56 protein-coding genes, 1 pseudogene and 1 riboswitch (1 of these 58 running past the window's edge) are annotated in these 54,401 nt (G+C 70.8%); of the genes and pseudogenes, 28 read left to right on the plus strand and 29 right to left on the minus strand.

What is annotated here, in order from left to right; all coding sequences use genetic code 11:
- Positions 1–222: 222 nt before the first annotated feature.
- Positions 223–1,458, minus strand: coding sequence for an NAD(P)-dependent malic enzyme (locus ACZ6SQ_RS31360; RefSeq protein WP_469568096.1), 1,236 nt, complete (start codon positions 1,456–1,458; stop codon positions 223–225).
- A 551-nt stretch (positions 1,459–2,009) separates the two neighbouring features.
- Here ACZ6SQ_RS31360 and ACZ6SQ_RS31365 point away from each other — a divergent pair.
- From ACZ6SQ_RS31365 to ACZ6SQ_RS31375, 3 genes are read left to right on the plus strand one after another with little or no spacing between them, the layout of a single operon-like run.
- The gene (locus ACZ6SQ_RS31365) at positions 2,010–2,978 is read left to right on the plus strand and encodes an ABC transporter substrate-binding protein (RefSeq protein ID WP_469568097.1); all 969 of its coding nucleotides are present in this window, start codon (positions 2,010–2,012) and stop codon (positions 2,976–2,978) included.
- Between the two features lie 38 nt (positions 2,979–3,016).
- Entirely contained in the window at positions 3,017–3,955 is a 939-nt protein-coding gene (locus tag ACZ6SQ_RS31370; RefSeq protein ID WP_389338698.1) for an amino acid ABC transporter permease, read from the plus strand.
- Complete coding sequence (locus ACZ6SQ_RS31375; protein WP_469568101.1) at positions 3,952–4,758, plus strand: amino acid ABC transporter ATP-binding protein; 807 nt, start codon at positions 3,952–3,954, stop codon at positions 4,756–4,758. Before ACZ6SQ_RS31370 ends, ACZ6SQ_RS31375 begins: the two co-directional genes overlap by 4 nt.
- 90 nt (positions 4,759–4,848) lie before the next feature.
- Here ACZ6SQ_RS31375 and ACZ6SQ_RS31380 read toward each other — a convergent pair whose 3' ends face one another.
- Positions 4,849–5,619, minus strand: coding sequence for a class I SAM-dependent methyltransferase (locus ACZ6SQ_RS31380; protein ID WP_469568103.1), 771 nt, complete (start codon positions 5,617–5,619; stop codon positions 4,849–4,851).
- Positions 5,620–5,720: 101 nt separating this feature from the next.
- On the opposite strand from ACZ6SQ_RS31380, the gene ACZ6SQ_RS31385 reads away from it, so the two are divergent.
- The gene (locus ACZ6SQ_RS31385; RefSeq protein WP_386378806.1) at positions 5,721–6,350 is read left to right on the plus strand and encodes a CGNR zinc finger domain-containing protein; all 630 of its coding nucleotides are present in this window, start codon (positions 5,721–5,723) and stop codon (positions 6,348–6,350) included.
- On the opposite strand, the gene sodX is transcribed toward ACZ6SQ_RS31385, so the two are convergent.
- Positions 6,254–6,685, minus strand: a complete 432-nt coding sequence (gene sodX, locus ACZ6SQ_RS31390; protein ID WP_469568107.1) for a nickel-type superoxide dismutase maturation protease — start codon at positions 6,683–6,685, stop codon at positions 6,254–6,256. The genes ACZ6SQ_RS31385 and sodX overlap by 97 nt on opposite strands.
- A 146-nt stretch (positions 6,686–6,831) precedes the next feature.
- Between sodX and sodN the strand changes: the two genes are divergently transcribed.
- From sodN to ACZ6SQ_RS31410, 4 genes are all read left to right on the plus strand, one after another.
- Positions 6,832–7,227, plus strand: coding sequence for a superoxide dismutase, Ni (gene sodN / locus ACZ6SQ_RS31395; protein WP_386378809.1), 396 nt, complete (start codon positions 6,832–6,834; stop codon positions 7,225–7,227).
- A gap of 141 nt (positions 7,228–7,368) precedes the next feature.
- Positions 7,369–7,761 (plus strand): helix-turn-helix transcriptional regulator, encoded by a 393-nt coding sequence (locus tag ACZ6SQ_RS31400; protein ID WP_469568109.1) that lies wholly within the window; start codon positions 7,369–7,371, stop codon positions 7,759–7,761.
- 27 nt (positions 7,762–7,788) lie between these two features.
- Complete coding sequence (locus ACZ6SQ_RS31405; RefSeq protein ID WP_469568111.1) at positions 7,789–8,205, plus strand: VOC family protein; 417 nt, start codon at positions 7,789–7,791, stop codon at positions 8,203–8,205.
- A gap of 43 nt (positions 8,206–8,248) precedes the next feature.
- Positions 8,249–8,986: a VOC family protein gene (locus ACZ6SQ_RS31410; RefSeq protein WP_469568113.1), complete on the plus strand. Its 738-nt coding sequence runs from the start codon at positions 8,249–8,251 to the stop codon at positions 8,984–8,986.
- Here ACZ6SQ_RS31410 and ACZ6SQ_RS31415 read toward each other — a convergent pair.
- The 9 genes from ACZ6SQ_RS31415 to ACZ6SQ_RS31455 form a co-directional block, all read right to left on the minus strand.
- Complete coding sequence (locus ACZ6SQ_RS31415) at positions 8,983–9,198, minus strand: hypothetical protein (protein ID WP_469568115.1); 216 nt, start codon at positions 9,196–9,198, stop codon at positions 8,983–8,985. The genes ACZ6SQ_RS31410 and ACZ6SQ_RS31415 overlap by 4 nt on opposite strands.
- Positions 9,195–9,527 carry a DUF952 domain-containing protein gene (locus tag ACZ6SQ_RS31420; RefSeq protein WP_469568117.1) on the minus strand — a complete coding sequence of 111 codons (333 nt, stop codon included), beginning with the start codon at positions 9,525–9,527 and terminating at the stop codon, positions 9,195–9,197. The genes ACZ6SQ_RS31415 and ACZ6SQ_RS31420 overlap by 4 nt, the downstream gene beginning before the upstream one ends.
- A gap of 9 nt (positions 9,528–9,536) precedes the next feature.
- Positions 9,537–10,763 carry an RNA polymerase sigma factor gene (locus ACZ6SQ_RS31425; RefSeq protein WP_469568119.1) on the minus strand — a complete coding sequence of 409 codons (1,227 nt, stop codon included), beginning with the start codon at positions 10,761–10,763 and terminating at the stop codon, positions 9,537–9,539.
- Positions 10,764–10,770: 7 nt separating this feature from the next.
- The gene (locus tag ACZ6SQ_RS31430) at positions 10,771–11,187 is read right to left on the minus strand and encodes a YciI family protein (protein WP_469568121.1); all 417 of its coding nucleotides are present in this window, start codon (positions 11,185–11,187) and stop codon (positions 10,771–10,773) included.
- 102 nt (positions 11,188–11,289) lie between these two features.
- Positions 11,290–11,508, minus strand: coding sequence for a hypothetical protein (locus tag ACZ6SQ_RS31435; protein WP_469568123.1), 219 nt, complete (start codon positions 11,506–11,508; stop codon positions 11,290–11,292).
- 26 nt (positions 11,509–11,534) lie between these two features.
- A complete protein-coding gene (locus ACZ6SQ_RS31440; RefSeq protein WP_469568125.1) occupies positions 11,535–12,119 on the minus strand; it encodes a dihydrofolate reductase family protein in 585 nt (194 codons plus the stop codon).
- Between the two features lie 170 nt (positions 12,120–12,289).
- Entirely contained in the window at positions 12,290–12,892 is a 603-nt protein-coding gene (locus tag ACZ6SQ_RS31445) for a GNAT family N-acetyltransferase (RefSeq protein WP_469568126.1), read from the minus strand.
- Between the two features lie 351 nt (positions 12,893–13,243).
- Positions 13,244–14,407, minus strand: a complete 1,164-nt coding sequence (locus ACZ6SQ_RS31450; RefSeq protein ID WP_469568129.1) for a family 2 encapsulin nanocompartment cargo protein polyprenyl transferase — start codon at positions 14,405–14,407, stop codon at positions 13,244–13,246.
- A 64-nt stretch (positions 14,408–14,471) separates the two neighbouring features.
- Positions 14,472–15,878 (minus strand): family 2B encapsulin nanocompartment shell protein, encoded by a 1,407-nt coding sequence (locus tag ACZ6SQ_RS31455; protein ID WP_469568131.1) that lies wholly within the window; start codon positions 15,876–15,878, stop codon positions 14,472–14,474.
- A 317-nt stretch (positions 15,879–16,195) separates the two neighbouring features.
- Between ACZ6SQ_RS31455 and ACZ6SQ_RS31460 the strand changes: the two genes are divergently transcribed.
- Together ACZ6SQ_RS31460 and ACZ6SQ_RS31465 are read left to right on the plus strand one after the other, a co-directional pair.
- Positions 16,196–16,786, plus strand: coding sequence for an N-acetylmuramoyl-L-alanine amidase (locus ACZ6SQ_RS31460; protein ID WP_386378824.1), 591 nt, complete (start codon positions 16,196–16,198; stop codon positions 16,784–16,786).
- Positions 16,787–16,873: 87 nt separating this feature from the next.
- Complete coding sequence (locus ACZ6SQ_RS31465) at positions 16,874–17,800, plus strand: 1-aminocyclopropane-1-carboxylate deaminase/D-cysteine desulfhydrase (RefSeq protein WP_469568133.1); 927 nt, start codon at positions 16,874–16,876, stop codon at positions 17,798–17,800.
- 46 nt (positions 17,801–17,846) lie between these two features.
- On the opposite strand, the gene ACZ6SQ_RS31470 is transcribed toward ACZ6SQ_RS31465, so the two are convergent.
- Positions 17,847–19,445: a Na+/H+ antiporter gene (locus tag ACZ6SQ_RS31470; RefSeq protein ID WP_469568135.1), complete on the minus strand. Its 1,599-nt coding sequence runs from the start codon at positions 19,443–19,445 to the stop codon at positions 17,847–17,849.
- Between the two features lie 58 nt (positions 19,446–19,503).
- On the opposite strand from ACZ6SQ_RS31470, the gene ACZ6SQ_RS31475 reads away from it, so the two are divergent.
- From ACZ6SQ_RS31475 to ACZ6SQ_RS31485, 3 genes are all read left to right on the plus strand, one after another.
- On the plus strand, positions 19,504–19,764 hold the full coding sequence (locus tag ACZ6SQ_RS31475) for a UBP-type zinc finger domain-containing protein (protein ID WP_386378828.1): 261 nt from the start codon (positions 19,504–19,506) through the stop codon (positions 19,762–19,764).
- Between the two features lie 271 nt (positions 19,765–20,035).
- Positions 20,036–20,449: an ATP-binding protein gene (locus ACZ6SQ_RS31480; protein ID WP_006136266.1), complete on the plus strand. Its 414-nt coding sequence runs from the start codon at positions 20,036–20,038 to the stop codon at positions 20,447–20,449.
- 17 nt (positions 20,450–20,466) lie between these two features.
- The gene (locus tag ACZ6SQ_RS31485) at positions 20,467–21,603 is read left to right on the plus strand and encodes an RNA polymerase sigma factor SigF (RefSeq protein WP_469568137.1); all 1,137 of its coding nucleotides are present in this window, start codon (positions 20,467–20,469) and stop codon (positions 21,601–21,603) included.
- Positions 21,604–21,628: 25 nt separating this feature from the next.
- Here ACZ6SQ_RS31485 and ACZ6SQ_RS31490 read toward each other — a convergent pair whose 3' ends face one another.
- A complete protein-coding gene (locus ACZ6SQ_RS31490) occupies positions 21,629–22,072 on the minus strand; it encodes a hypothetical protein (RefSeq protein WP_469568139.1) in 444 nt (147 codons plus the stop codon).
- Between the two features lie 116 nt (positions 22,073–22,188).
- Here ACZ6SQ_RS31490 and ACZ6SQ_RS31495 point away from each other — a divergent pair, with 116 nt between their 5' ends.
- Complete coding sequence (locus ACZ6SQ_RS31495; protein WP_469568142.1) at positions 22,189–23,157, plus strand: diacylglycerol/lipid kinase family protein; 969 nt, start codon at positions 22,189–22,191, stop codon at positions 23,155–23,157.
- Positions 23,158–23,475: 318 nt separating this feature from the next.
- Entirely contained in the window at positions 23,476–23,733 is a 258-nt protein-coding gene (locus tag ACZ6SQ_RS31500; RefSeq protein ID WP_006142322.1) for a WhiB family transcriptional regulator, read from the plus strand.
- 345 nt (positions 23,734–24,078) lie between these two features.
- Here the strand turns inward: ACZ6SQ_RS31500 and ACZ6SQ_RS31505 are convergent, their stop codons facing one another.
- Positions 24,079–25,554, minus strand: a complete 1,476-nt coding sequence (locus ACZ6SQ_RS31505) for a histidine kinase N-terminal domain-containing protein (RefSeq protein WP_469568144.1) — start codon at positions 25,552–25,554, stop codon at positions 24,079–24,081.
- 657 nt (positions 25,555–26,211) lie between these two features.
- Between ACZ6SQ_RS31505 and nagB the strand changes: the two genes are divergently transcribed.
- Positions 26,212–26,997 carry a glucosamine-6-phosphate deaminase gene (gene nagB / locus ACZ6SQ_RS31510; RefSeq protein WP_469568146.1) on the plus strand — a complete coding sequence of 262 codons (786 nt, stop codon included), beginning with the start codon at positions 26,212–26,214 and terminating at the stop codon, positions 26,995–26,997.
- A gap of 396 nt (positions 26,998–27,393) precedes the next feature.
- Here nagB and ACZ6SQ_RS31515 read toward each other — a convergent pair whose 3' ends face one another.
- The 4 genes from ACZ6SQ_RS31515 to ACZ6SQ_RS31530 all read right to left on the minus strand — a co-directional run bounded on the left by ACZ6SQ_RS31515 (position 27,394) and on the right by ACZ6SQ_RS31530 (position 32,101).
- Entirely contained in the window at positions 27,394–28,878 is a 1,485-nt protein-coding gene (locus ACZ6SQ_RS31515) for a glycoside hydrolase family 3 protein (protein WP_469568148.1), read from the minus strand.
- Between the two features lie 8 nt (positions 28,879–28,886).
- Positions 28,887–29,756: a carbohydrate ABC transporter permease gene (locus ACZ6SQ_RS31520; RefSeq protein ID WP_469568150.1), complete on the minus strand. Its 870-nt coding sequence runs from the start codon at positions 29,754–29,756 to the stop codon at positions 28,887–28,889.
- Positions 29,753–30,736, minus strand: a complete 984-nt coding sequence (locus ACZ6SQ_RS31525; protein WP_469568152.1) for a carbohydrate ABC transporter permease — start codon at positions 30,734–30,736, stop codon at positions 29,753–29,755. The genes ACZ6SQ_RS31520 and ACZ6SQ_RS31525 overlap by 4 nt, the downstream gene beginning before the upstream one ends.
- 78 nt (positions 30,737–30,814) lie before the next feature.
- Complete coding sequence (locus tag ACZ6SQ_RS31530) at positions 30,815–32,101, minus strand: extracellular solute-binding protein (protein WP_469568154.1); 1,287 nt, start codon at positions 32,099–32,101, stop codon at positions 30,815–30,817.
- Positions 32,102–32,524: 423 nt separating this feature from the next.
- Here ACZ6SQ_RS31530 and ACZ6SQ_RS31535 point away from each other — a divergent pair, with 423 nt between their 5' ends.
- The 7 genes from ACZ6SQ_RS31535 to ACZ6SQ_RS31565 all read left to right on the plus strand — a co-directional run bounded on the left by ACZ6SQ_RS31535 (position 32,525) and on the right by ACZ6SQ_RS31565 (position 40,859).
- Positions 32,525–33,289, plus strand: coding sequence for a GntR family transcriptional regulator (locus ACZ6SQ_RS31535; RefSeq protein WP_386378838.1), 765 nt, complete (start codon positions 32,525–32,527; stop codon positions 33,287–33,289).
- A gap of 180 nt (positions 33,290–33,469) precedes the next feature.
- Complete coding sequence (locus ACZ6SQ_RS31540; protein WP_469568157.1) at positions 33,470–33,733, plus strand: DUF3311 domain-containing protein; 264 nt, start codon at positions 33,470–33,472, stop codon at positions 33,731–33,733.
- The gene (gene mctP, locus ACZ6SQ_RS31545) at positions 33,733–35,346 is read left to right on the plus strand and encodes a monocarboxylate uptake permease MctP (protein WP_469568159.1); all 1,614 of its coding nucleotides are present in this window, start codon (positions 33,733–33,735) and stop codon (positions 35,344–35,346) included. Before ACZ6SQ_RS31540 ends, mctP begins: the two co-directional genes overlap by 1 nt.
- A gap of 114 nt (positions 35,347–35,460) precedes the next feature.
- Positions 35,461–35,964 (plus strand): GNAT family N-acetyltransferase, encoded by a 504-nt coding sequence (locus ACZ6SQ_RS31550; RefSeq protein ID WP_469568163.1) that lies wholly within the window; start codon positions 35,461–35,463, stop codon positions 35,962–35,964.
- Positions 35,965–36,018: 54 nt separating this feature from the next.
- A riboswitch (cobalamin riboswitch) is annotated at positions 36,019–36,143 on the plus strand.
- 124 nt (positions 36,144–36,267) lie between these two features.
- Entirely contained in the window at positions 36,268–38,622 is a 2,355-nt protein-coding gene (locus ACZ6SQ_RS31555) for a ribonucleoside-diphosphate reductase subunit alpha (protein ID WP_469568165.1), read from the plus strand.
- A gap of 56 nt (positions 38,623–38,678) precedes the next feature.
- Complete coding sequence (locus ACZ6SQ_RS31560) at positions 38,679–39,635, plus strand: ribonucleotide-diphosphate reductase subunit beta (protein ID WP_469568245.1); 957 nt, start codon at positions 38,679–38,681, stop codon at positions 39,633–39,635.
- Between the two features lie 255 nt (positions 39,636–39,890).
- Positions 39,891–40,859: a GlxA family transcriptional regulator gene (locus ACZ6SQ_RS31565; protein WP_469568167.1), complete on the plus strand. Its 969-nt coding sequence runs from the start codon at positions 39,891–39,893 to the stop codon at positions 40,857–40,859.
- A 9-nt stretch (positions 40,860–40,868) separates the two neighbouring features.
- On the opposite strand, the gene ACZ6SQ_RS31570 is transcribed toward ACZ6SQ_RS31565, so the two are convergent.
- The 9 genes and pseudogenes from ACZ6SQ_RS31570 to ACZ6SQ_RS31610 all read right to left on the minus strand — a co-directional run bounded on the left by ACZ6SQ_RS31570 (position 40,869) and on the right by ACZ6SQ_RS31610 (position 48,805).
- Complete coding sequence (locus tag ACZ6SQ_RS31570; RefSeq protein WP_469568169.1) at positions 40,869–42,242, minus strand: bifunctional albaflavenone monooxygenase/terpene synthase; 1,374 nt, start codon at positions 42,240–42,242, stop codon at positions 40,869–40,871.
- Positions 42,239–43,321: an epi-isozizaene synthase gene (cyc1, locus tag ACZ6SQ_RS31575; RefSeq protein WP_469568171.1), complete on the minus strand. Its 1,083-nt coding sequence runs from the start codon at positions 43,319–43,321 to the stop codon at positions 42,239–42,241. The genes ACZ6SQ_RS31570 and cyc1 overlap by 4 nt, the downstream gene beginning before the upstream one ends.
- Positions 43,322–43,616: 295 nt before the next feature.
- A complete protein-coding gene (gene def / locus ACZ6SQ_RS31580; RefSeq protein WP_469568174.1) occupies positions 43,617–44,267 on the minus strand; it encodes a peptide deformylase in 651 nt (216 codons plus the stop codon).
- A 150-nt stretch (positions 44,268–44,417) separates the two neighbouring features.
- Positions 44,418–45,398 carry a tetratricopeptide repeat protein gene (locus ACZ6SQ_RS31585; RefSeq protein ID WP_386378991.1) on the minus strand — a complete coding sequence of 327 codons (981 nt, stop codon included), beginning with the start codon at positions 45,396–45,398 and terminating at the stop codon, positions 44,418–44,420.
- Positions 45,399–45,505: 107 nt separating this feature from the next.
- Positions 45,506–45,950 (minus strand): annotated as a pseudogene (locus ACZ6SQ_RS31590) (hypothetical protein); the annotation flags it as partial.
- 133 nt (positions 45,951–46,083) lie between these two features.
- A complete protein-coding gene (rsrA, locus tag ACZ6SQ_RS31595) occupies positions 46,084–46,386 on the minus strand; it encodes a mycothiol system anti-sigma-R factor (RefSeq protein WP_469568176.1) in 303 nt (100 codons plus the stop codon).
- A complete protein-coding gene (locus ACZ6SQ_RS31600) occupies positions 46,383–47,078 on the minus strand; it encodes a sigma-70 family RNA polymerase sigma factor (protein WP_386378851.1) in 696 nt (231 codons plus the stop codon). The genes rsrA and ACZ6SQ_RS31600 overlap by 4 nt, the downstream gene beginning before the upstream one ends.
- A gap of 262 nt (positions 47,079–47,340) precedes the next feature.
- A complete protein-coding gene (locus tag ACZ6SQ_RS31605; protein WP_469568247.1) occupies positions 47,341–47,970 on the minus strand; it encodes an alpha/beta hydrolase family protein in 630 nt (209 codons plus the stop codon).
- 19 nt (positions 47,971–47,989) lie between these two features.
- The gene (locus ACZ6SQ_RS31610) at positions 47,990–48,805 is read right to left on the minus strand and encodes an SOS response-associated peptidase (protein ID WP_386378852.1); all 816 of its coding nucleotides are present in this window, start codon (positions 48,803–48,805) and stop codon (positions 47,990–47,992) included.
- A gap of 50 nt (positions 48,806–48,855) precedes the next feature.
- On the opposite strand from ACZ6SQ_RS31610, the gene ACZ6SQ_RS31615 reads away from it, so the two are divergent.
- The 4 genes from ACZ6SQ_RS31615 to ACZ6SQ_RS31630 all read left to right on the plus strand — a co-directional run bounded on the left by ACZ6SQ_RS31615 (position 48,856) and on the right by ACZ6SQ_RS31630 (position 52,572).
- Complete coding sequence (locus ACZ6SQ_RS31615) at positions 48,856–49,569, plus strand: M50 family metallopeptidase (RefSeq protein WP_469568179.1); 714 nt, start codon at positions 48,856–48,858, stop codon at positions 49,567–49,569.
- Positions 49,570–49,773: 204 nt separating this feature from the next.
- Entirely contained in the window at positions 49,774–51,090 is a 1,317-nt protein-coding gene (gene aroA / locus ACZ6SQ_RS31620) for a 3-phosphoshikimate 1-carboxyvinyltransferase (RefSeq protein ID WP_469568180.1), read from the plus strand.
- A gap of 17 nt (positions 51,091–51,107) precedes the next feature.
- Positions 51,108–52,118 (plus strand): ribosome small subunit-dependent GTPase A, encoded by a 1,011-nt coding sequence (gene rsgA, locus ACZ6SQ_RS31625; RefSeq protein ID WP_469568182.1) that lies wholly within the window; start codon positions 51,108–51,110, stop codon positions 52,116–52,118.
- 130 nt (positions 52,119–52,248) lie between these two features.
- Complete coding sequence (locus ACZ6SQ_RS31630; RefSeq protein ID WP_469568184.1) at positions 52,249–52,572, plus strand: DMT family transporter; 324 nt, start codon at positions 52,249–52,251, stop codon at positions 52,570–52,572.
- Here the strand turns inward: ACZ6SQ_RS31630 and ACZ6SQ_RS31635 are convergent.
- Positions 52,538–53,182 (minus strand): TetR/AcrR family transcriptional regulator, encoded by a 645-nt coding sequence (locus ACZ6SQ_RS31635; protein WP_469568251.1) that lies wholly within the window; start codon positions 53,180–53,182, stop codon positions 52,538–52,540. The genes ACZ6SQ_RS31630 and ACZ6SQ_RS31635 overlap by 35 nt on opposite strands.
- A gap of 475 nt (positions 53,183–53,657) precedes the next feature.
- Between ACZ6SQ_RS31635 and hisN the strand changes: the two genes are divergently transcribed.
- Positions 53,658–54,401: the 5' portion of a histidinol-phosphatase gene (hisN, locus tag ACZ6SQ_RS31640; protein WP_469568186.1), read on the plus strand. It continues 57 nt past the right edge of the window; 744 of the gene's 801 nt are visible here — the first part of the coding sequence; its start codon is at positions 53,658–53,660; its stop codon lies beyond the right edge, outside the window.

Raw genomic sequence — 54,401 nt, forward strand, 5'->3', positions numbered from 1 at the left:
CCCCCCCCCCCCCCCCCCCCCCCCCCCCCCCCCCCCCCCCCCCCCCCCCCCCCCCCCCCCCCCCCCCGCACCACAACCCCACCGCAGGCGTCACCCCCGGCAGACAGCCGAAGACACGGCGCAACCACCCGCCCAGCCGAACCCGAAGGCAAAAAATGGCCCCGTCCACAAGACGGGGCCATTCGGCTGAACAACGTGTCAGCGCAACGTCAGTGACGTCAGTCAGCGACGCGCCACACCCTCCGCCCGAGCCGCAGCCGCAACCGCGGCCGTGACCGCCGGAGCAACCCGCTCGTCGAAGGGCGACGGGATCACATAGTCCGCGGACAGATCGTCCCCGACCACCGACGCCAACGCCTCGGCCGCCGCCAGCTTCATGCCCTCGGTGATCCGGGTCGCCCGCACCTGAAGCGCACCCGCGAAGATCCCCGGGAAGGCCAGCACGTTGTTGATCTGGTTCGGGAAGTCCGACCGCCCCGTGGCGACGACCGCCGCGTACTTGTGGGCGACATCGGGATGCACCTCGGGGTTCGGGTTCGCCATGGCGAAGACGAAGGCCCCGGGCGCCATGGAGGCCACGGCCTCCTCCGGCACCGTACCGCCGGAGACACCGATGAACACGTCCGCGCCCGCGAGCGCGACTTCCAGCGACCCCGACAGCCCGGCCTTGTTCGTGAACCCGGCCAGCTCCTTCTTGACGTCCGTGAGGTCCGCCCGGTCCGCCGACACGACACCCTTGCGGTCGGCGACCGCAACGTCCCCGATGCCCGCTTCGATGAGCATCTTGGCGATGGCGACACCGGCTGCACCGGCCCCGGAGATGACGGCGCGCAGCTCACCCAGCGCCCGCCCGCTCAGCCGCGCGGCGTTCCGCAGCGCGGCCAGCGTGACGACGGCCGTGCCGTGCTGGTCGTCGTGGAAGATCGGGATGTCCAGCGCCTCCTGGAGCCGCCGCTCGATCTCGAAGCACCGCGGCGCCGAGATGTCCTCGAGGTTGACACCGCCGAACGAGGGAGCCAGCCGCACCACGGTCTCGACGATCTCGTCGACGTCGGTGCAGGCCAGGGCGATGGGAACCGCGTCCACACCACCGAACTGCTTGAAGAGGATGGCCTTGCCCTCCATGACCGGGAGGGAGGCCTCGGGCCCGATGTCACCGAGTCCGAGGACGGCCGTGCCGTCGGTCACGACGGCGACGACGGACGACTTCCACGTGTAGTCGTTGACGAGTTCCGGCTGCTCGGCGATCGCGGTGCACACCTTCGCGACGCCGGGCGTGTAAGCCAGGGACAGGTCGTCCTTGTTACGGACCGGCACGGTGGCTTGCACTGCCATCTTGCCGCCGCGGTGCAGCGCGAACGCCGGATCGAGATCGAAGGCTTCGAGGGACTCGCCCTCGCCCTCCAGACCCGTTGTGGCGTCACTGTCGCTGCGAGGATTGACGATCTCCGCTGCCACTTCTCTTTACCCCTTAAGTATTCAAGGTTGAGGGTTTAACCACTCCCGGTGAGGGGTGGGCGGGCACCGCGTACGCCGCTTGCTTGAGTGATGCATCGGGCATGTACGCGACGGGCGCGCCGCACACGCGCCCTGGGCCCCGGATGAGGGGTGTAAAGAACCTTCTTACCGGACGGACGGCATCGAGGACGAGTCCATAACGCGAAGGTCACATGCCGGTGCCGTGACTCATGCGCGAATATCGGTACAAGCCCTGGACAAACCCTGGACAACCGCTCAACCCGCACAGGCCCGGGATCCACACATCCGGGCCCGGGGACGAACCGAAGATCTTCCGGCCGGAACGGAGCATTCCCGTAGAAGATCCGGCCGTGATGTACCGGACTGGGCCGGTTCGAGGTTCCCCCGTTATCCGATTTTGACATTGCCGTCCCCCTGAATGGCTCAGTCCGAATGGCAAGATGCGGTAATCACACGAGGTCGCGACACCCGAAGGTGTGTGTTCTCGTCGACCCATCGGCAACTCCACCCATCCGCCGGAGGAACCCACCATGACCGCAAGCACCACCCGTCGTACGACCGCCACGCGCTCCCGGCTGGCAGCGGTCGGCTCGATCGCGGTCGCAGGCGCTCTGCTTCTCACCGGCTGCGGTGACCAGACCAAGAACAACGACTCCGACTCCACCGACAACGGCACCGCCAGCGCGGCCCCGCTGGCGGACAAGCTGCCCCAGGCGATCCGCGACAAGGGCGTCGTCAAGGTCGGCTCGGACATCGCCTACGCCCCCGTCGAGTTCAAGGACGACTCCGGCAAGGTCGTCGGCATCGACCCGGACATCGCCGCCGCCATGGGCAAGCAGCTCGGCGTGGACTTCCAGTTCGAGAACGCCACGTTCGACACGCTCATCGGTGGTCTGGCGTCCAAGCGCTACGACATCGCGATGTCGGCCATGACCGACACCAAGGACCGCCAGGAAGGCATCGACGGCGACACCGGCAAGAAGGTCGGCGCCGGTGTCGACTTCGTCGACTACTTCACGGCGGGCGTCTCCCTGTACACCAACAAGGGCGCCACCCAGGGCATCAAGACCTGGGACGACCTGTGCGGCAAGACCATGGCCGTGCAGCGCAACACCTTCTCGCACGACCTCGCCAAGGAGCAGGCGGAGAAGTGCAAGAAGGACGGCAAGGCCGCCCTCAAGATCGAGGACTTCGCCACCAACCCCGAGGCGGAGACCCGTATGCGCTCCAAGGGTGCGGACGTCGTCTCGGCCGACTTCCCGATCGCCGCGTACTCCGTGAAGAACGCCGGCGGCGGCAAGTACTTCGAGATCGTCGGCGACCAGGTCGAGGCCGGCCCGTACGGCATCGCCGTCGCCAAGGACAACACCGAGCTGCGTGACGCGCTGCAGGCCGCGGTCCAGGCGATCATCGACAACGGCGAGTACAAGGCGATCGTCGAGAAGTGGGGCGTCGCCGACGGCGCCGTCACCGAGTCCAAGATCAACGGCGGTTCGTGAGCCGGTACCGTTCGACTCGGCTCTGAAAGGCACCACCCGTGACTGTTGACGTCAACAAGACGGACGGTCCCGACGCGACGCCCCCCGCCGGGCCGGAGGCCATCAAGGCCATCCCGGTCCGGCACCCGGGGCGGTACGTCTCGGCGATCGTCGCGCTGGCACTGCTCGGCTCCGTCATCTACGCCTTCGCGCAAGGCAACATCAACTGGGGCGCGATCCCCGAGTACTTCTTCGACGACCGCATCATGCACGGCGTCTGGAACACCCTGCTGCTCACCGTGCTCTCCATGGTGATCGGTATCGCAGGCGGCATCCTGCTCGCGGTGATGCGCCTGTCGAAGAACCCCGTGACCTCGTCGATCGCGTGGTTCTACATCTGGTTCTTCCGCGGCACCCCGGTCCTGGTCCAGCTCTTCGTCTGGTTCAACCTGGGCCTGGTCTTCGAGTACATCAACCTGGGCCCGATCTACAAGGACTACTGGTCCTCCTTCATGACGCCGCTGCTGACGGCGTTGCTGGGCCTGGGCCTGAACGAGGCCGCGTACATGGCGGAGATCTGCCGTGCCGGTCTGCTCTCGGTCGACGAGGGGCAGACCGAGGCCTCGCACGCCCTCGGCATGAGCCACACCAAGACGCTCCGCAGGATCGTCATCCCGCAGGCGATGCGTGTGATCGTGCCGCCGACGGGCAACGAGGTCATCAACATGCTGAAGACGACCTCGCTCGTCTCGGCGGTGCAGTTCGCCGACCTCTTCAAGGAGGCGCAGGACATCGGTCAGAACGCGGGCTCCACGGTGGAGATGTACTTCCTCGCCGCGGCCTGGTACCTGATCATGACCTCGATCCTGAGCGTCGGCCAGTACTACGTCGAGCGGCACTACGCACGCGGGTCGAGCCGCCAGCTGCCGCCCACCCCGTGGCAGAAGGTCCGTGCGCATCTGACGTCCTTCTCCAGCCGAAAGGGGGTCACGGCATGACCGACAAGCTGAGCGTGACGGACGCAGTCGTGCGGGACTCCACCGTGCCCATGGTCAAGGCCGAGGGGGTCCACAAGTCCTTCGGTCCGATCGAGGTCCTCAAGGGCATCGACCTGGAGGTCAGGCAGGGTGAGGTCTTCTGCCTCATCGGCCCCTCCGGCTCCGGCAAGTCCACTTTCCTGCGGTGCATCAACCACTTGGAGCAGATCAACGCCGGCCGGCTCTACGTCGACGGCGACCTGGTCGGGTACCGCCAGAAGGGCGACAAGCTCTACGAGCTGAAGGACAGCGAGGTCGCGCTGAAGCGCCGGGACATCGGCATGGTGTTCCAGCGGTTCAACCTGTTCCCGCACATGACGGCGCTGGAGAACGTCATGGAGGCTCCGGTCCAGGTCAAGCGCAAGAGCAAGGCCGAGTCCAGGGAGCACGCCCGGCAGCTGCTGGAGCGCGTCGGGCTGGCCGACAAGGCAGGGAACTACCCCTCGCAGCTCTCCGGCGGCCAGCAGCAGCGCGTGGCGATCGCCCGCGCGCTCGCCATGGAGCCGAAGCTGATGCTGTTCGACGAGCCGACCTCGGCCCTGGACCCGGAGCTGGTCGGTGACGTCCTCGACGTCATGCGCGACCTGGCCGAGTCCGGCATGACGATGGTCGTCGTCACCCACGAGATGGGCTTCGCCCGCGAGGTGGGCGACAGCCTGGTCTTCATGGACGGCGGCGTGGTCGTCGAGTCGGGCGACCCCCGCGAGGTTCTGACGAACCCCCAGCACGAACGCACCCAGGCGTTCCTGTCCAAGGTTCTCTGACCCCGACAAGCACGAGGGGCGGCACGGGATTCCGTGCCGCCCCTCGTGCTGTCCGGACGAGTTCAGTGACGTGGTGGCCTGGCCGGCGTCCTACTTCAGCGCGAGCAGCAGCATGTCCGAAGGTGAGCACCACACCGGGCGGACCTCTGCGAAGCCCTTCTCGCGCAGCACGCTGGCGTGCCACGCGGCCGGCGGGGTGTCGCCGTCTGCGTGGTCGCCGTAGATCTCGAAGCGGCGGGCGGTGGGGCCGGCGAGGGACGGGTCGTTCGCGGCGAGCTGCCACCACTCGGCCCAGTCGAGGGCGCCGCCGGTCCTGGCCTGATCCATGCGGCCGTGGCGCAGGACGCGCTCGGCCGCGTTGATCCGGGGGGTCGTGTCGTCGATCATGTGGTCCGCGTTCATGAGGACACCGCCGTCGCGGACGAGGTCCGCGAGCCGGCCGTAGAGGGCCGCCAGGGGCTCGCGGTGCAGCCAGTGCAGGGCGGTGGCCGTCAGGATCGCGTCGTAGGAGTCGTGGGGCAGTGCCGACATCCAGTCGGAGTCCTTGAGGTCGGCGGTGACGAAGGTGACCCGGTCGTCACCGGCGAAGGTGCCCTCGGCGATGGCCAGCAGCGCCGGGTCGAGGTCGACGCCGGTACTGGTGGCGCCGGGGAAGCGGGCGAGGAGGCGGGCGGTGATGCTGCCGGTGCCGCAGGCGAGGTCGAGGACGCGCGGGGTGGAACCGACGAGCGCCTCGACCATGTCGAGCATGATGCGGAAGCGCTCCTCGCGGTCGGGCATGTACCACTCCTGCTGCCGGTCCCAGCTCTGCTGCCAGGCCTGCCAGTCGGTGCCCGCCCCGGTGGTGCCCGTGTCCGTCATGGGTGCCCTCCGTCCACTCCTACACGTAATACCCTGGAAGCACGATCAGCTGTTACCAGACCGCACGCCACGACGATAGAACGCCCTCGTAAGGACTACAAGTGGAACTGGCCTATTACTCGGACTACGCCGTACGCCTCGTCAACAGCGAGGAGCCGGCCCGGGGCACGGACACGCTGACCTCGGTCGAGGCCGTCCGTGAGCTGTTCGGCGGCAACCAGACCGCGGCCCGGCGCGCCACCGAGGCGGACGTGACCCGGTTCCGTTCGGTCCGGGCCCGGCTGCGCGCGGTGTTCGAGGCCGCCGACCAGGGCGACGAGACCCTCGCGGTGGACCTGCTGAACTCGCTGCTGCTGGAGTTCCCGGTCAGCCCCCAGATCTCCGGCCACGACCTGCGTGACGACGACGGCCGCCCGCAGTGGCATCTGCATCTGGCCGATCACCCCTCGAACGCGACCGCGGGCTACGCCGCCATCGCCGCGATGGGACTGGCCTTCCATCTCACCGAGTACGGCGTCGACCGGCTGGGCCTGTGCGAGGCGGCCCCGTGCCGCAACGCCTACCTGGACACCTCCACCAACCGCTCCCGGCGCTATTGCTCCGACCGCTGCGCCACCCGTGCCAACGTGGCCGCCTACCGCGCCCGCAAGCGCCAGGAGGCCGGCCGCACCGACAGTACGGGCCGCGCCGCGGACAGCGCCCAGCCCAGCACGGGCAGCACCCCGCGCTGAGCGGGGTCGCGCGGCCGGTACCGGAAGCGGACCCGGCCGAGCACCAGGTCCTCGGGGACGACGCCGTAGTCGGTGCTGTCCCCGCCCGCGCGGGCGTTGTCGCCGCGCACCCACCAGCCGCCCTCGCGGCGCTGGACGGCCCGCTTGACCACCAGCAGGTCCTGCTGGAACGGATGGCGCAGGACGATCACATGGCCGGGCCTGATCCGGGCGCCGTAGTGCACCACGAGCCGGTCGCCGTGGTACAGCGTGGGCACCATCGACGGCCCGGTCACCTCGGCAAGCCCCAGGGGCAGCGCTCCCCTGGGCTCGGTCTCGTGCGACAGCTCCGGCATCACCCGGCACCTCCCCGGTTTCTTCCTCCACCAGTCTCGGTCCGACCCCGGACTTTTGTCCTAAGCCCTAGGGGGCACTCGAGAAAACCGGTCTCCCAGGGAGTAATGTCCCACCTGAGAAGACGATCACGAGGAAGGATTGCTCCATGCTTTCCCGCCTGTTTGCCCCCACGGTCAAGGTCAGCGCGCACTGCGACCTGCCCTGCGGTGTGTACGACCCGGCCCAGGCCCGCATCGAGGCGGAGTCGGTCAAGGCCGTGCAGGACAAGATGGCCGCCAACGACGACCCTCACTTCCAGGCGCGTGCCACGGTCATCAAGGAGCAGCGCGCCGAGCTCGCCAAGCACCATGTCTCGGTGCTCTGGAGCGACTACTTCAAGCCTCCGCACTTCGAGAAGTACCCGGAGCTGCACCAGCTGGTCAACGACGCCCTGAAGGCCCTCTCGGCCGCCAAGGCGTCCACCGACCCGGCCACGGGTCAGAAGGCTCTGGACCTGATCGCCCAGATCTCGGACATCTTCTGGGAGACCAAGAAGGCCTGACGAGGGTCACCCCCTCCTCGACCGGCGGTCGGTGCGTCACCGCGGGTCGTCAGCAGTGTGGGAAGGGCCCGGCCGGCACAACCGGCCGGGCCCTTTCGCGTACGTTCCCGGGGCCCGCCGGGTCCGTGCCATCCTGAAGGCGTGAACAGGGACGACCTGGTCCGGCTGCGCAAGGCGCGGGACCGCATGGACCGCGAGTACGCCGAGCCGCTGGACATCACGGCGCTCGCGACGACCGCGCTGATGTCGCCCGGTCACTTCCAGCGCAGCTTCCGCGAGGCGTACGGCGAGACGCCCTACGGCTATCTGATGACCCGGCGCGTGGAGCGGGCCAAGGCGCTGCTGCGGCGCGGCGATCTGACCGTGACCGAGGTGTGCATGGCGGTGGGCTGCACCTCGCTGGGCTCGTTCAGCGCCCGCTTCACCCAGCTCGTGGGCGAGACGCCGAGCGCCTACCGGGCGCGTTCGCACGAGGACAGCGCGGTGATCGCGCCCTGTTTCGCACGCAAGTACGCCCGCCCGCGCCGTGCGTGAGCGCGGCACCCGGCCTAGTTTGAGGGCATGGACCTCAGAATCAGGCAGTGTTTCATCGCCGTCGACGACCACGACAAGGCGCTGATCTTCTACCGGGACGTCCTCGGTCTGGAGGTCAGGAACGACGTCGAGTACGAGGGCATGCGCTGGCTGACGATGAGCTCGCCGGCCCAGCCGGACGTGGAGATCGTGCTGGAGCCGCCCGCGGCGGACCCGGACGCCTCCGCCGCCGACAAGGAGGCGATGGCCATCCTGCTGGCCAAGGGCCTGCTGCGGGGCGTCAATTTCACCACCACCGAATGCGACGCCCTGTTCGAGCGGGTGCGCGAGGCGGGCGCGGACGTGATCCAGGAGCCCATGGACATGCCGTACGGCGTCCGGGACTGCGCCTTCCGCGACCCGGCCGGGAACATGCTGCGGTTCATGCAGCGGCCCGCCGGGTGAAACTCCGCCGCGGCCGGGCGAGTTCGCGCCTACGATCGCGCGCATGAGCATCCGCTGGACCTACGCCTTCGCCGACCGGCCCGCCGACCGCTTCGAGCGGGCGTGTGACTTCTGGACGGCCGTGACGGACACGCGGCTGTCCGAATTCCGTGGTGAGTCGAAGGAGTTCACGACGCTGCTGCCCGACGGCGCGGACCCCTGCGCGAAGGTGCAGGGGGTCGCCTCCGAGGAGGCCGGCGCGCACCCGGACCTCGCCGTGACGGATGTCGAGGACTTCGTCGCGCGGGCCGTACGGCTCGGCGCCGCGGTGGCCGCCGGGCACGAGGGCTGGGCCGTACTGCGCTCCCCCGCCGGGCACTTGTTCTGCGCGGTGCCCTGGACCGGGGAGTCGGTCCGGCCGCCCGTGGTGGACGGCAGCCGCCTGGACCAGCTCTGCCTGGACGTGCCGCCCTCGGCCTTCGACACCGAAGTCGCCTTCTGGACCTCGCTGTTGGACGACTGGGAGTCCGCGCCGGGATCGCTTCCCGAGTTCCATGTGCTGAGGCCGCCGTACGGACTGCCGCTGCGGCTGCTGCTGCAGCGTCTGGACGCCGAGCGGCCCGCCTCCGCGCATCTCGACCTCGCCTGCGCGGACATCGGGGCGACCCGGGCCCGGCACGAGCGGCTGGGCGCCGTGTTCGTGGCCGAGGGCCGCCACTGGACGGTGATGCGCGACCCGGCCGGCGGCCTGTACTGCCTGACCGGCCGGGACCCGGAGACCGGCGGCCTGCCGCGAACCTAGGGTCCGCCGATGTAGGCGCATGCGCCGTCCGTCGGGCAGTCGGGGTACTCACGTTGTTCCAGTCGCAGGAGCGGGGCCGGCTCGTCGCTCTCCTCCCAGCGGGTGTCCGGGGGCTGCGCCGAGTCCTGGAGCGCCAGGGTGAGCCCTCCGCCGGCCACCACGGCGACCGCCCAGGCGATCACGGTCCAGCGCCATAACCGGCGGCGGTTCACGACCACGGCTCCACCGCCACCACGGCGGCCACCGGGACCGGCCCGTACACGTGCGGGAACTCCTCGCCGCCGGGCTCCGGTGCCTCGTACTTCAGCGGCACCCCGAGCCGGGCCGGGTCGATCACCAGCACGACCAGCTCGTCGGGGCCGTCGTAGGAGCCGTAGAGGAAGGCGCCGACCTTCGGGAGCTGCTCGCGGCTGGAGCAGTGCACGAAGCCCTCCTCCTGGAGGGTGCGGCCGCGGGTGGACATCTCGTAGGCGCCGCGCTCGCGGGCCGCGTCCCACAGGGAACGCTCGGTGAGGTGCAGGATGAACGGCTGTTCGGACATGGCCCCAAGCTACTCGCTCAGCCTCGCTGCCCGCTGCCGCAGATAGCGCTGTTCGGGCAGGCTCAGGGTCTTCCCGGCCGCGCTGGTGTAGGCGTCCCGGGCGGCGGCGCGCTCGCCCGCGCGTTCCAGGAGGTGCGCGCGCACGGCGTCCGGGCGGTGTCCCAACTCGCCTTCCAGGGCGTCCAGTTCGGTGAGGCCCGCGCGCGGTCCGTGGACCATGGCGACGGCCACCGCCCGGTTGAGGCGTTCGACGGGGCCGGGGACGAGGCCGACCAGGACGTCGTAGAGGCCGAGGATCTCGCGCCAGTCGGTGGCCTCGGCACCCGGGGCCTCGTCGTGCACGGCCGCGATGGCCGCGCGCAGCGCGTAGGGACCGGCGGGGCCGCTGGTGAGGGCGCGGGTGACCAGGGCGACACCCTCCTCGATCGCGGCCCGGTCCCAGCGGTCGCGGTCCTGCTCGTCGAGCGGGATCAGCTCTCCGTAGGGCCCACTGCGGGCCTCCCGGCGGGCGTCGGTGAGCAGCATCAGCGCCAGCAGCCCGGCCGCCTCGCCGTCCTCGGGCAGCAGCCGGTGCAGGGCGCGGGCCAGCCGGATCGCCTCGCCGGCGAGGTCGCGGCGCTGGAGGCTGCTGCCGGAGGTGGCGGTGTAGCCCTCGTTGAAGATCAGGTAGAGGGTGTGCAGAACGGCCGGAAGCCTGCCCTCCCAGTGGTCGGGGCGGCCGAAGCGCACCCCGTGCACCTTCTTCTTGGCCCGGCTGACCCTCTGTGCCATGGTCGCCTCGGGGACGAGGTAGGCGCGGGCGATCTCGGCCGTGGTCAGGCCGCCGACCGCGCGCAGGGTGAGCGCGATCCGGGCCGGGGACGGCAGATCGGGGTGGCAGCACAGGAAGAGCAGGCTGAGGGTGTCGTCCTCCCTCGGCGCACGGTCCTCCGGGCCGACGGCGTCCTCGGCGGGCAGTTCGTCGCGCGGAGTGAGCTCGGCGACCCGCCGCTCCCGTTCCCGCCGGGCCTCCTCGCTGCGCAGGGTGTCGGTGAGCCGCCGGGAGGCGACCCTGATCAGCCAGCCGCGCGGGTTGTCGGGCACGCCGTGCTCCGGCCACTGCCGGGCCGCCGCGAGCAGCGCCTCCTGGACGGCGTCCTCGGCGGCGTCGAAGTGGCCGTAGCGGCGGACCAGCGCGCCGAGGACCTGCGGCGCGTCGGCGCGCAGCAGGTCCTCGATGTCGTACGGAAGGCGCATGGGCGGGTCAGCAGAGGTCTCCGGCGCCGTCCTGGATGGGCCGGATCACCACCGGGTACACGGGGGCGCCGACGGGCTGGGGGCAGCGTGTGACGCGGTCGGCGATCTCGGTGACCCGCTCCAGGCTCTCGCAGTCCAGCACCCAGTAGCCGGCCAGCAGTTCCTTGGTCTCGCCGTACGGCCCGTCGGTGATGACCGCCTTGCCGTCCTCGCCCGGCGTGACGTGCCGGGCGCGGGCGGGTTCGGTGAGGCCCTGCGCGTCGACCAGTTCACCGGACTCGGCGAGGTCGTCGTTGATCGCTCCCATGTACTCGACCATGGCCTTGATGTCGGCCTCGGTCCAGGCCGGCGAGTGCTCGTTCCCGTCGCCCGTCATCGCCTGGTAGTCCGCCTGCGTGCCGAGCACCATCACCAGGTACTTCATCGTCCGCTCCTTCGGCCGGGCCGCCCTGGGCGGGCGGCTTTCACGGGTACGTCGGAGCCGGACCGGGATTCTCGACAGAGCGGTCCGGAGTTCTTCCCGGACTCACGCCTGCTCCGCGGCGGCGTCCGGCGGCTCGGGCTGCGCCTGCCGCTCGTGCGGACGGATCCGGTCGGCGTCCTCGGCGGGGAAGGACGGGCACTCCGGGTTCCGGCACGGGCCGGCCTCCCACCTCGGCACCCAGGCGCCCAGCGTCTTGTACCGCCGGACGACCGTTTCGACGGGCTGTCCACAGTCGGGACAGACGTGCTCTGCGCTGTCCATGCCTTCAGGGTAGGCCGGGCGGGGCGTCAGCGCTTCCTGCTGTACGTCCGCACCAGGATGCCGTTGCCGAAGGTGCGCACCGAGTCGAGGGTGAACTGCGCGAGGGAGACCCCCGTGGCGAACATCGGCATGCCGGTGCCGTAGGTCATCGGGTACGTCTTGACGATCAGTTCGTCGATCTCGTCGAACAGTTCACCGGCGACCGTTGCTCCACCGCACAGGTAGATGTCGAACCGGCCGTCCTCGGCCTTCAGTTCACGCACCTTGGCGACGAGGTCTCCTGAGATGATCTCGACATGGGGGTCGGGCGACTCCGTCAGGCTGTGCGAGGCGACGTACTCGCGCAGATGGGCGTAGGGGCTGGTGACGCCTTCCTTCAGACCCTCCTCGTAGCTGCCGCGGCCCTGGATGACCGTGTCGAACCGCTCCAGCGGCCGGTCCTCGATGCCGAAGGCCTTGCGGGCGGGGGCGGGCAGGGTGTCGGGGCGCTCTGCCGCGAGGTAGCCGAGGAACTCCTCGTCGAGGTAGGTGAACATCGCCGTCGCGTCCCCGGACGGGTCCCCGATGAACCCGTCGATGGAGCAGGCGACGAGGTACGTGAGCTTGCGCAAACCGGTCTCTTTCCGTCGTCCGTCGTGCTGACTCCTGCAGTTGTAGTACTTCACTTGAAGTGGTTCAAGGGGTTTAGCGATCCCAGGGGAAGTGGGTGAGGTGATTCCGGTTGGAGGTGCCGGGCCCGGCACGCGGTCGGACCCGGTGGGCCGGGGGCGGGGGCCTCGGGTCAGACCTTGGGCTCGCGCCACATCGGCCACATCAGCGGCCCGTCCGGCAGCCGCAGCGGGCTGCCCGCGCCCTCGAAGCCGAGCCGCTCGTACAGGGCGCGGCTACGGGCGCTGCTGGCCTCCAGATACGCGTGCCGCCCCTCGCTGTCGCAGCGGTCCAGGACGTGCCCGATGAGCGCGCCGCCGAGGCCCCGGCCCTGGTGGGCGGGGTCGACGCCGATCATCCAGAGGTATTCGTGGGGGCGGTCGGAGGGGTGGATGCCGGCGGTGAGCCGCCCGATGAGCTCGACCCGCTCGTTGGCCGGGTCGACGTCCTGCCGCAGCCGCGCGAAGCCGCCCTCGCCGTCCTCCTCCTCGTCGTGGGCCCCGGCGGGCACGGACAGCCACAGCGCGCAGGCCGAGCCGTCCTCCGTGACGTCGATGCGCCCGTCGGCCAGCACGAGGTCGGTGAAGGCGGCCATCAGCCGGTGGTGCGTCTCGCGGCGGTACTCCTCGCCCGGGAACACCCAGCCGCTGACCGGGTCGTCCTGGAACGCCGCGTCCAGCAGCCGCACCACCGCGTCCCGGTCGTTCCCCGTCGCCGTCCGTATCGCCACGCCCATGACCCGCACCTCTCAACCGAGCTTGATCGTAAGGAGGTTGAGCCTATCGGGGTGATCAGGCGGTGACCGGCGGGACCGGACCGGCTCGGCCGGGCAGGACACCGCCGGTCGGCGGACGCGACGAACTGCGGAAACGCCGGCGGGCGCCCGGGTCGCGTCCGCCGACGGACGTCCGGAACATGGCCGGTTGAAGCCCCGGCTCGGTGCGGGCCCAGCACTGGGGCCCGGCTGCTCGCTCGTGCGGGCGTACGAGACGCCCCCGGGCCTCACTCGGCCCATCCGGGTGTACGAGGCGCTCCCCGGGCCTCACTCGGCTCGTACGGGCGTACGAGACGCGCCCGGCGGCCGCCCTCAGCTCGTGCGGCGGGTGACGAACTCGGCCAGGGCGAGCAGCCCTTCGGCCGCCTCCGGGTCGGGAATCGCGCGGGCCAGTTCGGACAGCGCCAGGGACATCCGGTCGGCGGCCTGCGCCTGGGCCCAGTCGCGGCCCCCCGCCCGCTCCACGGCGAGGGCCGTGCGCTCCAGGTCCCCCTGGTCGTAGGGGACTTCGTACAGCGCGGCCAGTTCCGCCGCGGCGGCCGTGCCGGAGGTCAGCGCGGCGACGACGGGCAGCGACTTCTTGCGCGCGGCGAGATCCGCCCCGGCCGGCTTGCCGGTGTGCCCGGGATCGCCCCAGATGCCGATCACGTCGTCGATGAGCTGGAAGGCGAGCCCGGCCTGACGGCCGAACGCGTCGAGCGCCTCGACCTCCTCCCGCGCGGCGCCCGCGTACAGCGCGCCGACCGCGCACGCGCAGCCCAGCAGGGCTCCCGTCTTGGCCTCGGCCATGGCGAGCACCTCGGCCAGGCCGACGTCGGCGGGCGCGCACCGCTCCATGGCGGTGTCGACCTGCTGGCCCTCGCACAGTTCGACGACACAGGCCGCGAGCCGGGCCGTGGCGGGCCCGGACGCCGGGTGCGGGTCCTCCGCGAGCAGCCGCAGGGCGAGGGCCTGCATGGCGTCACCGGCGAGGATCGCGTCGGCGTCGCCGAACACGGTCCACGCGGTGGGCCGGTGCCGACGCGTGGTGTCGCGGTCCATCACGTCGTCGTGCAGGAGCGTGAAGTTGTGGACCAGTTCCACGGCCGCCGCCGCCCGCACGGCGGCCGCCCGTGCCGCGGGCCCGCCGAGCGCGGTGGCCGCGGTGAGGACCAGCGCGGGGCGGATCGCCTTGCCGGAGTTCCCGGCGGCCGGGCTGCCGTCGGCGCGCTCCCAGCCGAAGTGGTGGAGCGCGACCCGGCGCATGCCCCTGGGCAGCGAGTCCAGCGCGGCCCGCAGGGCCGGGTCGACGGCCTCCCGCGCGCGCTCCAGGATCGCCACGGCCTCCTGGGTGTCGGGCGCGGGCGCCGGGGGGCCGGGCGCGTACAGCGGAACGCCCGCGTGGCCCTGCGTCAGGCTCGTGGCAGGGCCTCGCTGCTCCCCGCCGCGCCGTGGTCCGCCGAGCCGCTGCCTCGGCTCCGTCATGAACTCGGCCACGCGCGCCCCCTGCCGGGCCCGGGGTGGGCCCGCCCCGAGGGGCGGGCGCACGGCACGGGTGGGGTCACCGCCAGCGGCCGATCTCGACGTTCTCCAGCACGCCGAGGGCGTCCGGGACGAGCACGGCGGCCGAGTAGTAGGCCGTCACGAGGTACTTGATGATCGCCTGTTCGTTGATGCCCATGAACCGCACGGACAGGCTCGGCTCGATCTCGTCCGGGATGCCGGCCTGGCGCAGTCCGATCACGCCCTGGTCCTGCTCGCCGGTACGCATGGCGATGATCGAGGTGGTGCGGGCCTCGGTGACCGGGATCTTGTTGCACGGGTAGATCGGCACACCGCGCCAGGTCGGGATGCGGTTGCCGCCCATGTCGACGGTCTCCGGGACCAGACCGCGCTTGTTGAGCTCACGGCCGAACGCGGCGATCGCGCGCGGGTGGGCGAGGAACAGCTTGGTCCCGCGCCGCCTGCTGAGCAGCTCGTCCATGTCGTCCGGGCCGGGCACGCCGTCGTGCGGCTGGATCCGCTGGTCGTACTCGCAGTTGGTCAGCAGACCGAACTGGGGGTTGTTGACCAGCTCGTGCTCCTGGCGCTCCTTGAGCGCCTCGACCGTGAGCCGCAGCTGCTGCTCGGTCTGGTTCATCGGCTGGTTGTACAGGTCGGCCACGCGCGAGTGGATGCGCAGCACGGTCTGGGCGATGCTCAGCTCGTACTCGCGCGGCCGGGCCTCGTAGTCGACGAAGGTATGCGGGATGTCCGGCTCGCCGGAGTGTCCTGCGGCGAGGTCGACCGCCTTCTCGCCGTACTTGTTGGTCGACTGCTCCGGGATCGCCTGCTGCTCCTGGAGGTGCTCACGCAGGGTCTCGGCGCGCTCGGCGACCTGCTCGACGTCCTGGCGGGCCAGGATCAGCACGGTGCACGAAGTGACCGCGCGGACGGTGTGCTCCCAGATGGCGTCGCCGTGCAGCACGGCGGCCTCGCCGAAGTAGGAGCCGTCGGCGAGGACACCGAGCACCGCGTCGTCGCCGTAGGGGCCCTCGCCGATCTTCTCGGCGCGGCCGTGCGCGAGCAGGTAGACCTCGTCCGTGGGGCTGCCGAAGGAGGCGATCACCTCACCGGCCGCGAACTCCCGCTGACGGCACCGCGAGGCCAGCTCCCCGAGCACCTCCAGGTCCTCGTAGGTGCGCAGGGCCGGCAGCTCGCCCAGCTCGGCGGGGATGACCTCGACCCGGTCGCCGGTCTTCACAAAGGTGACCCGTCCGTCCCCGACGGCGTAGGTGAGCCGCCGGTTGACCCGGTACGTGCCGCCCTGGACGTCCACCCACGGCAGGCTGCGCAGCAGCCAGCGGGAGCTGATCTCCTGCATCTGCGGGACGGACTTGGTGGTGGTGGCCAGGTTCCGCGCGGCCGCGGTGCCGAGACTCTGCTGCGGCTTGTCCTGCTCCGTGCGGACCTCTTCGCCTACCGACATAAAGAACTGCCCTTCAGGTAATACCCCGGCGGCGTTGCGCGCGGGGCACCGATCTCCGCGAGAAGCCTTCCATCACTCAGTGTGTCCGTGCTATTACACGAAAGGGGGGGAATCAACCGCCCCGCTTCTGGGCAGACTTGGCGGTCGCCCGCGCCCCCCGGTGCCCGCGCGCGCCCCGCTCAAGCGGAGCCCAACTGTCCGAATCCTTGCGCTCGCCGGACCGTCCCCCGGTTCGGGCGCCGCGTGGACGGCAATACGCCGGAGTGGACGGCGGCCGCGCACGGCCGCATCACGGCAACGGCGTGAAAGGAGCGGCCATGGCCCCACCCATGTCCGCGGACAGACTGCTGGACGCGCTGCGCGACGAAGGGCTCCGGGTCGTCGAGGTCGGCGACTGGAGGCACCACAACCGCAACCACAAGGGCCCCTGGGGGCCGGTCCACGGCGTGATGATCCACCACACGGTGACCCGCGGCGCCGAACAGACCGTCGAACTGTGCCGGGACGGCTACCCGGGCCTGCCCGGCCCGCTGTGCCACGGCGTCATCACCAAGGACGGCCGGATTCACCTGGTCGGGTACGGCCGCGCCAACCACGCCGGAGCCGGGGACGACGACGTCCTGCGCGCGGTGATCGCCGAGCGGGCGCTGCCACCCGACAACGAGGCCAACACGGACGGCAACCGGCACTTCTACGGCTTCGAGTGCGAGAACCTCGGCGACGGCGAGGACCCCTGGCCCGAGGCCCAGCTGCTGGCGGTGGAGCGGGCCGCCGCCGCGGTCTGCCGGCACCACGGCTGGACCGAGCGGTCGGTGATCGGGCATCTGGAGTGGCAGCCCGGCAAGATCGACCCCCGCGGCTTCACAATGGACCGGATGCGGCAGCGCATCCGCGAGCGCCTCGGCTAGGACATGCCGGACGCCGCACATCGGGCGGGAATCCGTCAGCCACGCCCCAGACCTCCACCCCTCCGTCCCTTGTTCGACAATGGGGCGGTGACCAGGTTCGACAACGGGGCGGTGACCGGCTCCGGCGCCTCCGCCGCGCTGCGCCCCCGGCTGCCCTCGCCACTGAGCGAGGTGGCCGACGAGCGCTTCGCGGCGCACGGTGTGCGGCTGCTGCTCAAGCGGGACGACCTGATCCACCCGGAGCTGATCGGCAACAAGTGGCGCAAGCTCGCGCCCAATCTCGACGCGGCGGCGGGCCGCCCGGTGGTCACGTTCGGCGGGGCGTACTCCAACCATCTGCGGGCCACCGCCGCGGCGGGCCGGCTGCTCGGGCTGGACACGGTCGGTGTCGTGCGCGGCGACGAACTGGCCGGCCGTCCGCTGAACCCTTCGCTGGCCCGGTGCGCGGCCGACGGCATGCGGCTGCACTTCGCCGACAGGACGGCCTATCGCCGCAAGGACGAGCCCGCGACACTCGCCGCACTGCTGCGCGCGGCGGGTGCCGAGGAGGCGTACGTGGTGCCGGAGGGCGGCAGCAACGCGGCCGCGGTGCGCGGCTGCACGGCCCTCGGGGAGGAACTGCGCGGCCGAGCCGACGTGGTCGCCGTCGCCTGCGGCACGGGCGGCACCCTGGCGGGCCTGGCCGCGGGACTGGCCCCCGGCCAGCGGGCCCTCGGGGTGCCGGTGCTCAAGGGCGGCTTCCTCGGGGACGCCGTACGCACGCTCCAGGAGCGGGCCTTCGGCGGGCCGCGCGGCGACTGGTCGCTCGCCGACCGGTTCCACTTCGGCGGTTACGCCCGGACGACGCCGGAGCTGGACGCCTTCGCCGAGGACTTCGAGGACCGCCACGGGATGGCCGTGGAACGTCTGTATGTCGCCAAGTTGCTGCACGGGCTGCTGACCCTCGCCGAGGAGGGCGCCTTCCCGCGCGGGACGGCCCTCGCCGCGGTGATCACGGGCCGCCCGTTCGCCTGAGGGCACGGGTTCCACGGAACGCGCGGCCCCGGAAGGCCCGTGGCGCTCAGGTGGTCTCCCGGTACGCCGCCGCCTCCTCCAGGTCCAGACGGCGCAGCAGCGTGCGGAGCATCTCGTCGTCGATGTAGCGCAGGTCGCGCAGTCTGACGAAGACCTCGCGCTCGGCGCCGATCATCTCGCGGGACAGCCGCCGGTAGGTGTCGTCGATGCTCTCGCCGGTGACCGGGTTGGCCTGGCCGAGGCGTTCCCAGACGGAGTTGCGGCGGCGCTCCAGGACCGTGCGCAGCCGTTCGGCCAGCGGACCCGGCAGGGCGTTGCGCTCGTCGGAGAGCAGTTCGTCCAGGCGCTGCTCGGCGGCCCGGGAGGCCTGTGCCTGGGCGTTGGCCTCGGCGAGCGTCTCGGCCTGCCGGTCGCGGCCGGGCAGCTTCAGCAGGCGGATCAGCGGGGGCAGGGTGAGGCCCTGGAGGACGAGGGTGCCGATGACGGTCGTGAAGGTGAGGAAGAGGATCAGGGCACGGCCGGGGAACGGCTCGTCGCTGTCGTGCAGGGTCACCGGGATGGAGAAGGCGATGGCCAGCGACACGACCCCGCGCATGCCGGCCCAGGAGATGACGAACGCGCCCTTCCAGGTGGGGTTGTCCTCCCGTTCCCGGATGCGCGCCGACAGTATCCGCGGCAGGAACGTGGCCGGGTACACCCACACGAACCGGGCCACGACCACGACGAGGAAGACCGCCACCGCGTACCAGGCGGCGTCGATGCCCTCGTACTCGCCGAGCTCGCGCACGACCACCGGCAGCTGGAGTCCGATGAGGGCGAACACCGAGGACTCCAGGACGAAGGCGACCATCTTCCACACGGCCTCCTCCTGGAGGCGGGTGGCGAAGTCGACCTCCCAGGCGCGGTGTCCGAGGTAGAGCGCGACGACCACCACGGCGAGGACTCCGGAGGCCTCGAACTGCTCGGCGACGGCGTAGGCGACGAACGGGATGAGCAGGGACAGGGTGTTCTGGAGCAGCGCCTCGTGCAGATGAGTGCGCAGCCAGTGCAGTGGCGCCATGAGGACGAGACCGATCCCGACGCCGCCGATCGCGGCGACCAGGAACTCCACGATGCCGCCGGCCCAGCTCGCGCCCTCGCCGACGGCGGCGGCGAGGGCCACGCGGTAGGCGGTGATCGCGGTGGCGTCGTTCACCAGGGACTCGCCCTGGAGGATGGTGGTGATCCGCGAGGGCAGTCCGACCCGGCGGGCGACGGCGGTGGCGGCCACGGCGTCCGGCGGCGCGACGACCGCGCCCAGCACCAGGGCCGCGGTCAGCGGCAGACCGGGGATGAGCAGGTACGCCGCCCAGCCGACCACGAAGGTCGCGAAGAGCACGTAGCCCACCGACAGCAGCGCCACGGGCCGTACCTGCGCCCGCAGGTCGAGGTAGGAGCTGTCGACGGCCGCGGTGTAGAGCAGCGGCGGCAGCACCAGCGGCAGGACGATCTCCGGTTCCAGGTGGTAGTCGGGGACGCCGGGCACGTAGGACAGGGCCAGTCCGGCCGCCACCAGCAGCAGCGGCGCGGGCACGGGGCTGCGACGCCCGGCGCCGGCCACCGCCGCGCTCCCCGCCACCAGCAACAGCAGTGGCATCACGTCCATGGTTCCCGCCCTCGTTTTTCCGCGCGGTCGGGCGCGGGCCCGTCGTAACCTGGCAATCATGAAACAGTGCACGCATGCCGACGCGCTGCCGCACCCGGAGCCGGGCCCCGTGACGGACACCTGTCCGGAGTGCCTGGTGGCCGGAACCCACCCGGTGCAGTTGCGGCTGTGTCTCACCTGCGGCCATGTCGGCTGCTGCGACTCGTCCCAGGGCCGGCACGCGTCCGGGCACCACAAGGAGTCCGGGCATCCCGTGATGCGCACGTTCGAGCCGGGCGAGGACTGGCGGTGGTGCTTCGTGGATCACGTACTCGTGTGACCAGGAACGGCTGTTGTGTGACCCTGGACCAGGACGGTTCGACTCTCTGACCGCTGGGTACGTCAACCCGGCGCGCGCTCTTCCCATTTGGGCCCGCAGAACCTCTAGACACGGAGCGTATCCGCAGGTTTACTGTGAGTGACGCCAGGGGGTTGGGGTCCCGGGGACAGCACGGCCGAGAGCGCGATAGCGTCACGGCTGTACCACACTTCGCGTTACCCCGGGGGGCGACCCTCGGCTCCGAACAGCTTGTACCACCTTGGAGGTGAGGGTGTCCCAGATCGCAGGCGAGCCCGCTACCCAGGACTTCGTGGAAGTCCGGCTGCCGGCCGCGGGTGCCTACCTGTCGGTGCTGCGGACGGCCACGGCCGGCCTCGCGGCCCGTTTGGACTTCACCCTGGACGAGATCGAGGACCTGCGCATCGCGGTGGACGAGGCCTGCGCGATCCTGCTCCAGCAGGCCGTGCCGGGCTCCGTGCTCAGTTGCGTGTTCCGTCTCGTCGACGACTCGCTGGAGGTCACGGTCTCCGCCCCGACCACGGACGGCCACGCCCCGTCGCGCGACACCTTCGCCTGGACCGTCTTGTCGGCCCTCGCGGGCAAGGTCTCCTCCGCGGTCGACGAGGACAGAACCGTTTCGATCAGCCTCTACAAACAGCGCGGCGCGGGACCCGGGCCGGCGTGAAGGACGGGGACGGGCCGGTGCGGGACGAAGAGCGCGGCACACGGGAGCTGCGGGCCGAGGACGGGGCCGCCACCGCCACCCCCTGCCCGACCGGGGCCGAGGGCCTGGCCCAGGCCGGTCCGGACGGCTCGCGGCGTACGGCTGAGGGCATCGACGTCATCCCCGAGCAGGCCCGGCCGCATCCGGAGGACCTCCCCCCGGCCACCGGCGGCCCCGGTGACGGGCGGCAGGACGGCCAGGACGCGGGGGCAGGCCAGGGTGCGCCCGGGGCAGGGCACGACGGTGTCCGCCCGGCCCGGGAGGCGAGGGCTCGGCGAAGGGCGACGGGCGGGACGATGAGCGAGCACGAGCGAAATTCCGAGGACGGCGCGGTGGGCGGCCAGGGCACGCACCACGACCCGCAGGACCGCAGCGGGGCGCGCGCGCTGTTCCTGGAGCTGCGCGAGCTGAAGGACGGCAGCCCCGAGTACGCGGAGCTGCGCAATCAGCTGGTGCGCATGCATCTGCCGCTCGTCGAGCACCTCGCGCGCCGCTTCCGCAACCGCGGTGAGCCCCTCGACGACCTCACCCAGGTCGCCACCATCGGCCTGATCAAGTCGGTCGACCGCTTCGACCCGGACCGGGGCGTGGAGTTCTCGACGTACGCCACCCCGACGGTGGTCGGCGAGATCAAGCGGCACTTCCGCGACAAGGGCTGGGCGGTCCGTGTGCCGCGCAGGCTCCAGGAGCTGCGGCTGGCGCTGACCACGGCCACGGCCGAGCTGTCCCAGCAGCACGGCCGCTCCCCGACGGTGCACGAGCTGGCCGAGAAGCTGGCGATCTCGGAGGAGGAGGTCCTGGAGGGGCTGGAGTCCGCGAACGCGTACTCCACGCTGTCGCTGGACGTCCCCGACACCGACGACGAGTCCCCGGCGGTCGCCGACACGCTCGGCGCGGAGGACGAGGCGCTGGAGGGCGTCGAGTACCGCGAGTCGCTCAAGCCGCTGCTGGAGGATCTGCCGCCGCGCGAGAAGCGGATCCTGCTGCTGCGCTTCTTCGGCAACATGACCCAGTCGCAGATCGCGCAGGAGGTCGGCATCTCGCAGATGCACGTCTCGCGTCTGCTGGCCCGCACGCTGGCTCAGCTGCGCGAGAAGCTGCTGGTGGAGGAGTAGGGGCCGCGGCGCGGCCCCCGTGGCATCAGCGCTCGGCGCGGCCCGGCCCGCGGATGCCGAGCGCGTCACGCGTCTCGGGCGACAGCAGCAGGACCAGGGACGTCACGGCGACGACCGCGAGGACGACGCCGGCGGGGATGGCCATGCTGTCGGCCTGGAGCAGGGTGTAGGCCACCGGCAGGGCCATGATCTGGGTGAAGATGGCGGGCCCGCGGCTCCAGGAGCGCCGGGCGAGCAGACCGCGCGCGGCGAGCAGCGGCAGCAGCGCGATCACCAGCAGCGTGATGCCGCCGGTGACGGCCTGCCCCCGGCTGTCGGGGTCACCGGTCAGCCCGAGCACGAGCATCAGGCCTCCGCCGGCCACCAGCGCGACCCCCTCCAGCGCGGCGAGGAGGGCGGCGTACGTCAGTCGCCGCGGGCGCGGGCCGGTGACGTCGGCGGTGGTGTCGGGGGTCTCTTCACTGGTCACCCCTGAAGGGTAGCCGCCGGTTCCACGCCGTCCGTGTCGAGGTTCACGCCCGTTTGTCTTATCTGATCCACGCTTCCGTCTGGGATCGGTACCACCCAGTAGGTAGTGTGCAACGCATGCGTGCACTTCTCGTGGTCAATCCGGCGGCAACCACTACGAGCGCACGAACGCGCGATGTACTGATTCACGCCCTCGCCAGCGAGATGAAGCTGGAAGCGGTCACCACCGAGTACCGCGGGCACGCGCGCGACCTGGGCCGGCAGGCGGCGGAGAGCGGCGAGATCGACCTGGTGGTGGCGCTCGGCGGCGACGGCACGGTGAACGAGGTCGTCAACGGTCTGCTGCACGCCGGGCCCGACCCGGAGCGGCTGCCCGGACTCTCCGTGGTGCCCGGCGGTTCCACCAATGTCTTCGCCCGCGCGCTGGGCCTGCCCAACGACGCCGTCGAGGCCACCGGCGCACTGCTCGACGCCCTGCGCGAGGGCAGTGAGCGCACGGTCGGGCTGGGCCTGACCTCCGGCACGCCGGGCACGGACGACGAGGCGGTGCCGTCGCGCTGGTTCACCTTCAACGCGGGCCTCGGCTTCGACGCGGGCGTGGTCGGCCGGGTCGAACAGCACCGTGAGCGGGGCAAGAAGTCGACGCACGCGCTCTACGTCCGCCAGGCGCTGCGTCAGTTCCTGGGTGAGCCGCACCGCAGGCACGGCACGATCACGCTGGAGGCTCCCGGTCTGGAGCCGGTGAGCGACCTGGTGCTCTCCATAGTCTGCAATACCGCCCCGTGGACGTATCTGGGTAATCGACCGGTGTACGCGTCTCCTCGGGCGTCGTTCGACACGGGGCTCGATGTGCTCGGTCTCAGCCGCCTGTCGACGGCCGCGGTTGCCCGGTATGCCACGCAGTTGCTCACTTCGTCCCCCGAGCGCGGCCCCCACGGGAAGCACGCTGCCTCACTGCACGATCTGAGTGAGTTCACCTTGCATTCGAAGGTCCCTCTCCCCCTCCAGATGGACGGTGACCACCTGGGGCTGCGTACGAGCGTGACGTTCACAGGCGTACGCCGTGCACTGCGTGTGATTGTGTGAGCAGAAGACCCCAAAGTCCTTTCACTCGAACGTTTAGGCCAGGGTCCACCCCATGGAAGTACGGCTGTGACCTAGTCGACACCGAGGAATCAAAAAAAACTTTCCGGAAGGGGTTGTATCCGCCGCTGAGGTTTGCGAGTCTCTACGTGGCGATCGGGACAGCCCGCAACACCGGCTAGCACAGATCACCGGAACCCCTCTCAAAACCAAGGACCACGCCAGAGAACCTGGCAGTCGGCCCTTCCCTTGTTGAGGGATTCGTGAAAGCGTTCACATTCACAAGCAACCCGCACGTAATACCAAGGAGAGGTAGCAGCCATGGACTGGCGTCACAACGCCGTTTGCCGCGAGGAAGACCCCGAGCTCTTCTTCCCCATCGGCAACACCGGTCCTGCGCTGCTGCAGATCGAGGAAGCCAAGGCCGTCTGCCGTCGCTGCCCCGTTATGGATCAGTGTCTGCAGTGGGCGCTCGAGTCCGGTCAGGACTCCGGCGTCTGGGGTGGTCTCAGCGAGGACGAGCGCCGCGCGATGAAGCGCCGCGCCGCCCGCAACCGGGCCCGTCAGGCTTCTGCCTGACATACCCACCCCGCTGACAGCCTGAGCTTGGCGGCGCGTACAGCGAGTACGCAACTCCCGCCCCCGAGCACGCAGCGCGCAGTACCCCCGATGCGCATCAGCAACGAGCACGAGCCTCGGACCATCGAATGGTCCGGGGCTCTTTGCTGTGCCCGGCCGGCCGCCGCCGTTACCGGGGGTGACGTCCGAGGCCGGGTGACGCGTACACGGACGACGTCCGCGGCCGGGTGATGTGCGCGACCCGAGGCATGTGCGCTCGGTTACGTCCGCGCCGGTCCGCTTCCGCTCCGGTCCCGCATCCGCATCCGCATCCGCGTTCGCTTTCGCTTTCGCTTTCGCGCCGGACTACTTCTGCGCCCGGACCGGGATGTCGAGGAGCACCTGGCAGCCGCGCTCCGGCGCCGGGACCATGTCGAAGCTGCCGCCCAACTCGCCCTCCACCAGCGTCCGTACGATCTGGAGGCCCAGGTTGCCCGCGGTGCGCGCGTCGAAGCCGGGCGGCAGGCCGACCCCGTCGTCCTGGACGGTGACCAGCAGCCGGGCGTCCTTGCTCGTGCCACCGCGGACGGCCGACACCTCGACCGTGCCGGTGTCGCCCTCGCGGAAGCCGTGTTCGAGGGCGTTCTGGAGGACCTCGGTCAGGACCATCGACAGCGGGGTGGCCACCTCGGCGTCGAGGATGCCGAAGCGGCCGGTGCGCCGGCCGGTGACCTTGCCGGGCGAGATCTCGGCGACCATCGCCAGGACCCGGTCGGCGATCTCGTCGAACTCCACGCGCTCGTCAAGGTTCTGGGAGAGCGTCTCGTGCACGATGGCGATCGAGCCGACCCGGCGGACCGCCTCCTCCAGGGCGGCACGGCCGCGCTCGGACTCGATGCGCCGGGCCTGGAGGCGCAGCAGGGCCGCGACCGTCTGGAGGTTGTTCTTCACCCGGTGGTGGATCTCCCGGATGGTGGCGTCCTTGGTGATCAACTCGCGTTCACGGCGGCGCAGTTCGGTGACGTCGCGGAGCAGGACGAGGGAACCGATGCGGGTGCCCTTGGGCTTGAGCGGGATGGCCCGGAGCTGGATCACTCCGTCGCTGGCCTCGATCTCGAACTCGCGCGGTGCCCAGCCGCTGGCCACCTTGGCGAGCGCCTCGTCCACCGGCCCCCGGGACGGGGCGAGTTCGGCGGTGGTCTGCCCGAGGTCCTGGCCGACCAGGTCGGAGGCGAGGCCGAGCCGGTGGTAGGCGGACAGCGCGTTCGGGGAGGCGTACTGGACCACACCGTCGGCGTCCAGCCGGATCAGGCCGTCGCCGACGCGGGGCGAGGCGTCCATGTCGACCTGCTGGTCGGGGAACGGGAACGAACCGGCCGCGATCATCTGCGCGAGGTCGGAGGCGGACTGGAGGTAGGTCAGCTCCAGCCGGCTGGGCGTGCGCACGGTGAGCAGATTGGTATTGCGGGCGATCACTCCGAGTACACGCCCCTCGCGTCGTACGGGGATGGACTCCACCCGTACGGGGACCTCCTCACGCCACTCGGGGTCGCCCTCGCGCACGATCCGGCCCTCGTCGAGGGCGGCGTCCAGCAGCGGGCGGCGGCCGCGCGGGACGAGGTGGCCGACCATGTCGTCCTGGTAGGAGGTGGGGCCGGTGTTCGGCCGCATCTGGGCCACGGAGACATAGCGGGTGCCGTCGCGGGTGGGGACCCACAGGACCAGGTCGGCGAAGGAAAGGTCGGAGAGCAGCTGCCACTCCGAGACCAGCAGATGGAGCCACTCGAGGTCGGAGTCGTCGAGGGCGGTGTGCTGGCGGACCAGTTCGTTCATGGAGGGCACGCTTGGAGCGTACCTGGGGGTTTGTACGGCACCGAAACGCATTGCGGTGCGGGGCTTCGGCGGGCGGGGTCCGCGGGCCTCGTACGGCCCCTGGAAACACCCGCGGGCCGCGGCGCCTGAGAGGGACCCTCAACCCTCCCGGCACCGCAGCCCGGAGCAGAACGGCCGGGGGGTGTGCGGTCCCGTCGGCCGAAGGTGAGGAGCCGGGGCAGTCAGGGCAGAGAGCCCGGTTCCTCGTTCCGTCCTCCTGTGCGGGGAAGACGGAGGCTTGTCGCAGTGTTGCGCGGTTCCTCCAGCATTCTGGACTAGACCATTCGGTGTGTCCATGCGTCGGAACGTGTTTTGTTGTCGGCCGCAGCCTAACCCGCCCGCGTCAGGTACGGGGCCAGATATCCGCGCCAATTTCGGCGAGGGCAGCCACTTTCCTCCGGCTCGCGCCGTCGCACGCCCGTCGGGAGACGGCCCCCGGCCGACGCGCCGGCGTGCCGGGCCGATGCCCCGGGGTGTGCGGCGGGGCGGCAGGGTTTTCCATGGGATCAGGAGCGCGCGGAGGGACCCGAGCGGGCTGCCCGGAGGGGCCCGCTCTGTTAGATTGGTCTAAACCACATATCCCTTCCGGGTGCCTTCGAGTCCCCTCTCCAGAACGGCAGGCCCAGCGTGGAAGTTGTCATCGTTCCGGATGCCGAGGCCGGCGGCGAACTGATAGCCGAGGCCATGGCCCAGTTGCTGCGTCGCAAGCCCGACGCCCTGCTCGGCGTGGCGACCGGCTCGACCCCGCTGCCCATCTACCGGGCCCTGACGGCCAAGGTGCGGTCCGGTGCCGTGGACGCCTCCCGGGCGAGGGTCGCCCAGCTCGACGAATACGTGGGGCTGCCCGCCGAGCACCCCGAGTCCTACCGTTCCGTGCTGCGCCGCGAGGTCCTGGAGCCGCTCGGTGTCTCCATGGACGCGTTCATGGGCCCCGACGGCACCGCGCAGGACGTGCAGGCGGCGTGCGAGGCGTACGACAGGGCTCTCGCCGAGGCGGGCGGGGTGGACCTGCAGTTGCTCGGCATCGGCACGGACGGTCACATCGGGTTCAACGAGCCGTGCTCCTCGCTGGCCTCCCGTACGCGGATCAAGACGCTGACCGAGCAGACCCGGGTCGACAACGCGCGGTTCTTCGACGGGGACATCGCGCAGGTGCCGCACCATGTGATCACCCAGGGGATCGGGACGATCCTGGAGGCGCGGCATCTGGTGCTGCTGGCCACGGGTGAGGGGAAGGCGGATGCGGTGGCGGCGACGGTGGAGGGGGCTGTTGCCGCGGTGTGTCCTGCCTCGGCGTTGCAGATGCATCCGCATGCGACTGTTGTGGTGGACGAGGGGGCGGCTTCCAAGCTGAAGCTTGCGGAGTACTTTCGGCACACGTATGCGAACAAGCCGGCCTGGCAGGGGATCTAGCGGGGTTGTCTGCGGTCTTCTGACGTCTTCGGGGTGCGGGTGGTGTCGGGCTTGTCGCGCAGTTCCCCGCGCCCCTAGGGGGTGGGTGGCTGGTCGGCCTCCTCAAGCCTTGCGCAGTTCCCCGCGCCCCTCAAAGCGTTGCGCAGTTCCCCGCGCCCCTTGGGGCGTCGCGGTGTTCCTCGTGACCGTCAGAGCTTTGCGCAGTTCCTCGCGCCCCCTTAGAACGTCGCGCAGTTCCCCGCGCCCCTTACAGCGTTGCGCCGTTTCTCGCGTCCCTTGGGGCGTTGCGCCGTTTCTCGCGTTCCTCAAAGCTTTGCGCAGTTCCTCGCGCCCCTTCTGGGTACGCGAAAGGCGCCGGTCTCCCCTAGGGACCGGCGCCTTTCTGGTTTCTGGGGGTTACGGGCCTGCTATGGCCTCTGCCGCTGCTCGGCCCGAGACTCGGGAGGCGCCGTGGGTGGCTATGTGGAGGGCGCCTCGGGGCGGGGCCTGGGGGAGGCCCATCTCGACGACGACCGTGTCGGGGCGGGCCGTCAGGAGGGTGTCCAGGGCGGCCGCCATCCACGGGTGGCGGTGCTCGTCGCGGACGACCGCCACGATCCTGCGCTCCCCCGCCGCCTTCAGGGCCGCGTGGGCCGCCTCGTCGCCGGTGTACGTGTCCGACTCGGTGCCGGGCAGCAGGGCCGCCAGCTCGGCCGCCACACCCCAGGGCGTCTCGTCGCCGACCGCGATGTTGGCGACGGGCGAGAGGGTGGCCACGTAGGGCGCCTCGGTGAGCGGCGTGAAGCTGCCCGCGCCGGTCACGCGCAGGGCGCGGCGGGCGGCGCGCAGCCCGACCTCGGGGTCGGCGGACCCGGTGGCGCCCTCCGCGGCTGCGGCCGTCCAGCGGGCCAGCCTGCGTACCCGCTCGGCGGCGTCGGCGAGGCGCTCCTCGGGGAGCTCGCCGGCGCGGACCGCGCCGACCAGGGCGTCGCGCAGCCGGCGTACGGTCTCGTCGTCGGCGAGGCCGCCGCCCACGCAGATGGCGTCGGCGCCGGCCGCGAGGGCGAGGACACTGCCGCGCTCGATGCCGTAGGTGGAGGAGATGGCCTGCATCTCCATGCCGTCGGTGACGATGAGGCCGTCGTAGCCGAGTTCACCGCGCAGCAGGTCGGTGAGGATGCGGCGGGACAACGTTGCCGGATGCTCCGCGTCCAGCGCGGGGACCAGGATGTGGGCGCTCATCACGGCCCGGCTGCCGGCCGCCATCGCCGCGCGGAACGGGGCGAGTTCGCGCTCGGCGAGCACGGCCGGGTCCGCGTCGATGCGGGGCAGGGCGTGGTGGGAGTCGACGTTGGTGTCGCCGTGCCCGGGGAAGTGCTTGGTGCAGGCGGCCACGCCCGCCGCCTGCAGGCCCTGGACGTAGGCGGCGGTGTGCCGGGCGACCAGGCCCGGGTCGGCGCCGAAGGAGCGGACGCCGATGACCGGGTTGTCGGCGTTGGAGTTGACGTCGGCGGACGGCGCCCAGTTGAAGTTGACGCCGCACGCGGCGAGGCGGCGGCCCAGCTCGTGGGCGACCTCGCGGGTCAGCTCCGTGTCGTCCACCGCGCCGAGGGCGTTGTTGCCCGGGAAGGAGGAGCCGGTGCGGACCTCCAGGCGGGTGACGTCGCCGCCCTCCTCGTCGATGGCGACCAGGACGTCGTCACGCTCGGTGCGCAACTGGGCGGTGAGGGCCGCGAGTTGCTCGGGCGAGGCGATGTTGCGCCCGAACAGGCCGACCGAGGCGAGGCCCTCGCCGATTCGGCGCAGCAGCCAGTCGGGTGCGGTGGTGCCGGGGAAGCCGGGCTGGAGGACCGTCAGCGCGTCACGGGTCAGGGTGTCTGTGCCGCTGGCGAAAGTCGTCATCGAAGGCGTCATCCCTTCACGGCGCCGGCGGTCAGACCCGCGGCCATCTTGCGCTGGACGAGGAGGAACAGCACGACGATCGGCACGGCCATCATGGTGGCGCCGGCCATCATCGGGGCGTACTCGGTGCCGTGCTTGGTGGTGAAGTTGCCGAGCCAGACGGTCGCCGTCTGGTTCTGCTGGCTGAGCAGCATCAGGGCGTAGAGGTACTCGTTCCAGGCCTGGATGAAGCCGTAGACCGAGGTGGCGACCAGGCCGGGGGCCAGCAGCGGGAAGACCACGCGCATGAAGGCGCCGGTGCGGGAGCAGCCGTCGACCATCGCGGCCTCCTCCAGCTCCTTCGGGATGTTGACGATGAAGCCGCGCAGCGTCCACACCGTGAAGGGGAGGACGAAGGTCAGGTAGGTGATCATGAGGCCGGTGAGCCGGTCGTACTGGCCGAGGTCGTTGAGCAGCAGGAACACCGGGATGATCATGGCGACCAGCGGGACCATCTGGACGGCGAGGATGCCGACGATCACGATCTTGCGGCCGCGGAAGGCGAACCGGGAGATGGCGAGGGCGGCGAGCAGTCCGATGACGATGCCGATCGCGACCACGACCACCGACACGAGGAGGCTGCGGCCGACCGGACCCCAGAAGTCGGCGATGTTGAGCGCCCGGTCGAAGTTCGACAGGGTCAGGCCCGTGGGCAGCAGGCTCGGGTCCGGGTCGATGGCGTCCTTGGCGGGCTTGAACGCGGTGTTCAGCATCCAGTAGACGGGGAATCCGGCGGCGGCGAAGACGAACAGGCCGAGGATGTTCCAGCCGATCTTGGAGCGCCCCGGGCGGCCGCCTTCGGACTTCGAAGGGCGGCTCTTCACAGCGGTCGCGCTCATTCGACCTCTCCGATCTTCAGCATCTGACGCATGTAGACGGCGACCACACCGAGCAGCAGCAGAACGGTGATCACGGCGATCGCCGAGCCCTGGGCGTAGTCGTTGACCACGAAGGCGCGGTCGTACGAGTAGGTGTTGAGGATCTGGAACTCCGGCTCGGGGTGGCCGTTGCGCATCACGAAGACCTGCGGGAAGACGCCCATGTCCCAGATGACCGACAGGGTCGTGAGCATCACGATGATCGGCTTGAGGATGGGCAGGGTGACGAACCGGAAGACGCCCCAGGCGCCGGCGCCGTCGAGGCGGGCGGCCTCCTCCAGCTCCTTGGGGACCTGGGTGAGACCGGCGCTGAGGGTGATCACCACGAAGGGGACGGCTCCCCAGACCACCAGCAGCATGATCACGGCGAGGCCCTGGGGCCCGCTGGCGAACCAGTTGTGGCCGATCAGGTCGACACCCGGCAGCTTGCTCAGGAGCGCGTTGAGGATGCCGTAGTCGGCGTCGAACAGCCACTTGAAGACGGTGGTCGCGACGATGACGGGCATGCCCCAGCTGGCCACCAGCGCGATGTTGATCAGGGTCTTCACCCAGCCGGAGACCCGCTGGAGCAGCAGGGCGATCAGCATGCCGATGACCATCGTGAAGACCACCGCGCCGACGGCGAAGAGCACCGTGCGCAGTACGACGGTCCAGAACTCGCTGTCGCCGAGCACCTTGCTGAAGTTCTCGAAGCCCACCGACTCGGCCGGCTGGAAGCCCCACAGCTGCGGCTGGCCGAACTTCTGGAACGACAGGGTGACCAGGCGGACCAGCGGATAGCCCATGACCAGGGCGAGGATCAGCAGACAGGGCGCGAGCAGCAGCCAGGGGGTGGCGGCCGGGCCGTTCGTCCGTCTGGCGCGGGGCCGGTCCGCGGTGACCGGCGGGGGTGCCTGCCGCGGCGGCGGCACCTTGGCAGGGGTGGTCGTGTCGGCACTCATCGCGCGCTCCTTGGCGGGTCCCTCAGGTCTCACGGAAAGAAAAGCGGGGCTCCGCCTGCAACGGAGCCCCACCTCAGGTCACTTGGTGTTGATGACCTTGTCGATCGCGGCGTCCGCTTCCTTCGCGGCGTCCTCGACCGACTTCTTGCCGGTGCCGATGCTCTGGAGCATGGTCTGAAGGACCTGGGCCTTCTCGACCTGACCCCAGCCGGGTGCCATCGGGACGAACCAGTTGGACTCGGCGGCGGTGGCCGGGACGACCGTCGCCGGGTCGTTCTTCAGGGTGGCGAGGTCGGTCTTGTTGTTGGGCAGGTTGCCCTTGCCCATCAGGCCCTTCTGGCCGGCGGCGCCGGTGAGGGCGTTGATCCACTCGGCGGCGACGTCCTGCGCGTCCGACTTCACCGGGACGGCCAGGTCGGAGCCGCCCAGGAACACCGGGAGGTTCTTGCCGGACGGGCCGGGCATCACGAAGTTCTCGACGTTGTCCTTGAGCTTGCCGGTCTTGTCGTTCTCGGGAGCGGCGGCGCTGCCACCCTCCCAGGCCGGGGCGAAGATCATGCCGGACTTGCCCTGGCCGTACACGATGTAGCGGTCGGACTCGTCCTTGGTCTTGTCACCGTGCATGTAGGTGTCCAGGACCTTCTTGAACTCGTTCAGGCCCTTGATCGACTCGGGCGAGGAGAGGCTGGCCTTCCACTGGCCGCCCTCCTCCTTGGCGATGGAGCCGCCGGCGTCGTAGACGAAGGACATGGCCGCGTACCAGTCACGGGAGGGCTGGTACCAGGCGCTGAACTTGTCGCCCTGCTTCTTCTGGACCTTGTTCAGGGCGGCGGTGAGCTCCGCGTAGGTCTTCGGGGCGGCCTTGACGCCGACCTGGCCGAAGACGTCCTTGCGGAAGTTGCCGACGCGGGTACCGGCGTAGTACGGCACGCCGTACGTCTTGCCCTCGTAGGTCACCGAGGCCTTGAGGCCGTCGAGCCAGGCGTCGGACTGCTCGAACTTCGCCGGGTCGACCGGGGCGAAGGCACCCTTGACCATGTAGGCGAGCATCTCGGTGTTGCCCATCTCGACAACGTCCGGGGTCTTGTCCGTGGCGAGAACGGCGTCGAGCTTGGCGTTCTTGTCCGGCCAGCCGTAGTACTCGTGCTTGATCTTGATGCCGGGGTGCTTCTTGGCGACCGCGTCGTCGGCGGCCTTCACCAGCTCGGGCCAGTTGTTCTGCGCGTCGACGGTCAGCCAGACGGTCAGCTCCTTGACGTCGCCGCCCTTGTCGCCGCCGCTGCCCTTGTCGTCACTGTCCCCGCACGCCGCGATGGAGAACATCATGCCCGCGATACCGATCGCGGCTACCAGCTTGCGCTTCACGCCACCCTCCTCAGGGATGCCACAAACCCCCCTCGTCCCCGCGGTGAATGGCGTCAACGCCGTGCGAACCGTCCGTGGGGCCGGGACCTGGACCAATGGTGTAGACCAGTACCCGGAGCTTGGCCCAGACCAATAGGGCTGTCAAGGGTGTTCAAGCGGCCCGTGGGCGTCCGTGATGGGACCGAGATATGCAGGGACCTTTCATTCCGCAAGCGACAGAACGGACGGACCACTGCGACTGAACCACTGCGTCTTGACAACGCGTTGGACTAGACCAACGGAGGCCTCGGGGGTATACAGAGGAGATCACGGAGCGTGCGGAGTACACCCACACAGGACACCCGCCCGCGAAGCCGTGCCACGATGTGAGCCGCGGCCGATGCGATTCGGTCGCATCGGCACCCGGAGCCGGGAAGGCGGAGCATGAGCACCGACGTCAGCAGTGCGGAGAACGAGGGTGGAGCGAGTGTCCGTACCGCGCGCGTGCCCAAGTACTACCGCCTGAAGAAGCACCTGCTGGACATGACGGAGACGCTGCCGCCCGGCACGCCCGTCCCGCCCGAGCGCACGCTGGCCGCCGAGTTCGACACCTCCCGCACCACCGTGCGCCAGGCCCTGCAGGAACTGGTCGTCGAGGGCCGGCTGGAGCGCATCCAGGGCAAGGGCACGTTCGTGGCCAAGCCGAAGGTCTCCCAGGCGCTGCAACTGACCTCCTACACCGAGGACATGCGCGCCCAGGGTCTGGAACCGACGTCCCAGCTGCTGGACATCGGCTACATCACCGCCGACGACCGCCTCGCCGAGCTGCTGGACATCACCGCGGGCGGCAGGGTGCTGCGCATCGAGCGGCTGCGCATGGCCAACGGCGAGCCCATGGCGATCGAGACCACGCACCTTTCGGCCAAGCGCTTCCCGGCCCTGCGCCGCTCGCTGGTGAAGTACACGTCCCTGTACACCGCGCTGGCCGAGGTCTACGACGTCCATCTCGCCGAGGCCGAGGAGACCATCGAGACCTCGCTGGCCACCCCGCGCGAGGCCGGCCTGCTCGGCACCGACGTCGGCCTGCCGATGCTGATGCTCTCCCGGCACTCCCTGGACCGCGAGGGCAACCCGGTGGAGTGGGTGCGCTCGGTGTACCGCGGCGACCGCTACAAGTTCGTGGCCCGTCTGAAGCGGCCCGTCGAGTAACCGATTTCTGCGGTGGGGCGGCTCGCGGAGCGAGTAATTCCGTGGTTCAAGCCGCCCACCCGTCGGCAAAGGTGACAAACGCTCCGCCGATGTGCCGACGAGGGGTTCCGTGCCGGTGACACCGTGACCTAGATTGCCTGCCCACTACACAGGTGATCTTTGAGGGGACGGAGTCGCCAGATGTCGCAAGCCCCAGAAGTGAGCGGGGAGCCGGTGGTGACGCCCATGCGCGTCGTCATCGCTCTCTGCCTCGTCGCCCCGTTCGTGGCCATGCTGTGGGTCGGTTCGTACGCAAAGACGGACCCGTCGCTCGGCGGCATCCCGTTCTTCTACTGGTACCAGATGGCCTGGGTCGTCATCTCCACGGCGCTGACCATGGTCGCGTACAAGCTGTGGCAGCGCGACCAGCGCGAGCGTGCCGCCCGCAAGGGGGGTGAGCGCTGATGGAGAACGATGTCAACGTCGTCGCGCTCACGGTCTTCGTCCTCTTCTTCCTGGCCGTCACGGTCATGGGCTTCATGGCCGCGCGCTGGCGCAAGGCCGAGAACGAGCACAGCCTCGACGAATGGGGCCTGGGCGGCAGGTCGTTCGGCACCTGGGTCACCTGGTTCCTGCTCGGCGGCGACCTGTACACCGCGTACACCTTCGTCGCGGTGCCGGCGGCGATCTACGCGGCGGGCGCGGCCGGCTTCTTCGCCGTGCCGTACACGATCCTGGTCTACCCGCTGATCTTCACGTTCCTGCCCCGCCTGTGGTCGGTCTCGCACCGGCACGGCTATGTGACGACCTCGGACTTCGTGCGCGGCCGCTTCGGCTCCAAGGGCCTGTCGCTGGCGGTCGCCGTCACCGGCATCCTCGCGACCATGCCGTACATCGCGCTCCAGCTCGTCGGCATCCAGGCCGTGCTGGACGTGATGGGCGTGGGCGGCGGCGAGGACACCAACTGGTTCGTCAAGGATCTGCCCCTGCTGATCGCCTTCGGCGTGCTGGCGGCGTACACCTACTCCTCCGGCCTGCGGGCGCCCGCCCTGATCGCGTTCGTCAAGGACACGCTGATCTACCTGGTCATCGCGGTCGCGATCATCTACATCCCGATCAAGCTGGGCGGCTTCGACGAGATCTTCACCAAGGCGTCCGAGGCCTACGCCCAGACCAACCCCGCCACGGACAAGCCACGCGGCGCGCTGATCCCCGCCGAGGCGGGCCAGTGGACGTACGCCACACTGGCGCTGGGCTCCGCGCTGGCGCTGTTCATGTACCCGCACTCGATCACCGCGACGCTGTCCTCGCGCAGCCGTGACGTGATCCGCCGCAACACCACGATCCTGCCGCTGTACTCCCTGATGCTGGGCCTGCTGGCGCTGCTGGGCTTCATGGCCATCGCGGCCGGGGTGAAGGTGCAGAACGGCCAGCTGGCCATCCCGCAGCTGTTCGAGGACATGTTCCCGGACTGGTTCGCGGGCGTGGCCTTCGCGGCGATCGGCATCGGCGCGCTGGTGCCGGCCGCGATCATGTCCATCGCGGCGGCGAACCTGTTCACCCGCAACATCTACAAGGACTTCCTCAAGCCGGACGCCACGCCCGCGCAGGAGACCAAGGTCTCCAAGCTGGTGTCGCTGCTGGTGAAGGTGGGCGCGCTGGTCTTCGTCCTGACGATGGACAAGACGGTCGCCATCAACTTCCAGCTCCTCGGCGGCATCTGGATCCTCCAGACCTTCCCGGCCCTCGTCGGCGGCCTGTTCACCCGCTGGTTCCACCGCTGGGCGCTGCTGGGCGGCTGGGCCGTCGGCATGCTCTACGGCACGATCGCCGCGTACGGCGTGGCCTCGCCGACCCAGAAGCACTTCGGCGGCTCCGCCAAGGAGATCCCCGGCATCGGCGAGATCGGCTACATCGGCCTGACGGCCTTCGTGATCAACGTGGCGGTGACGGTGGTCCTCACCTTCGCCCTGCGGGCCGCCAAGGCCCCGGAGGGCGTCGACGAGACCCGTCCCGAGGACTACACGGCGGACGCGGGCGACCCGGGCGTGAAGACGGAGCTGCCGGTCACGCACTAGGACCGCCCGGCCGTTCACCCACCAGGGCGATGCCCCGGGTGACCGGCCGAAGCCGAGCAGCAGGGGCCGCCGTCGGAGCACACGACGGCGGCCCCTGTGCCGCACACTCTCGGCATGGACATCCGGATCCGCCCCGCACTGCCCGGCGAGTACGACGACCTCGGTGAACTCACCGCCCAGGCCTACCTCCAGGACGATCTCCTCACCTTCGGCGAGAACGACTGGTATCTCGGCGAGCTCAGGAACGTCGCGAAACGGGCGGCCGCCGCGGAGGTCCTCGTGGCCACGGACGACGGCCGTCTGCTCGGCGGTGTCACCTTCGTGCCGTCGGCGGGCCCCATGGCCGACCTGGCGGGCCCCGGCGAGGCCGAGATCCGCATGCTCGCCGTCGCTCACGACGCCCGGGGCCGCGGGGCCGGGGAGGCACTCGTGCGGGCCTGTGTCGACCGGGCGCGCGCCCTGGAGGGCTGCACCGGCGTCGTGCTGTCCACCCAGGACGCCATGCGCGCGGCCCACCGCATCTACGAACGCCTCGGCTTCGTCCGCGCCCCGGGGCGCGACTGGCAGCCGCTGCCCGGGCACGACTTCACTCTGCTCACCTACCAGTTGACGCTATGAAGTCACCCGGCGCCACAACATATGGGGGTGCCATCCGCACCCGGCACTAGATGTATGCTCATGCTCGCTGTCGCCGCAGGGGAATCCGGTGCGAATCCGGAACTGTCCCGCAACGGTGTACTTGTGCGTATCCGCGCACGGGAGCTAGTCCGAGGACCTGCCGACAGTGCGCCCGGCCGTCCGGCCGGGACGCCCTGACGTCCGGGCCTCGTGGAGTGGGCCGGTGGACGCGACGCCGAGCGCGTTCGTGTGCTGCCCCGCTCCGTGCCAGGCCCCTCCGTGCCGAGCGAGGGAGAGCCCCCCGTGACCATCGCGCCAGCAGACCCGGCTTCAGCAGCCATCCCCGTGGACGAGGCCGGTCCCGGTGCGGCGCTGCTCCGCACCCTCACCGAGCTGACCGCCGACCTCCCCGACGCCGACCCCGGCCGGGTGGCCGCGGCGGCGCTGCGCGGCCGGTCCGCGCGGGCGGACGAGGCCGAGTTGCGCGAACTGGCCACCGAGGCCGCCGCCGGTCTCATCTCCGAGGACCCGGCGTACAGCAGGCTGGCCGCCCGGCTGCTCACCCTCTCCATCCGCGCCGAGGCCGCCTCCCAGGGCGTCACGTCCTTCACCGGCTCCGTCGCGGTCGGGCACCGCGAGGGCCTGATCGCCGACCGCACCGCGGAGTTCGTGCGCATCCACGCCGAGCGGCTCGACGCCCTCGTCGACCCGGCGGGCGACGACCGCTTCGGCTACTTCGGCCTGCGCACCCTGCACTCCCGCTATCTGCTCCGGCACCCCCTGACCCGCAAGGTCGTCGAGACGCCCCAGCACTTCCTGCTGCGCGTCGCCTCCGGTCTCGCGGAGGACGACACGCACCGGTCCGTCGACGAGGTCGCCGCGCTCTACCGGCTGATGAGCCGCCTCGACTACCTGCCGTCCTCCCCCACCCTGTTCAACTCCGGCACCCGGCACCCCCAGATGTCGTCGTGCTATCTGCTCGACTCCCCCCTGGACGAGCTGGACTCCATCTACGACCGCTACCACCAGGTGGCCCGGCTCTCCAAGCACGCCGGCGGCATCGGGCTGTCGTACTCCCGCATCCGCAGCCGCGGTTCGCTGATCCGGGGCACCAACGGCCACTCCAACGGCATCGTGCCGTTCCTGAAGACGCTCGACGCCTCGGTCGCCGCCGTGAACCAGGGCGGCCGTCGCAAGGGCGCCGCGGCGGTGTACCTGGAGACCTGGCACTCCGACATCGAGGAGTTCCTGGAGCTGCGCGACAACACCGGTGAGGACGCCCGCCGTACGCACAACCTGAACCTCGCGCACTGGGTGCCGGACGAGTTCATGCGCCGGGTGAACGCCGACCAGGACTGGTCGCTGTTCTCCCCCGCCGACGTGCCCGAGCTGGTCGACCTGTGGGGCGAGGAGTTCGACGCCGCGTACCGCGAGGCGGAGGCTAAGGGTCTCGCGCGCCGGACGATCCCGGCCCGCGACCTCTACGGCCGCATGATGCGCACCCTCGCGCAGACCGGCAACGGCTGGATGACCTTCAAGGACGCCGCCAACCGCACCGCCAACCAGACGGCCGAGCCGGGGCACGTCGTCCACTCCTCCAACCTCTGCACGGAGATCCTGGAGGTCACGGACGACGGCGAGACGGCGGTCTGCAACCTGGGCTCGGTCAACCTCGGCGCGTTCGTCGTCGACGGGGACATCGACTGGGAGCGGCTGGACGCCACCGTCCGCACCGCCGTCACCTTCCTCGACCGGGTCGTCGACATCAACTTCTACCCGACCGAGCAGGCGGGCCGCTCCAACGCCAAGTGGCGTCCGGTGGGCCTGGGCGCGATGGGCCTCCAGGACGTCTTCTTCAAGCTGCGTCTGCCCTTCGACTCGGCCGAGGCGCGGCAGCTGTCCACGCGGATCGCCGAGCGCGTCATGCTCGCGGCCTACGAGGCCTCCGCGGACCTCGCCGAGCGCAGCGGCCCGCTGCCGGCCTGGGAGAAGACCCGCACGGCCAGGGGCGTGCTGCACCCCGACCACTACGGCGTGGAGTTCACCTGGCCCGAGCGCTGGGCGGCGCTGCGCGAGCGCATCGCCTCGACGGGTCTGCGCAACTCGCTGCTGCTCGCCATCGCGCCCACCGCGACGATCGCCTCGATCGCGGGCGTCTACGAGTGCATCGAGCCGCAGGTCTCCAACCTGTTCAAGCGCGAGACCCTGTCCGGCGAGTTCCTCCAGGTCAACTCCTACCTGGTGCAGGACCTCAAGGACCTCGGCGTGTGGGACGCCCGCACCCGGGAGGCGCTGCGCGACTCCAGCGGGTCGGTGCAGGGCTTCGCGTGGATCCCCGAGGAGGTCCGGGCGCTGTACCGCACGGCCTGGGAGATCCCGCAGCGCGGTCTGATCGACATGGCGGCGGCGCGGACCCCGTACCTCGACCAGGCGCAGTCGCTGAACCTGTTCCTGGAGACGCCGACGATCGGCAAGCTCTCCTCGATGTACGCCTACGCCTGGAAGTCCGGGCTGAAGACGACGTACTACCTGCGCTCGCGTCCGGCGACGAGGATCGCCCGTGCCGCGCAGGCTTCCGTCCCCGTCCCGCAGCAGGCCTCCGCCGAGGCCGTGGCCTGCTCCCTTGAGAACCCCGAGTCCTGCGAGGCCTGCCAGTGAGCTCCGACCGCAACAGCCGTCTCCTCGACCCGGGTTTCGAGCTGACCCTGCGCCCAATGCGCTACCCGGACTTCTACGAGCGCTACCGGGACGCGATCAAGAACACCTGGACCGTGGAGGAGGTCGACCTCCACTCGGACGTCGCCGACCTCGCGAAGCTGACGCCGGAGGAGCAGCACCTGATCGGCCGGCTGGTGGCGTTCTTCGCCACGGGCGACTCGATCGTCGCGAACAACCTGGTGCTGACGCTGTACAAGCACATCAACTCGCCCGAGGCGCGCCTGTATCTGTCACGGCAGCTGTTCGAGGAGGCCGTGCACGTCCAGTTCTATCTGACGCTGCTGGACACCTATCTGCCCGACCCGGAGGACCGCGCGGCCGCGTTCGCGGCGGTGGAGAACATCCCCTCCATCCGCGAGAAGGCCGAGTTCTGCTTCCGGTGGATCAACGAGGTCGAGAAGCTGGACCGGCTGGAGACGCAGGCCGACCGGCGCCGTTTCCTGCTGAACCTGATCTGCTTCGCCGCGTGCATCGAGGGCCTGTTCTTCTACGGCGCCTTCGCGTACGTCTACTGGTTCCGCAGCCGGGGTCTGCTGCACGGTCTCGCCACGGGCACCAACTGGGTGTTCCGTGACGAGACGATGCACATGTCCTTCGCGTTCGAGGTGGTCGACACCGTGCGCAAGGAGGAGCCGGAGCTGTTCGACGACCGGCTCCGCCAGGAGGTCACCGACATGCTCGCGGAGGCTGTCGAGGCCGAGCTGCAGTTCGCCCGCGACCTGTGCGGCGACGGTCTGCCGGGGATGAACACCGAGTCGATGCGGCAGTACCTGGAGTGCGTGGCCGACCAGCGGCTGACCCGCCTGGGCTTCGCGCCGGTGTACGGCTCGGAGAACCCGTTCTCCTTCATGGAGCTCCAGGGGGTTCAGGAGCTGACCAACTTCTTCGAGAGGCGTCCCTCGGCGTACCAGGTGGCGGTGGAGGGCACCGTCGACCTGGACGAGGACTTCTGACCCTCGGAGGACCTTTGGGCCTCGGCCGCCTTCAGCTGGCGGTCGATCCGGCGCTCGTGGATCGCTCCCACGAGCGCCGGAGCTGCGAGGACGAGGACGAGAAGCGCGACTGCGAGGTATTCCGTGAGTGCGTTCATGCGTCCAGTGTCGAACTCGGGCGACGCTCCTGACAGTGGCAGGACTGCCGCACTCCCTCGAATTACTGCCACACCTGAGGCACACTGGCAGCATGCCGCCATGCCTGCGAGGTGAGTCGTGCTGAAGAACGTGGCCGTCGTCCTGCTCGACGGCGTACATCCCTTCGAACTGGGCGTCGTGTGCGAGGTGTTCGGCCTCGACCGCAGCGACCAGGGACTGCCGGTGTACGACTTCGCGGTCGTCTCCGCCGAGGGCCCCACCCTGACCACCCATGTCCCGGGCTTCACCCTCGCCACGCCGTACGGCCTGGACCGGCTCGACGAGGCCGATCTGATCGCCGTACCCGCCGGCAACGACTTCCTGGCCCGCCAGTGGCCGAGCGCGCTGCTCGACTCCCTGGTCAGGGCGGTGGACCGGGGCGCCCGGGTGCTGAGCGTGTGCTCCGGGGTGTTCGTGCTGGGCGCGGCCGGGCTGCTCGACGGGCGGCGCTGCGCGGCGCACTGGAAGCATGTCGACGAGCTGGCCCGGCGCTATCCGCGCGCGGTCGTGGAGCCCGATGTGCTGTACGTGGACGAGGACCCGGTGATCACCTCGGCGGGCACGGCGGCCGGGATCGACGCCTGTCTGCACATCGTGCGCAAGGAGGAGGGCACCGAGGTCGCCAACGCCATCGCGCGCCGGATGGTCGTACCCCCGCACCGCGACGGCGGCCAGGCCCAGTACGTCGACCGGCCGCTGCCCGCGGCGCCGTGCGACACCGTCGGCGAGGTGCTCGCCTGGATGGAGCGCAACCTCGACGAGGAGGTCACCGTCGAGCAGCTCGCCGCCCGCGCGCTGATGTCCCCGCGCACCTTCGCCCGCCGCTTCCAGCAGGAGACCGGGACGACGCCGTACCGCTGGATCCTGCGCCAGCGGGTGCTGCTGGCGCAGCGGCTGCTGGAGGTGACGGACGAGACGGTGGACACCATCGCCGGCCGCACCGGCTTCGGCACGGCGGCCGCCCTGCGCCATCAGTTCGTCCGGGCGCTGGGGACCACGCCGAACGCCTACCGGCGCACCTTCCGGGGTCCCGAGGCGGCCGCTTGAGCGGTGCCGTCAGCGCAGCACCGGTCGCAGCAGCAGCCGGCCGGGGCGCAGGGTGATGCCGATGCGGGTGGCGTCGTCGGAGCCCTCGACCTGCTCGAAGCGGTACCTGCCGGCCAGCGCCGCCGTGATCAGCGTCAGCTGGGCCATCGAGAAGTGGTCGCTGGGGCACTTCCGATTGCCCACGCTGAACGGGCTCATGGCGTATTTCGGTACGTCCTTGGCGCGTTCGGGAAGCCAGCGGTCGGGGTCGAACTCCAGGTTCTGCACGTACGAACGCGCGTCGCGCTGGATCGCGTACGGGCTGTAGACGATGTCGGCCCCGGCCGGAATGCGATAGCCGCCGAGTTCGGTGTCGGTGACCGCCCGCCGGGTCAATATCCACACGGCGGGTCGCAAACGCATCGCCTCGACGACGACATTGTTGGTGTGGGTGAGCTTGCGGACGTCCTCGAATGCGACGGGCCGGCCCCCACCGGTCACGGATTCAACTTCCGCACACACCCGGTCCGCGTGCTCGGGATGCTCGGCGAGTACATGGAGGAGCCACATGATCGTGGACGCCACGGTTTCGCTGCCGGGGGTGAGTATCGCGACGACCTGGTCGTGGATCTCCTGTTCCCCGATGGGGTCGCCATTCTCGTCCTTCGCCTCGAGCAATGCCGTCAGCAAATCGTCCGGCCTTTGACCGGATGCCCGGCGCTCGGCGACGATCTCGTCGACGAGGAGATGCAGATCGGCCAGTGCGCGGTTGAATTCGCGGTTGGCCGGCAGCGGCAGCCGGTACAGCGGCCCGAGCGGCACCACCATGCGCCGGTACATGCCCCGGAAGACGACGGCGAGGGCGGCGCACAGCCGTTCGGCGCGCTCGTCCATGTAGTCGCCGCGCAGCAGACAGCGCGCGGCGATGCGCACGGCGACCCGGAAGGACTCCGAGGTGCACTCGACGGTCTCACCGGGCTGCCAGCGCGCGGCCAGCGCGTGCGCCTCCTCCTCCATGATCGGGCCGTAGCCGGGGATGGCGTCCAGCCGGAAGGCGGGCTGGATGGTGCGCCGCTGGCGACGGTGCCGGGGCCCGTTGGCGGTGGCCACGCCCTCCTTGCCGAGCAGTCCCTCCAGGGACTCCCACAGCGGGCCGTCGATCTTGAAGTCGGGGCTGAGGGCGAGGGCTCCGGTGAGGTCGGGGGTGGTGACGGCGTAGACCGTCTTGGGGCCGAGCCGCAGCCGCACGACGTCGCCGTGCTCGCGCAGCCGGGACATGAAGGTGAGCGGGTCGCGGGCCAGTTTCCAGCCGTGGCCGAGCAGCGGTATCCCGCCTCCGGCGAGGGGCGGCTCACGCAGTTCCGGCGCTTCGGCCCCGAGGGGCCTGACGGACTCGACGGTCATTTCTCACCTGCCGCTTCGTTGTTGACGTACGGGGGTGTCGCACGGTCGTCCCAGCTGTCGACCCGGTAACGGCCGGACTCGTGGTGGAACCAGTACACGGAACTGAACCAGTTCCGCATATTTCCCAGGCATGCGCGTACGGCAGTGCCGAGTTCCTTTCCCCGGACGGTGCCGTCGGCGAGGCGGTCCGCGAACTCCAGCGCCTCCCGTTCGGCGACGAGGAATTCCTCGATGCAGCGCAGAACGCGGCGTCTGACTTCCGTGACAGCTTCTTCGAGTGTCAGCCCCTCATGGATGATGAGACTGATTCCGAGATTGTGGACCTCGTCGCCCGCAATTTCCTTGGGCAGCGAGCAGAGGTCGTTGTACCACGCGGCGAATTCCTGGCTCAGCAGTGCGGCCCGCCGGAATGCGGGGTCTTTCCGCACCCCGTCCGGGAGTTCGAGTTCCGCACTCGCCTCCAGCAGGTCGGTCCAGATCCAGTGCGCGAAGGTGAGGCGGCGCAGGGCGAGATATTCCTCCACCGTCGGGACGGTCCCCTCGACACGGTTGTGGAATTCCTGGTCGTACGCCTCGATGACGGTGTGGAAGTGCCGGGCGAAGCGGGCGTTCCAGGTCGCCGGAAGGAAGGAGTACAGCCGCCGGACGCTGTCGGCGAACCCCGCGACCAGGGGATCCGGGTGGTGCAGATGGGCCGCCGGGGAGTCCAGGGCCAGGTGCAGGCGCGCCCGCAACTCCTCCCAGGCGACCGCCCGGCCGTGCACGATGTCACGGTCGTGCCGGTCGTCCCAGACGAAGAACCAGGCGCTGTAGTCGGCTATCGCCTGCATGACCTCGTCGGGCGCGCCGATGTAGTAGCCGGCCATGAGGTCGGTGTAGCAAAGACCGTCGGCATATTCCTCCACCTTGTCGGCGGGCATCAGCCGTTTTTCCAGCAGCCAGGTCCTGGTCTTCTCCTGGAGCCTGGGCCAATAGCCGTGCAGTTGCCGGGGAAAGTCCTCTTCGATCACCGGCAGAGAGAGTGCTGGTGGGACCGCGAGCGCCGTCGTCGATGTGGTGCCGTGTGGGAATGAAGACACGAACAGACCCCTCTCAGCCGACCAGAGTGCGCACACCCCTCCCGCCGTGCCGGGCGTGCGCCGTTGCGTATCCCCGCACTTCCCATTCAGCACTACAACTGACCGTTCTGGGAACGGATTTGCTCCATTCACTACCCCGAGATGCCGAGACGCACCTCCTGTGTGACTGTTGTGGAGAGACTGCGGATGCTATGGGGTCGAACATGTGACGGACTGACGAACGGGCAGATGCGAGCGGCGCCCGCCCGGGATCAACTCCCCGGCGGGCGCCGCTGGTTCAAGATGTGGAGCATGGTCAGTCGTTCGCGACCACGGGGTAGCGGGGCTCGTTCTCGGCCATCTGCCGCAGCGCGTCCTTACGGTCCCGCTTGGAGAGACGGTCGATGTAGAGGTACCCGTACAGGTGATCCGTCTCGTGCTGGAGGCAGCGGGCGAAGTAGCCGGTGCCGCGCACCTTGATCGGATTGCCCTTCTCGTCCTGCCCGGTCACCTCGGCGTAGTCCGGACGGGCGAGCGGCATGTACGCCGTCGGCACCGACAGGCAGCCCTCGTTGCTGTCGTCCAACCGGCGCACCTCGGCGGGCAGTTCGACCAGCTCGGGGTTGCAGACGACACCGACGTGGCGCGCGCCCTCGTCGTCCGGGCAGTCGTAGACGAAGACCTTCAGGCCCACGCCGATCTGGTTCGCGGCCAGGCCCACGCCCTCGGCGGTGCGCTGACTGGCGAACATGTCGGCGACCAGCTGCTGGAGGTCCTCACCGAAGTCGGTGACGTCCTGGCACTCCTTGTGCAGCACCGGGTTGCCGACGACCGTGATCGGCCGGGAGGTCCCGGCCTCCCGCCACGCCCCCTCGCGCTCCTCGGTGTCCTCGGAGTCGATGACGAAGCCCTCGTCGTCCACGGGGAGCACGCCCGCGTGCTGCTGATCGGTGTCCTGCTGCGCCATGACCGACGATGCCTTCCTCAACAAAATCAGGGGGGTAGTGCTCTAACAGGGTAAGGGGCGGCGCCCCCTGAAGGGCGCGGGACGGTGTCGGTGCGCGGCTCCGCCGCGTGGGCGCGACCGGCCACAACGGACCCGCGCCCGGGAACGGCCTCAGCACACCTCTTCGAGATCCCGCCAGTCCCGCGAATCGGGTGAATCAGCCACCCACCCGTCCAGCAACCCCCTGACCAGCGAAGCCGGCGCAGCCACCCCGCACTCCCGCTCCGGCACCCAGAGCGACCCGTCGGTCCGGTGCCCCAGGGGCCCGGGATGACCGGGCTCGCTGTGGTCGTGGGGATCCAGGTGCTCACCGTCGCCCTCGTCCGCCGGCATCCGCGACTCCGAGCACATCCGGCACAGCAGCCGCACCGACGAGGACCAGTCCTCCGCCGCGAACCCCGCGTCGGCGGCGAGCTGCTCCAGCGCGTCCCGGTCCGCCTCGGTCGCCGCCTCCAGCAGCACCACCCAGGTAGGCACGGGCGACGGCGCCCACAGCTCGATCTCGTCGAAGACCGGGTAGGCGTGCCCGGCGGAGGTGGTCCGCTCGCCGTGCGGCACGCCGTCGTGCAGGACGACCTCGCCCCAGCGGCGCCCGGAGGACGGCAGCGGGATCGACAGCACCTCCAGCCGGGCCGGGTCGAGCCTGCGTCCCCAGACGACCTCGGCCTCGCCCTCGGGCGACAGCCGCACCGCCGCGCTGCCCAGGTCCATGCCGACGGGTTCGCCGGAGGCGGCCGCGCCGCCGGGCACCGGGAGCCCGTAGGCCTGCCAGGCGCGACGGGCCAGCGGCCAGTCCTGGAGTGCGGTGGCCGCGATGCCCACGTTCCACCAGTCGGGTGCGCCGGTCTCCCGGTCGAGCAGGGCGACCGCGCGCAGTCCGGCCGTGCGGGCCTGCTCCCAGTCGTGCCGGAACTTGTGCAGCAGGGCGAGGTTGAACCAGGACTCGGACAGCCAGGGCTCCAGGTCGGCGGCGCGCGTCAGCAGCGCGCCCGCGTCCTCGTAACGGCCGTCGCCGATCAGCGTGAACGCGCGGTCCGTGGCCTGCCGCCAGGAGGCGGAGGGCCGGTGCCGTCCCTTGCCGAAGATCCTCACGATTCCCGCCTGCCAGTTCCGTTTGGTGGGCTGGCCAGTGCCCCCGGACACTCTCTCTCCTTCGCATCCAACCACGTGCTGCCGGAAGGGCGCTCATTACCCATGGGTTACCCAGCCGCGGGCAGCGTCAGACAGTCTCCGGCGAGCACTCTGGCCAGCGCTTCCATCACGTCCGGCGCACAGTCCCCGGCCGTCCCGGGCCGCGGCTCCCCCAGGGCCTTCAGGGGCCCGCCGGGACCCGTACCCCGGGCCTTCACCTCGTACGCGTTCACCGCCCGGACGATCCTCGCGGCCGTCGGCTGCTCGCGGTAGGGCGGCCCGCCGCTCGACGACCACGGCGACCGCCGCGTCGCACGGCACGGCCGGGAAGAGCAGGCCGGCCGGCGGCAGCACATACGCCGGGCCGCTCCAGTCGGTGAACACGCCCTGCTTGCAGAGGGGTTGGAAGCAGCCTGCGGCGAACTTGACGGTGAGCACGCGGCGGGCCGGCTCGTCGGCGGTGGGGCCGTGGCCGCGCACGATGTGCGGTACACCGCCGAGCAGGGTGACCGCACCTCCCCGGAGATCCGTCAGGAGGGCCCTCGGGCGGGGAGGGAGGCGTCCGGGGCAAAGCCCCTCGGATGGGCACGTACGGGTGAGGGCGGCGAGTCCCGGCCGGGCCGGGACCCCTGTGCGGCCCGGGAGGTCAGGACTCCTGCGGCGTGACCGTGATGTCGTGCTCGGGCACCGCCTGCCCGGCGCGGATCAGGTCGAGCCGCCCCATGACCTTGGAACGCAGGTCGGTGGGCACGTCGTCATGCCCGCAGCAGCGCTTGACCAGCTTCTTCACGGCCTCTTCGAGCCCGTACTTCTCCAGGCACGGCGAGCACTCGCGGAAGTGCTGCTTGAACTTGTCGCGATCGACGTCCGGCATCTCACTGTCGAGGAACTCGTAGAGATGGTCGAGTACCTCACTGCAGTCCGTCTCGTGCGGCTCTCCGCAGCTCATGAGCCCGAGCCTTTCGCTTCGTTCGACTCTCCGGCGCCCGCCGGGACCAGTCCGCGTTCGCGGGCGTAGTCCTCCAGCATGCCGCGCAGTTGACGGCGGCCCCGGTGCAGCCGGGACATCACCGTACCGATGGGTGTCCCCATGATGTCCGCGATCTCCTTGTACGCAAAGCCCTCGACGTCCGCGAGATAGACGGCGATGCGGAATTCCTCGGGGATCGCCTGGAGGGCTTCCTTCACGTCCGAGTCGGGCAGGTGGTCGAGCGCCTGCGACTCCGCGGAGCGCAGACCGGTCGACATGTGCGACTCGGCGCGGGCGAGCTGCCAGTCCTCGATCTCCTCGGCCGCGCTGCGCTGCGGTTCACGCTGCTTCTTGCGGTACGAGTTGATGAAGGTGTTGGTGAGAATGCGGTACAGCCAGGCCTTGAGGTTGGTGCCCTCGCGGAACTGGTGGAACGACGCGTACGCCTTGGCGTACGTCTCCTGGACCAGGTCCTCCGCGTCGGCCGGATTGCGCGTCATGCGCAGCGCGGCCGAGTACATCTGGTCGAGGAATGCGAGCGCGTCCCGTTCGAAGCGCGCGCTGCGCTCGTCGGCGGACTCCGTGCCGGTGTCCGCGCTCATGCCCTGGCCCTCGGGCAGCTCCGCCTGGCCGTTGTCGGTCCCTGCGTCGGTCCCAGTGACCGGACCCACCTCCTCAAGATCCCGGGCGGAACCGAGTCCGGTCCCACTCGTTTCGGAGGATAGAACACGACCCGTGTCCGCCGCCGCCCGAATCGGCGCGCTCCTGGCCGCGTGCAGTACCGTCCAGTCCAGGTCAGAGCGGGTACTGCGGCTCGGGCAATACGTCGAACCCATGCGGCGGACTTCCTCTCCCACGACGCGTCTCGAATGCCGGGACGCCGGCACTTCTGTCCGCCTCAACCAAGCGGTGCCGCTCCGCATTCCCGGCCGTTCAGCCGAGTGACCCGGTCCACTCCACGACGGCGTCCGTGACGATCGCCAGCGCCTCGGCCTGGGTCAGCGGGGCCCGCTTCGGCACCGTCAGTCCGTGATCGCCCTGGGGCACCTCGACCAGTTCATGAGTGCCCTCGGGGAACTCCTCCGGTCTGCCGAACGGGTCGTTGCCGCCCTGGACGACGAGGGTGGGCACCCCGGCGCCGAGCAGTTCGGCGGCTCGGGACCTCTCGGGCCTGCCCGGCGGGTGCAGCGGGAAGCTGAGCGCGAGGACGGCGAGCGCGCCGAGCTCGGTGGCCGTGCGGCAGGCGACGCGGGCCCCGGCCGACCGGCCGCCGGAGACGACGGGCAGGCCGGGCGCGCTCACCGCGGGCCAGATGCCGCGCCAGCCGACGTCCAGGGTCTTCGGCGCGGTGGCGACCTTCCTGCCCGCGACCCGCCAGGGCTGTTCGACGAGGGCGACGCTCACCCCGTACTCGGGGAGCGTGTGCGCGAGGGCCTGGAGGTCGCGGGCCTCGATGCCGCCGCCCGCGCCGTGGCTGACGGCGAGGACGAGACGGGGCCGCGGCGCGGGATGCCAGGTGATCCGGGCGTCCCCCGCCTCGGTGCCGATGGTCTCGGTGGTCACGCCGGAAGAGGTGGTCACGTCAGAAGAGTGTGCCCTCTTCGGGGCCCTCCAGCTCCTTCAGCAGCTCCGGCCCGTTGTTGCGGACGTTGCTGACGGCTGTGCTCACCGGGTAGGCGCGCATCAGGCCGGCCGGCGGGGGCACGAGCAGCTCGCGCAGGCCGTCGGGGTCGGTGCGGGCGGGGTCCAGCCAGGCGTCCCAGCGGTCCGGGGTGAGCATCAGCGGCATACGCGGGTGGATCTCGGCGAGCACGTGCGGACCCTCGGCGGGCGACACGGCCAGCGGCGTCGTCTCGGCCTCGGTGGTGATCACCGAGCAGGTCGTCCACCAGGCCCTGGGGTGGTCGTCGGGCAGGGTGCCGTCCCGCCAGAACTCGTACAGCCCGGCCATGGCGAAGACCGACCCGTCGGCGGGCAGCACGAAGTAGGGCTGCTTGCGGGGACGCTTCTTCTTCCCCTCCACCTCCAGATCGCGCTCCTGCTTGCCGGTGACCCACTCGTAGTAGCCGTCGGCGGGCAGGATGCAGCGGCGGGCGGCGAAGGCGCGGCGGTAGGCGGGCTTCTCGTGCACGGTCTCCGCGCGTGCGTTGATCATCCGGGCCCCGCCCTCGGGCGTCTTGGCCCAGGACGGCACGAGCCCCCACTTCAGCTTGCGCAGCTGGCGAACCGGGCGCCGGTCGTCCGCGTCCTTCAGGGGACGGTCCAGGACGGCGTAGACCTCCTTGGTGGGCGCCACGTTGTAGTCGGGCTCCAGGGTCTCCTCGGGCTCCCACTTCTCGATCTCGAAGACTCCCGCGAGGTCCTCGGGCCTACGACTGGCTGCATACCGTCCGCACATACGTGCCACACTGCCAGACTCCGCACCAGGACAGGGAGCGACCCGGGAACATGGACAGCAGTACAGCGACCTCTCTGTGGGACGAACTCGTCGGCACCCAGACCGACCCGGATCTGTGGGTGGTGATCGCGACCCTGGTCGCCGCCGCAGCGGTGGTCCTCCCGCCCGGCCCCTGGCGCATCGCCCGCAACGCGATCACCATCGCCCACGAGGGCGGCCACGGACTGGTCGCGCTGCTCACCGGCCGCACCCTGACCGGCATACGTCTGCACTCCGACACCAGCGGCCTCACCGTCAGCCGCGGCAAGCCGCACGGCATCGGCATGATCCTCACCGCGGCGGCCGGCTACACCGCTCCCCCGCTGCTGGGCCTCGGCGGCGCGGCCCTGCTCGCCGCGGGCCGCATCACGCTGCTGCTGTGGCTGGCCACGGCGCTGCTGCTGGCCGTGCTGGTGATGATCCGCAACGCGTACGGGGCGCTCACCGTCGTGCTGACCGGCGGCACCTTCCTGCTGGTGTCCTGGCTGGCCGGGGCCCAGGTGCAGGCGGCGTTCGCGTACGCGGTGGTCTGGTTCCTGCTGCTGGGCGGTGTGCGGCCGGCGTTCGAGCTCCAGTCCAAGCGGCGCCGGGGAGGCGCGGGCGACTCGGACGCCGACCAGCTCGCCCGGCTGACGCACGCGCCGGCGGGGGTGTGGCTGTTCCTCTTCCACGCGGTGTCGCTGTGCTCCCTCGTCGGCGGCGGACGGTGGCTGCTGGAGCTGTGACGCGGCGGGGCTGCCCCGCCGGTCCCGCACGGGACGCGGTACGGACGTCGACCGCGGCGGTCGCGGACGGACCGCGGTACCGAGGTCGACGGCAGCGGTCCCGAACGGACGCGGTACGGAGGTTGACGGTGGCGGTCCCGCACGGGCCGCGGAGCCGTTCTCGATCAAGATCTCGCCTCGCCGTCAGCCACTAAAGTGGGGCCCATGACCGTGAACCCCGCCCACACCGCACTCTGGCCCGCCCCGCACGCGAGCGGAGCCGTCGACGCGACGGTCCACGTGCCGGGGTCCAAGTCGGTCACCAACCGCGCCCTCGTGCTCGCCGCGCTCGCGAGCGAACCCGGCTGGCTGCGCCGCCCGCTGCGCTCCCGCGACACCCTGCTGATGGCCGACGCGCTGCGCACGATGGGCGTGGGCATCGAGGAGGGCGTGGGCCCGGACGGCACCGGCGAGTTCTGGCGGGTCATCCCCGCCGCGCTGCGCGGCCCGGCCACGGTCGACGTCGGCAACGCCGGCACGGTGATGCGCTTCCTGCCGCCGGTCGCCGCGCTCGCCGACGGCCCCGTCCGCTTCGACGGCGACCCCCGCTCCTACGAGCGCCCCCTGAACGGCGTCATCGACGCCCTGCGCGTGCTCGGCGCCCGGATCGACGACGACGGGCGCGGCGCGCTGCCCCTCACCGTGCACGGCAGCGGTGCCCTGGACGGCGGCCGGGTGGAGATCGACGCTTCCTCGTCCTCGCAGTTCGTCAGCGCCCTGCTGCTGTCCGCCCCGCGCTTCAACCAGGGCGTGGAGGTCCGGCACACCGGGTCCACGCTGCCGTCGATGCCGCACATCCGGATGACGGTGGACATGCTGCGCTCGGTCGGCGCGCAGGTCGACACCCCCGAGTCCGGCGGCGAGCCCAACGTCTGGCGGGTCACCTCGGGCGCGCTGCTCGGCCGCGACCTGGTGATCGAGCCCGACCTCTCCAACGCCCAGCCGTTCCTGGCGGCCGCCCTGGTGACCGGCGGCAAGGTGCTGATCCCGGACTGGCCGGTCCGCACCACCCAGCCGGGTGACCGGCTGCGGGAGATCTTCACCGAGATGGGCGGCTCCTGCGAGCTGACCGAGTACGGCCTGGTGTTCACCGGTTCGGGTGCCGTGCACGGCATCGACGTGGACCTCGGCGAGGTCGGCGAGCTGACCCCGGGCATCGCGGCGGTCGCGGCCCTCGCGGACTCCCCCTCCACCCTGCGCGGCGTGGCGCACCTGCGGCTGCACGAGACGGACCGGCTGGCCGCGCTCACCAAGGAGATCAACGAGCTCGGCGGCGACGTCACCGAGACCGCCGACGGACTGCACATCCGGCCCCGCCGACTGCACGGCGGTGTCTTCCACACCTACGAGGACCACCGCATGGCGACGGCCGGCGCGATCATCGGCCTGGCGGTCGAGGGCGTACAGATCGAGAACGTGGCGACGACGGCGAAGACACTGCCGGACTTCCCCGACCTGTGGACCGGGATGCTCGGGGCGTAGGGACGCGGGGAACCACCATGCGCCGCTACGGCAAGCACACCGACGAGGACGACATCCGCCAGCGCCCCAACCGCAAGGGGAACCGGCCGCGGACGAACATCCGGCCCAAGCACGAGGACGCCGCCGAGGGCATGGTCCTCACCGTCGACCGGGGCAGGCTCACCTGCCTGGTCGACGAACAGCCCGTGATCGCCATGAAGGCCCGTGAACTGGGCCGCAAGGCCGCCGTGGTCGGCGACCGCGTGGCGCTCGTGGGCGATCTGTCGGGCAAGAAGGACACGCTCGCGCGGATCGTCCGCATCGAGGAGCGCGACTCGGTGCTGCGCCGCACCGCCGACGACGACGACCCGTACGAGCGGGTGGTCGTGGCCAACGCCGACCAGCTCGCCATCGTCACCGCCCTCGCCGACCCCGAGCCGCGGCCCCGGCTGATCGACCGCTGCCTGGTCGCCGCGTACGACGGCGGGCTGACCCCGCTGCTGGTGATGACCAAGTCGGACCTCGCCCCGCCGGACGAGCTGCTGGAGCTGTACGGCGATCTCGACATCCCGTACGTCGTGACCAGCCGCGAGGAGCTGGAGAGCGGCGGCGCGGCGGACCGGGTGCGCGAGCATCTGGCCGGCAAGGCCACGGCGTTCGTCGGCCACTCCGGCGTCGGCAAGACGACCCTGGTCAACGCGCTGGTCCCGGAGGACCGCCGTCGGCTGACCGGCCGGGTGAACGCGGTGACGGGACGCGGCCGGCACACCACCACCTCGGCGCTGGCGCTGCCGCTGTATGGGGCGGACGGCTGGGTGATCGACACACCGGGCGTGCGGTCCTTCGGGCTGGCGCACATCGACCCGTCGCGGGTGATCCACGCCTTCCCGGAGCTGGAGCCGGGCACCGAGGGCTGTCCGCGCGCGTGCAGCCACGACGAGCCGGACTGCGCGCTGGACGCGTGGGTGGCCGAGGGCCACGCCGACCCGGCACGGCTGTACTCGCTGCGCCGGCTGCTGGCGACCCGTGAGCGCAGGGAAGGTGACTGACTCCCGCGTTGTTTGACTCCACGCGAGTCCGGTAAGGGCATAATCGCAAAAGCCGGACCCCAAGAGCGAGTAAAGCCTGACGAACGGTCACAGAGCGTCGCAGAGCCAGGAGTTACGGGAGGAACAGCACATGGCGTGGCTGCTGGTCATCGTGGCGGGGCTGCTCGAAACCGGCTTCGCCGTCTGCCTGAAGCTGTCGCACGGATTCACCAGGCTCTGGCCCACCGTCGCCTTCGCGATCTTCGCACTGGGCAGTTTCGGCCTGCTCACGCTGTCGCTGCGCAAGCTCGACGTGGGTCCGGCGTACGCGGTGTGGACCGGCATCGGCGCGGCGGGCACGGCGATCTACGGCATGGCCTTCCTCGGTGACGTGGTCTCCACGCTGAAGATCGTGTCCATCGTGCTCGTCATCTGCGGGGTCATCGGACTCCAGCTGTCGGGCTCGGCGCACTGACCCCGGCGCCGGGCAGGACCCCGCGGACGAGGTCGGCGACACCGCCCTCGGCGGGCGGCGCCAGAACGCAGGACAGGGCGAGCCGTACCGCGACCTCGCAGGAGCGGGCCAGATCGGCGGTGTCCTGCCTGGTGCGGTACACGCCGGGGCCGGCGACGGCGGCGACGGCCCGGTCCCGTACGAGGGTCACGAAGTCGGCGGGCGAGGGCAGTGGCCCGTCGGCGCGGCGCTGCGCGGGCGTGACCGAGGAGGACCGCACGGCGGCGAGCGCGAGCGCGGGCAGCCGCTCGTTCCAGCAGCCCGTCAGCAGGGCTCTCACGAGCGCGTTGTCGCGGGCGGTGGCGGTGGTCCACTCGGCGGCGGCGGTCAGTTTCTCGCGGGCGTCGGGGAACGCGGCGAGGGCCCGCTCGACTCCCGCCAGATATCCGTCCGCCTCGCGCCGCACCAGCGCGCGGGCCAGGCCGTCCTTGCTCCCGAACTCGTTGTAGAGGGTCTGCCGGGACACTCCGGCCGAAGCTGCCACGTCCACCATCCGCACCGCGGACCACGCCCGCCGCGCCAGCGCCGTGTAGGCAGCATCCAGTAAAGATTCCCGCGCCGACGGCATCATCGCCTCCCGGGTTCCCACCACCTCTGCGCCCAGATTTGACGCGCCCAGGGCCCCTGTCAAGGGCCCCAGCCACAGGCATACGCGCCGCCGCCCCAGCCGCGGACATGCGCGCCGCCGCCGTAGCCGCGGGCATGCGCGCCGCCAGGGGCGGCACGGGTGGGCGCGGCGGCACCTCGCACCGCCGAGCTGCGCACCGCCCCTACCCGCCGACGACCGCGCAGCTCCCCGCGCCCCCAGGGCGCTGCCCCACCCAGCCGCAGGCATGCGCGCCGCCAAGGGCGGCCCGGGTGGGCGCGGCGGCACCTCGCCGACGCCGAGCTGCGCACCGCCCTCACCCCGGCCCGCCGACGGCCGCAGGGGTGGTCACGGTCGTAAACCGGGCGCAGGCTGCCGACGGCTGATCGCACAGTTCCCCGCCCCCCAGGGCGCTGCCCCCGGTGGCCCCCGCACCGTCACGCCGGATACGGTTCCCCACATGGCCGATTACCTCGACGACCTCCGCCTCGCCCACGTCCTCGCGGACGCGGCAGACGCGGCGACGATGGACCGCTTCAAGGCACTCGACCTGAAGGTCGAGACCAAGCCGGACATGACCCCGGTGAGCGAAGCGGACAAGGCCGCCGAGGAGCTGATCCGCGGACAGCTGCAGCGCGCCCGCCCGAGGGACGCGATCCTCGGCGAGGAGTACGGCCTGGAGGGCACCGGCCCCCGCCGCTGGGTGATCGACCCGATCGACGGCACCAAGAACTACGTCCGCGGCGTCCCCGTCTGGGCGACCCTGATCTCCCTGATGGAGGCCGCCGAGGGCGGCTACCAGCCCGTCGTGGGCCTGGTCTCCGCCCCCGCCCTCGGCCGCCGCTGGTGGGCCGCGAAGGGCCACGGCGCGTACACCGGCCGCAGCCTGGCCTCCGCCACCCGCATCCACGTCTCGGGCGTCTCCGGCCTCGCGGACGCCTCGTTCGCGTACTCCTCGCTCTCCGGCTGGGAGGAGCAGGGCCGCCTCGACGGCTTCCTGGACCTCACCCGCGAGGTCTGGCGCACGCGCGCGTACGGCGACTTCTGGCCGTACATGATGGTCGCCGAGGGTTCGGTGGACATGTGCGCGGAACCGGAACTCTCGCTCTGGGACATGGCGGCCAACGCGATCGTGGTGACGGAGGCCGGCGGCACGTTCACCGGACTCGACGGCCGGCCCGGCCCGCACAGCGGCAACGCGGCC

It is taken from the genome of Streptomyces sp. NPDC048600 (genome assembly GCF_055587025.1).

What these genes read in the sequence shown, in the direction of transcription:
- ACZ6SQ_RS31365 (WP_469568097.1), top strand. Translation starts at nt 2,010, where the DNA reads ATGACCGCAAGCACCACCCGTCGTACGACCGCCACGCGCTCCCGGCTG.
- ACZ6SQ_RS31525 (WP_469568152.1), bottom strand. Translation starts at nt 30,736, where the DNA reads ATGAGTGCCGACACGACCACCCCTGCCAAGGTGCCGCCGCCGCGGCAG.
- ACZ6SQ_RS31495 (WP_469568142.1), top strand. Translation starts at nt 22,189, where the DNA reads ATGCGTGCACTTCTCGTGGTCAATCCGGCGGCAACCACTACGAGCGCA.
- ACZ6SQ_RS31635 (WP_469568251.1), bottom strand. Translation starts at nt 53,182, where the DNA reads ATGATGCCGTCGGCGCGGGAATCTTTACTGGATGCTGCCTACACGGCG.
- ACZ6SQ_RS31430 (WP_469568121.1), bottom strand. Translation starts at nt 11,187, where the DNA reads ATGAAGTACCTGGTGATGGTGCTCGGCACGCAGGCGGACTACCAGGCG.
- ACZ6SQ_RS31615 (WP_469568179.1), top strand. Translation starts at nt 48,856, where the DNA reads ATGGACAGCAGTACAGCGACCTCTCTGTGGGACGAACTCGTCGGCACC.
- def (WP_469568174.1), bottom strand. Translation starts at nt 44,267, where the DNA reads ATGGCGCAGCAGGACACCGATCAGCAGCACGCGGGCGTGCTCCCCGTG.
- ACZ6SQ_RS31470 (WP_469568135.1), bottom strand. Translation starts at nt 19,445, where the DNA reads ATGGACGTGATGCCACTGCTGTTGCTGGTGGCGGGGAGCGCGGCGGTG.
- ACZ6SQ_RS31570 (WP_469568169.1), bottom strand. Translation starts at nt 42,242, where the DNA reads ATGACCGTCGAGTCCGTCAGGCCCCTCGGGGCCGAAGCGCCGGAACTG.
- ACZ6SQ_RS31515 (WP_469568148.1), bottom strand. Translation starts at nt 28,878, where the DNA reads ATGACGACTTTCGCCAGCGGCACAGACACCCTGACCCGTGACGCGCTG.
- sodN (WP_386378809.1), top strand. Translation starts at nt 6,832, where the DNA reads ATGCTTTCCCGCCTGTTTGCCCCCACGGTCAAGGTCAGCGCGCACTGC.
- ACZ6SQ_RS31500 (WP_006142322.1), top strand. Translation starts at nt 23,476, where the DNA reads ATGGACTGGCGTCACAACGCCGTTTGCCGCGAGGAAGACCCCGAGCTC.
- ACZ6SQ_RS31535 (WP_386378838.1), top strand. Translation starts at nt 32,525, where the DNA reads ATGAGCACCGACGTCAGCAGTGCGGAGAACGAGGGTGGAGCGAGTGTC.
- rsrA (WP_469568176.1), bottom strand. Translation starts at nt 46,386, where the DNA reads ATGAGCTGCGGAGAGCCGCACGAGACGGACTGCAGTGAGGTACTCGAC.
- ACZ6SQ_RS31425 (WP_469568119.1), bottom strand. Translation starts at nt 10,763, where the DNA reads ATGCGCCTTCCGTACGACATCGAGGACCTGCTGCGCGCCGACGCGCCG.
- sodX (WP_469568107.1), bottom strand. Translation starts at nt 6,685, where the DNA reads ATGCCGGAGCTGTCGCACGAGACCGAGCCCAGGGGAGCGCTGCCCCTG.
- ACZ6SQ_RS31445 (WP_469568126.1), bottom strand. Translation starts at nt 12,892, where the DNA reads ATGGGCGTGGCGATACGGACGGCGACGGGGAACGACCGGGACGCGGTG.
- ACZ6SQ_RS31475 (WP_386378828.1), top strand. Translation starts at nt 19,504, where the DNA reads ATGAAACAGTGCACGCATGCCGACGCGCTGCCGCACCCGGAGCCGGGC.
- ACZ6SQ_RS31435 (WP_469568123.1), bottom strand. Translation starts at nt 11,508, where the DNA reads ATGGACAGCGCAGAGCACGTCTGTCCCGACTGTGGACAGCCCGTCGAA.
- ACZ6SQ_RS31410 (WP_469568113.1), top strand. Translation starts at nt 8,249, where the DNA reads ATGAGCATCCGCTGGACCTACGCCTTCGCCGACCGGCCCGCCGACCGC.
- mctP (WP_469568159.1), top strand. Translation starts at nt 33,733, where the DNA reads ATGGAGAACGATGTCAACGTCGTCGCGCTCACGGTCTTCGTCCTCTTC.
- ACZ6SQ_RS31405 (WP_469568111.1), top strand. Translation starts at nt 7,789, where the DNA reads ATGGACCTCAGAATCAGGCAGTGTTTCATCGCCGTCGACGACCACGAC.
- ACZ6SQ_RS31460 (WP_386378824.1), top strand. Translation starts at nt 16,196, where the DNA reads ATGGCCCCACCCATGTCCGCGGACAGACTGCTGGACGCGCTGCGCGAC.
- rsgA (WP_469568182.1), top strand. Translation starts at nt 51,108, where the DNA reads ATGCGCCGCTACGGCAAGCACACCGACGAGGACGACATCCGCCAGCGC.
- ACZ6SQ_RS31375 (WP_469568101.1), top strand. Translation starts at nt 3,952, where the DNA reads ATGACCGACAAGCTGAGCGTGACGGACGCAGTCGTGCGGGACTCCACC.
- ACZ6SQ_RS31610 (WP_386378852.1), bottom strand. Translation starts at nt 48,805, where the DNA reads ATGTGCGGACGGTATGCAGCCAGTCGTAGGCCCGAGGACCTCGCGGGA.
- aroA (WP_469568180.1), top strand. Translation starts at nt 49,774, where the DNA reads ATGACCGTGAACCCCGCCCACACCGCACTCTGGCCCGCCCCGCACGCG.
- ACZ6SQ_RS31520 (WP_469568150.1), bottom strand. Translation starts at nt 29,756, where the DNA reads ATGAGCGCGACCGCTGTGAAGAGCCGCCCTTCGAAGTCCGAAGGCGGC.
- ACZ6SQ_RS31560 (WP_469568245.1), top strand. Translation starts at nt 38,679, where the DNA reads ATGCGCTACCCGGACTTCTACGAGCGCTACCGGGACGCGATCAAGAAC.
- ACZ6SQ_RS31420 (WP_469568117.1), bottom strand. Translation starts at nt 9,527, where the DNA reads ATGTCCGAACAGCCGTTCATCCTGCACCTCACCGAGCGTTCCCTGTGG.
- ACZ6SQ_RS31630 (WP_469568184.1), top strand. Translation starts at nt 52,249, where the DNA reads ATGGCGTGGCTGCTGGTCATCGTGGCGGGGCTGCTCGAAACCGGCTTC.
- ACZ6SQ_RS31455 (WP_469568131.1), bottom strand. Translation starts at nt 15,878, where the DNA reads ATGTCGGTAGGCGAAGAGGTCCGCACGGAGCAGGACAAGCCGCAGCAG.
- ACZ6SQ_RS31540 (WP_469568157.1), top strand. Translation starts at nt 33,470, where the DNA reads ATGTCGCAAGCCCCAGAAGTGAGCGGGGAGCCGGTGGTGACGCCCATG.
- ACZ6SQ_RS31380 (WP_469568103.1), bottom strand. Translation starts at nt 5,619, where the DNA reads ATGACGGACACGGGCACCACCGGGGCGGGCACCGACTGGCAGGCCTGG.
- ACZ6SQ_RS31550 (WP_469568163.1), top strand. Translation starts at nt 35,461, where the DNA reads ATGGACATCCGGATCCGCCCCGCACTGCCCGGCGAGTACGACGACCTC.